The organism is Azorhizobium doebereinerae UFLA1-100, assembly GCF_000473085.1.
In the GTDB taxonomy this organism is placed as follows: domain Bacteria; phylum Pseudomonadota; class Alphaproteobacteria; order Rhizobiales; family Xanthobacteraceae; genus Azorhizobium; species Azorhizobium doebereinerae.
Genome location: NZ_AXBA01000021.1, coordinates 56,082 through 111,884, shown reverse-complemented (window position 1 = coordinate 111,884; position 55,803 = coordinate 56,082). Strand labels below are relative to the sequence as shown.

54 protein-coding genes (2 of these 54 running past the window's edge) are annotated in these 55,803 nt (G+C 70.3%); 24 read left to right on the top strand and 30 right to left on the bottom strand.

Features of this window, described 5'->3' with window-relative positions; translation table 11 throughout:
• The 4 genes from YU1_RS29780 to YU1_RS0115805 form a co-directional block, all read left to right on the top strand.
• Window positions 1-677, top strand: the 3' portion of a protein-coding gene (locus tag YU1_RS29780) for an MFS transporter (RefSeq protein WP_051356927.1). It extends 532 nt beyond the left edge of the window; only the last 677 of its 1,209 coding nucleotides appear in the window; its start codon lies off the left edge, out of view; it ends in the stop codon at window positions 675-677.
• 24 nt (window positions 678-701) lie between these two features.
• Window positions 702-2,009 (top strand): FAD-dependent monooxygenase, encoded by a 1,308-nt coding sequence (locus YU1_RS0115815; RefSeq protein WP_029004899.1) that lies wholly within the window; start codon window positions 702-704, stop codon window positions 2,007-2,009.
• A gap of 39 nt (window positions 2,010-2,048) precedes the next feature.
• A complete protein-coding gene (locus YU1_RS0115810; protein WP_029004898.1) occupies window positions 2,049-3,104 on the top strand; it encodes an amidohydrolase family protein in 1,056 nt (351 codons plus the stop codon).
• A 77-nt stretch (window positions 3,105-3,181) separates the two neighbouring features.
• Window positions 3,182-4,036: a fumarylacetoacetate hydrolase family protein gene (locus YU1_RS0115805; RefSeq protein ID WP_029004897.1), complete on the top strand. Its 855-nt coding sequence runs from the start codon at window positions 3,182-3,184 to the stop codon at window positions 4,034-4,036.
• Between the two features lie 55 nt (window positions 4,037-4,091).
• Here YU1_RS0115805 and YU1_RS0115800 read toward each other — a convergent pair whose 3' ends face one another.
• Window positions 4,092-4,997 carry a LysR family transcriptional regulator gene (locus tag YU1_RS0115800; RefSeq protein WP_029004896.1) on the bottom strand — a complete coding sequence of 302 codons (906 nt, stop codon included), beginning with the start codon at window positions 4,995-4,997 and terminating at the stop codon, window positions 4,092-4,094.
• Between the two features lie 143 nt (window positions 4,998-5,140).
• Here YU1_RS0115800 and YU1_RS0115795 point away from each other — a divergent pair, with 143 nt between their 5' ends.
• From YU1_RS0115795 to YU1_RS0115765, 7 genes are all read left to right on the top strand, one after another.
• Window positions 5,141-6,082, top strand: coding sequence for an N-carbamoyl-D-amino-acid hydrolase (locus YU1_RS0115795; protein ID WP_035715529.1), 942 nt, complete (start codon window positions 5,141-5,143; stop codon window positions 6,080-6,082).
• A gap of 67 nt (window positions 6,083-6,149) precedes the next feature.
• Window positions 6,150-6,992: an amino acid ABC transporter permease gene (locus tag YU1_RS0115790; protein ID WP_029004894.1), complete on the top strand. Its 843-nt coding sequence runs from the start codon at window positions 6,150-6,152 to the stop codon at window positions 6,990-6,992.
• The gene (locus YU1_RS0115785) at window positions 6,989-7,774 is read left to right on the top strand and encodes an amino acid ABC transporter ATP-binding protein (RefSeq protein WP_029004893.1); all 786 of its coding nucleotides are present in this window, start codon (window positions 6,989-6,991) and stop codon (window positions 7,772-7,774) included. The genes YU1_RS0115790 and YU1_RS0115785 overlap by 4 nt, the downstream gene beginning before the upstream one ends.
• Window positions 7,775-7,787: 13 nt before the next feature.
• Window positions 7,788-8,609 carry an ABC transporter substrate-binding protein gene (locus YU1_RS0115780; protein WP_156922188.1) on the top strand — a complete coding sequence of 274 codons (822 nt, stop codon included), beginning with the start codon at window positions 7,788-7,790 and terminating at the stop codon, window positions 8,607-8,609.
• Window positions 8,596-9,477 (top strand): polysaccharide deacetylase family protein, encoded by an 882-nt coding sequence (locus tag YU1_RS0115775; protein WP_029004891.1) that lies wholly within the window; start codon window positions 8,596-8,598, stop codon window positions 9,475-9,477. The genes YU1_RS0115780 and YU1_RS0115775 overlap by 14 nt, the downstream gene beginning before the upstream one ends.
• Before the next feature lie 119 nt (window positions 9,478-9,596).
• Window positions 9,597-11,180, top strand: a complete 1,584-nt coding sequence (locus YU1_RS0115770) for an ABC transporter substrate-binding protein (RefSeq protein ID WP_029004890.1) — start codon at window positions 9,597-9,599, stop codon at window positions 11,178-11,180.
• Window positions 11,177-12,559, top strand: coding sequence for an amidohydrolase family protein (locus YU1_RS0115765; RefSeq protein ID WP_029004889.1), 1,383 nt, complete (start codon window positions 11,177-11,179; stop codon window positions 12,557-12,559). Before YU1_RS0115770 ends, YU1_RS0115765 begins: the two co-directional genes overlap by 4 nt.
• Window positions 12,560-12,587: 28 nt before the next feature.
• Here the strand turns inward: YU1_RS0115765 and YU1_RS29775 are convergent, their stop codons facing one another.
• Window positions 12,588-13,277, bottom strand: a complete 690-nt coding sequence (locus YU1_RS29775) for a TetR/AcrR family transcriptional regulator (RefSeq protein WP_051356926.1) — start codon at window positions 13,275-13,277, stop codon at window positions 12,588-12,590.
• A gap of 140 nt (window positions 13,278-13,417) precedes the next feature.
• Here YU1_RS29775 and YU1_RS0115755 point away from each other — a divergent pair, with 140 nt between their 5' ends.
• From YU1_RS0115755 to YU1_RS0115740, 4 genes are all read left to right on the top strand, one after another.
• The gene (locus YU1_RS0115755) at window positions 13,418-14,191 is read left to right on the top strand and encodes a cyclase family protein (RefSeq protein ID WP_029004888.1); all 774 of its coding nucleotides are present in this window, start codon (window positions 13,418-13,420) and stop codon (window positions 14,189-14,191) included.
• A gap of 66 nt (window positions 14,192-14,257) precedes the next feature.
• Complete coding sequence (gene kce, locus YU1_RS0115750) at window positions 14,258-15,184, top strand: 3,5-dioxohexanoate:acetyl-CoA acetone transferase (RefSeq protein WP_029004887.1); 927 nt, start codon at window positions 14,258-14,260, stop codon at window positions 15,182-15,184.
• Window positions 15,185-15,195: 11 nt separating this feature from the next.
• Entirely contained in the window at window positions 15,196-16,218 is a 1,023-nt protein-coding gene (locus tag YU1_RS0115745) for an SMP-30/gluconolactonase/LRE family protein (RefSeq protein WP_029004886.1), read from the top strand.
• A 65-nt stretch (window positions 16,219-16,283) separates the two neighbouring features.
• Complete coding sequence (locus tag YU1_RS0115740; RefSeq protein WP_029004885.1) at window positions 16,284-17,495, top strand: ABC transporter substrate-binding protein; 1,212 nt, start codon at window positions 16,284-16,286, stop codon at window positions 17,493-17,495.
• A gap of 27 nt (window positions 17,496-17,522) precedes the next feature.
• On the opposite strand, the gene YU1_RS0115735 is transcribed toward YU1_RS0115740, so the two are convergent.
• Window positions 17,523-18,590, bottom strand: a complete 1,068-nt coding sequence (locus tag YU1_RS0115735) for a threonine aldolase family protein (protein ID WP_029004884.1) — start codon at window positions 18,588-18,590, stop codon at window positions 17,523-17,525.
• A gap of 372 nt (window positions 18,591-18,962) precedes the next feature.
• Between YU1_RS0115735 and YU1_RS29770 the strand changes: the two genes are divergently transcribed.
• From YU1_RS29770 to YU1_RS0115715, 4 genes are all read left to right on the top strand, one after another.
• Window positions 18,963-19,655, top strand: coding sequence for a GntR family transcriptional regulator (locus YU1_RS29770; protein WP_156922186.1), 693 nt, complete (start codon window positions 18,963-18,965; stop codon window positions 19,653-19,655).
• Window positions 19,656-19,910: 255 nt separating this feature from the next.
• Entirely contained in the window at window positions 19,911-21,419 is a 1,509-nt protein-coding gene (locus tag YU1_RS0115725; protein ID WP_029004883.1) for an aldehyde dehydrogenase family protein, read from the top strand.
• Between the two features lie 2 nt (window positions 21,420-21,421).
• Entirely contained in the window at window positions 21,422-22,408 is a 987-nt protein-coding gene (locus YU1_RS0115720) for an amidohydrolase family protein (protein WP_029004882.1), read from the top strand.
• Window positions 22,409-22,881: 473 nt separating this feature from the next.
• Complete coding sequence (locus YU1_RS0115715; RefSeq protein ID WP_029004881.1) at window positions 22,882-24,138, top strand: aminopeptidase; 1,257 nt, start codon at window positions 22,882-22,884, stop codon at window positions 24,136-24,138.
• 220 nt (window positions 24,139-24,358) lie between these two features.
• On the opposite strand, the gene YU1_RS0115710 is transcribed toward YU1_RS0115715, so the two are convergent.
• The 27 genes from YU1_RS0115710 to YU1_RS0115580 form a co-directional block, all read right to left on the bottom strand.
• Window positions 24,359-25,054 carry an ABC transporter ATP-binding protein gene (locus YU1_RS0115710; protein WP_029004880.1) on the bottom strand — a complete coding sequence of 232 codons (696 nt, stop codon included), beginning with the start codon at window positions 25,052-25,054 and terminating at the stop codon, window positions 24,359-24,361.
• An 11-nt stretch (window positions 25,055-25,065) separates the two neighbouring features.
• Window positions 25,066-25,836 (bottom strand): ABC transporter ATP-binding protein, encoded by a 771-nt coding sequence (locus tag YU1_RS0115705; protein WP_029004879.1) that lies wholly within the window; start codon window positions 25,834-25,836, stop codon window positions 25,066-25,068.
• The gene (locus YU1_RS29765; protein ID WP_051356924.1) at window positions 25,829-26,788 is read right to left on the bottom strand and encodes a branched-chain amino acid ABC transporter permease; all 960 of its coding nucleotides are present in this window, start codon (window positions 26,786-26,788) and stop codon (window positions 25,829-25,831) included. Before YU1_RS29765 ends, YU1_RS0115705 begins: the two co-directional genes overlap by 8 nt.
• Window positions 26,785-27,708 (bottom strand): branched-chain amino acid ABC transporter permease, encoded by a 924-nt coding sequence (locus YU1_RS0115695; protein WP_029004878.1) that lies wholly within the window; start codon window positions 27,706-27,708, stop codon window positions 26,785-26,787. The genes YU1_RS29765 and YU1_RS0115695 overlap by 4 nt, the downstream gene beginning before the upstream one ends.
• A gap of 327 nt (window positions 27,709-28,035) precedes the next feature.
• A complete protein-coding gene (locus YU1_RS0115690; protein ID WP_029004877.1) occupies window positions 28,036-29,217 on the bottom strand; it encodes an ABC transporter substrate-binding protein in 1,182 nt (393 codons plus the stop codon).
• Between the two features lie 416 nt (window positions 29,218-29,633).
• Window positions 29,634-31,724 carry an autotransporter family protein gene (locus tag YU1_RS0115685; RefSeq protein ID WP_051356923.1) on the bottom strand — a complete coding sequence of 697 codons (2,091 nt, stop codon included), beginning with the start codon at window positions 31,722-31,724 and terminating at the stop codon, window positions 29,634-29,636.
• Window positions 31,725-31,901: 177 nt separating this feature from the next.
• Window positions 31,902-32,504, bottom strand: coding sequence for a HupE/UreJ family protein (locus YU1_RS0115680; protein WP_035715527.1), 603 nt, complete (start codon window positions 32,502-32,504; stop codon window positions 31,902-31,904).
• A 66-nt stretch (window positions 32,505-32,570) separates the two neighbouring features.
• Window positions 32,571-33,638 carry a hydrogenase expression/formation protein HypE gene (gene hypE, locus YU1_RS0115675; RefSeq protein WP_029004874.1) on the bottom strand — a complete coding sequence of 356 codons (1,068 nt, stop codon included), beginning with the start codon at window positions 33,636-33,638 and terminating at the stop codon, window positions 32,571-32,573.
• Window positions 33,635-34,759 carry a hydrogenase formation protein HypD gene (hypD, locus tag YU1_RS0115670; protein ID WP_029004873.1) on the bottom strand — a complete coding sequence of 375 codons (1,125 nt, stop codon included), beginning with the start codon at window positions 34,757-34,759 and terminating at the stop codon, window positions 33,635-33,637. Before hypD ends, hypE begins: the two co-directional genes overlap by 4 nt.
• Window positions 34,760-34,771: 12 nt before the next feature.
• Window positions 34,772-35,071, bottom strand: a complete 300-nt coding sequence (locus tag YU1_RS0115665; protein ID WP_029004872.1) for a HypC/HybG/HupF family hydrogenase formation chaperone — start codon at window positions 35,069-35,071, stop codon at window positions 34,772-34,774.
• 9 nt (window positions 35,072-35,080) lie between these two features.
• Window positions 35,081-36,538 carry a sigma-54-dependent transcriptional regulator gene (locus YU1_RS0115660; RefSeq protein WP_029004871.1) on the bottom strand — a complete coding sequence of 486 codons (1,458 nt, stop codon included), beginning with the start codon at window positions 36,536-36,538 and terminating at the stop codon, window positions 35,081-35,083.
• Between the two features lie 4 nt (window positions 36,539-36,542).
• Window positions 36,543-37,574: a hydrogenase nickel incorporation protein HypB gene (gene hypB, locus YU1_RS0115655; protein ID WP_029004870.1), complete on the bottom strand. Its 1,032-nt coding sequence runs from the start codon at window positions 37,572-37,574 to the stop codon at window positions 36,543-36,545.
• Window positions 37,574-37,915: a hydrogenase maturation nickel metallochaperone HypA gene (hypA, locus tag YU1_RS0115650; protein ID WP_029004869.1), complete on the bottom strand. Its 342-nt coding sequence runs from the start codon at window positions 37,913-37,915 to the stop codon at window positions 37,574-37,576. The genes hypB and hypA overlap by 1 nt, the downstream gene beginning before the upstream one ends.
• A 1-nt stretch (window position 37,916) precedes the next feature.
• On the bottom strand, window positions 37,917-38,882 hold the full coding sequence (locus tag YU1_RS0115645) for a hypothetical protein (RefSeq protein WP_029004868.1): 966 nt from the start codon (window positions 38,880-38,882) through the stop codon (window positions 37,917-37,919).
• Entirely contained in the window at window positions 38,879-39,829 is a 951-nt protein-coding gene (locus tag YU1_RS29760; protein ID WP_051356922.1) for a [NiFe]-hydrogenase assembly chaperone HybE, read from the bottom strand. Before YU1_RS29760 ends, YU1_RS0115645 begins: the two co-directional genes overlap by 4 nt.
• Complete coding sequence (locus YU1_RS0115635; protein ID WP_029004867.1) at window positions 39,826-40,671, bottom strand: hydrogenase expression/formation protein; 846 nt, start codon at window positions 40,669-40,671, stop codon at window positions 39,826-39,828. The genes YU1_RS29760 and YU1_RS0115635 overlap by 4 nt, the downstream gene beginning before the upstream one ends.
• 10 nt (window positions 40,672-40,681) lie before the next feature.
• Window positions 40,682-41,095, bottom strand: a complete 414-nt coding sequence (locus YU1_RS0115630) for a thioredoxin domain-containing protein (RefSeq protein ID WP_029004866.1) — start codon at window positions 41,093-41,095, stop codon at window positions 40,682-40,684.
• Window positions 41,095-41,424 carry a HypC/HybG/HupF family hydrogenase formation chaperone gene (locus YU1_RS0115625; RefSeq protein ID WP_029004865.1) on the bottom strand — a complete coding sequence of 110 codons (330 nt, stop codon included), beginning with the start codon at window positions 41,422-41,424 and terminating at the stop codon, window positions 41,095-41,097. The genes YU1_RS0115630 and YU1_RS0115625 overlap by 1 nt, the downstream gene beginning before the upstream one ends.
• Window positions 41,425-41,427: 3 nt before the next feature.
• A complete protein-coding gene (locus YU1_RS0115620; protein ID WP_029004864.1) occupies window positions 41,428-42,048 on the bottom strand; it encodes a HyaD/HybD family hydrogenase maturation endopeptidase in 621 nt (206 codons plus the stop codon).
• A 256-nt stretch (window positions 42,049-42,304) separates the two neighbouring features.
• The gene (gene cybH / locus YU1_RS0115615; RefSeq protein WP_029004863.1) at window positions 42,305-43,057 is read right to left on the bottom strand and encodes a Ni/Fe-hydrogenase, b-type cytochrome subunit; all 753 of its coding nucleotides are present in this window, start codon (window positions 43,055-43,057) and stop codon (window positions 42,305-42,307) included.
• A 9-nt stretch (window positions 43,058-43,066) separates the two neighbouring features.
• Complete coding sequence (locus YU1_RS0115610) at window positions 43,067-44,881, bottom strand: nickel-dependent hydrogenase large subunit (protein ID WP_029004862.1); 1,815 nt, start codon at window positions 44,879-44,881, stop codon at window positions 43,067-43,069.
• Window positions 44,878-45,960: a hydrogenase small subunit gene (locus YU1_RS0115605; RefSeq protein ID WP_029004861.1), complete on the bottom strand. Its 1,083-nt coding sequence runs from the start codon at window positions 45,958-45,960 to the stop codon at window positions 44,878-44,880. Before YU1_RS0115605 ends, YU1_RS0115610 begins: the two co-directional genes overlap by 4 nt.
• Window positions 45,961-46,203: 243 nt before the next feature.
• The gene (gene hypF, locus YU1_RS0115600; protein ID WP_084539905.1) at window positions 46,204-48,573 is read right to left on the bottom strand and encodes a carbamoyltransferase HypF; all 2,370 of its coding nucleotides are present in this window, start codon (window positions 48,571-48,573) and stop codon (window positions 46,204-46,206) included.
• 8 nt (window positions 48,574-48,581) lie between these two features.
• The gene (locus YU1_RS0115595) at window positions 48,582-50,054 is read right to left on the bottom strand and encodes a nickel-dependent hydrogenase large subunit (protein WP_035715525.1); all 1,473 of its coding nucleotides are present in this window, start codon (window positions 50,052-50,054) and stop codon (window positions 48,582-48,584) included.
• The gene (locus YU1_RS0115590) at window positions 50,051-51,073 is read right to left on the bottom strand and encodes an NADH-quinone oxidoreductase subunit B family protein (RefSeq protein ID WP_425339158.1); all 1,023 of its coding nucleotides are present in this window, start codon (window positions 51,071-51,073) and stop codon (window positions 50,051-50,053) included. The genes YU1_RS0115595 and YU1_RS0115590 overlap by 4 nt, the downstream gene beginning before the upstream one ends.
• Window positions 51,070-52,437 carry a sensor histidine kinase gene (locus YU1_RS0115585; protein WP_084539904.1) on the bottom strand — a complete coding sequence of 456 codons (1,368 nt, stop codon included), beginning with the start codon at window positions 52,435-52,437 and terminating at the stop codon, window positions 51,070-51,072. The genes YU1_RS0115590 and YU1_RS0115585 overlap by 4 nt, the downstream gene beginning before the upstream one ends.
• 61 nt (window positions 52,438-52,498) lie before the next feature.
• Window positions 52,499-52,846 carry an ArsR/SmtB family transcription factor gene (locus YU1_RS0115580; RefSeq protein WP_051356921.1) on the bottom strand — a complete coding sequence of 116 codons (348 nt, stop codon included), beginning with the start codon at window positions 52,844-52,846 and terminating at the stop codon, window positions 52,499-52,501.
• A 50-nt stretch (window positions 52,847-52,896) separates the two neighbouring features.
• Here YU1_RS0115580 and YU1_RS0115575 point away from each other — a divergent pair, with 50 nt between their 5' ends.
• The 5 genes from YU1_RS0115575 to YU1_RS0115555 all read left to right on the top strand — a co-directional run.
• The gene (locus YU1_RS0115575) at window positions 52,897-53,115 is read left to right on the top strand and encodes a YgaP family membrane protein (protein ID WP_029004855.1); all 219 of its coding nucleotides are present in this window, start codon (window positions 52,897-52,899) and stop codon (window positions 53,113-53,115) included.
• A gap of 18 nt (window positions 53,116-53,133) precedes the next feature.
• Window positions 53,134-53,562 (top strand): YeeE/YedE family protein, encoded by a 429-nt coding sequence (locus tag YU1_RS0115570; RefSeq protein WP_029004854.1) that lies wholly within the window; start codon window positions 53,134-53,136, stop codon window positions 53,560-53,562.
• 1 nt (window position 53,563) lies between these two features.
• Window positions 53,564-54,001, top strand: a complete 438-nt coding sequence (locus YU1_RS0115565) for a DUF6691 family protein (protein ID WP_029004853.1) — start codon at window positions 53,564-53,566, stop codon at window positions 53,999-54,001.
• 12 nt (window positions 54,002-54,013) lie between these two features.
• Window positions 54,014-54,937, top strand: a complete 924-nt coding sequence (locus YU1_RS0115560; RefSeq protein ID WP_245263346.1) for an MBL fold metallo-hydrolase — start codon at window positions 54,014-54,016, stop codon at window positions 54,935-54,937.
• Between the two features lie 130 nt (window positions 54,938-55,067).
• Window positions 55,068-55,803: the 5' portion of a sulfite exporter TauE/SafE family protein gene (locus tag YU1_RS0115555; protein WP_029004851.1), read on the top strand. The gene runs 59 nt beyond the window's last position; only the first 736 of its 795 coding nucleotides appear in the window; the start codon lies at window positions 55,068-55,070; the stop codon falls past the right edge of the window.

The window sequence follows — 55,803 nt, the reverse complement described above, 5'->3', positions numbered from 1 at the left end:
TGCTGCTGCTGGCCGCGGCGGCGGTGCCGGGCCGCACGGGCCAGCTCGCGGTCGAGCGCAGCCGCGGCGTGGGCAAGGTGCTGCGCTCGCCGATGGTCTATCTGCTGGGCATCTCGTTCGCGGGGGATTCCTTCCTCCAGACCGGCGTTCTGGCGACGCTGGGCCATTATCTCGGCACCAAGTACCAAGTGGAAGAAGCCGTCGTCTCGCACTGGAACGCGGTTTCCATGGTGGTCAACGCCGCCGCCTGCCTGGCCGTGGGCATGATGCTGCGGCGGGGCATCTCAAGCCGCACGGTGACGACGCTCGGCCTGATCATCACGGGTGTGCCGGGCGCGCTGCTTTACGGCCAGGACATCGGCTTCATGCCCTCGATCTACGCGGTCTGGGTGCTGATGTTCGGCTCGGGGCTGCTGGTCGGCATGTGGACGCTGGTGCCCTTCATCGCCCCCTCGCCGGACGCGACCGGCGCGACCAGCGGCCTCGTCACCCAGATCACGCTGCTCGGCGTGCTGCTCGGGCCGCCGTCCTATTTCGCCGCCCAGGCGGCGGGCGCGGGGGCGCAGTTCTTTGTCTTCTTCGGCGCGCTTGCCGTCTGCGCGTTGCGCTACCCGGTCTGCGCACTGGCCGACAACGCCGCCGCTCCGGCCCCGGCGCTGGCCCCGGCCAGCCATTAATCCATCCCTGTTCAGGAGATCAGAATGCTCGACATTGCGATCATCGGCGCCGGCCCTGGCGGCCTCGCCACCGCGCTGCGCCTGCACCAGAAGGGCTTCCGCCCCAAGATCTACGAGGCGGCGCCCGAACTGAAGCCGCTCGGCGTGGGCGTGGACATCAAGGTCTACGGCACCAGGGAGATCACCGAAATGGGGCTCCTGGACGAGTTCCGGAAGATTTCCGTCGAGGCGAAGGACTCGATCTTCTACACCGGGCACGGACAGGAGATCTTCGCCGAGCGATGCGGCAAGCATATCGGCTATGACCACGAGCAGCGCTTCGTCCACCGCGGCACGCTGCAGTTCATGCTGCGCGATGCGGTCATCGCGCGGCTCGGTCCCAACTGCATCACCTACGGCGCCCGCTTCAAGCATGCCGACCAGGGCGAGACCGGCGTCACCATTCATTTCGAGCCCCATGAGGGCGCTCCGCAAGCCGCGCGCGCCGATGTGGTGATCGGTGTCGACGGCGTCCATTCCGCCGTGCGTAAGCAATTCCTGCCCGATGCCATGCGGACCCACTATTCGGGCATCGCGATGTATCGCGGCGTCACCGTCATGCCGCCCTATGGCAATGGCGGCATGATCCTGCATATCGGCGACCCGCTGCGCCAGGGCAGCCTGATCGTCTATCCGATCGCCGACAACATCGACGGCAAGGGCAGCCAGCTCGTCAACTGGGTGTGCGAGCAGAGCGGCAAGCCCAAGGGCATCGAGGACTGGAACGTGCGGATCCAGCCCGATGACATCGCGCATGTGTTCGACGAGGTGAAGCTCGATTTCCTGGACGTCAGCAAGATGATCCAGGAGGCCCGCGAGGTGTATATCTATCCCCTCATCGACATCGACCCGCTGGAGCGGTGGTCCTTCGGGCGGGTGACGCTGCTGGGCGATGCGGCCCACGCCATGTATCCGCGCGGCGGCAACGGGGTCTGCCAGGCCCTGGTCGACGCCCGCGTCATCGCCGAGAAGCTGTCCGAGATCGCCGACCCGGTCGCCGCGCTCGAAGCCTATGAACAGGCCCGCCGCGAAAGCGTGAACCGCCTCGTCATCGCCAATCGCGGCGAAGGCCCCGAGGTGGTCCGCCGCCTCGTCGAGGAAAAGTCCGGCGGCAAGCCCTTTCGCCACATCGACGAGATGATCCCGCGCCAGGAAGTCGAGGCGCTGTTCATGGAATACCACCGCATGGCTGGGATGAAGCGCCCCGATGACCAGGTGACGGCTGGCGCCTTCAAGCCGGTGTTCACCGAGGAGACGATGCGCAAGACCGCCTTCGCCACCGACATCCGCTGAGATCCCGTGCGGAATAGCAACGAGGAGAGAAAGAAGGACATGGCTACGAAACCGCGCGTCATCGACGCGAACATGCACTGGCTGCCTGATACGCTGTTCAGCGACGTCGAACTGCGCGAAAAGATGATGCGCTGCATCCCGCGGCAGAACAACATCCATGTCAGCATGAAGCCCATCGAGGGGAAGGACCTTCAGCAGATCATCATCGAGCAGCCGAAAGGCTATGTGAACATCAACTATGCCGAGGGCCAGTACAATATCGACAGCCAGCTTGCGGATATGGACAAGGCGGGCATCGACCAGGCCGTGTTCCGCATTCCCGTCTGGCAGGAATGGCTCGATCTCGATTGCTCCAAGCGCATCAACGACGGCCTCGCGGATTACGTCAGCCGTTCGAACGGCCGCTTCACCGCGCTCGCGGTCTGCCCGCCCTGGGGGGACAGGAGCATGATCGACGAGGTCGAGCGCTGCATCGATCAGCTCGGCTTCAAGGGCGTCCAGCTTGCCTGCAAGTATGGGGAGATCTACCTCGACGACGAGGCGTTCCATCCCTATTTCGAATTCCTGGACGCCCGCAAGATCCCCGCCGTCGTGCACCACACGCCGCTGCCGGTGGATTACGATTCGATCCTCACCTTCAACAACCAGCGCCGCCAGTATGGCCGCTGCATCGCCCAGGGCACGGCGGTCGGCCGCGAGCTGTTCTCGGGGCTTTTCGACCGCTTCCCGAACCTGAGGCTCAGCCATTCGATGCTGGGCGGCGGCTTCTTCGCCTTCGTCGACATGCTGGCGCCAAAGCCGAAGCACGCCTATGGCGACGCGGTGGACCGCTTCGACACCGGCGACAGCCGTCTGCGCGACAAGCTGCGGAACAACCTGTTCTTCGACATCTCCGGTCCGCCGCAGTGGGGCAAGAAGCAGCTCGAATGCGCGGTCGAAGTCCTCGGCGAGGACAATATCCTCTACGGCGCCTCCTATCCGATCCGCAAGGACTGGTTCTTCGACGGCGTGCCGACCGTCGAGGCCCTCGACATCTCCGAGACGGCCAAGGCCAAGATCTTCTCCGGCAACGCCCAGAAGCTCTTCGGGATCTGATCCCGCCGCGCGCCTCCGGCGCCGGGGCATCCCGGCCCGGTCCGGCCGCGGTGATTTCTTCTCAGACAGGACAGTCCATGAAACTTGCCCGCTTCACCACATCCGGCAGGACCCGGATCGGGAAGGTGATCGATGAGCACATCGTCGATCTGACGCCCGTCCTGGGCGAGGATGCCTCGATGCGGCGCGTGATCGCCGATCTCGATGCGCTGCGCCCGGCGATCGAGGCGTTCCAGGGCCCCGCCTACGCACTTGCCGACGTACGTCTCGAAGTGCCGGTGCCCGATCCGCAGAAATTCCTCGCCATCGGGCTGAACTATCAGAAGCACGCCGAGGAGGCGAAGCTGGCGGGCATCGCGATCCCGACGAGCCAGCTCTGGTTCAACAAGCAGGCGTCCTGCCTGAACGCGCCCTTCGATCCGGTGGTCAAACCTGACGATTCCGACAAGATGGATTACGAGATCGAGCTCGGCGTGGTGATCGGCAGGCGTTGCCGTCACGTGGCGCGAGAGACTGCGCGCTCGGTCATTGCGGGCTATCTGATCGTCAACGACGTCTCGGCGCGCGACTGGCTGCCGAAATCTCCGACCTTCACCCTCGGCAAGAGCTTCGACACGCACGGGCCGGCCGGGCCCTGGATCACCACGGACGACGAGGTCCCGGACCCGCTCGACCTGGGCATGAGGCTCTGGGTCAATGGCGAACTGCGCCAGAACGATCGCACGAACGACATGATCTACGACATCTACGACCAGATCGCCCATCTGACCACGGTCATGACCCTGATGCCGGGCGACATCATCGCCACCGGCACGCCCTCGGGCATCGGGGCGCCGACGGGGCGCTTCCTCGTGCCGGGAGACCTGATGCGGCTCGAGATCGACGGTCTCGGCGCGATGGAAGCCAGCGTCGTCGCCGAGACGCGAAGCTGAAGGACCGGCGGGCGGGGCGTGCCACGTCCCGCCCGGGGACGCGTCACACGGGTGGCTACGGGCCGGCCTGCCCGGTGTTGAGCTTGCCGCTCATCTCCCGCACCTCCTCCAGGAAGGCCCGCGCCAGACGTGACAAAGGCGCGGCCTCGGACCAGAGCATGTAGGAGACCACCGGCGTGCGCGGCGCGAACGGACGCACCACCAAAGGCTGCGGCCAGCCCTGGAAGGGCGAGAAGGGATCGACCACCGCCACCCCCACGCCGCTGGCCGCCAGCGAGCAGGCGGTGTTGCAATAGCGCACCTCGACCACCGGCTGGAAGGGCGCGGCGGCGCGGGCGAAGCTCTCGCGCAGCGCCTCCCCGAGACGGGTGCCGCGCTCAAGCCCGATCAGCGGAAAGTCCGCGATGTCCCCGGCCGAAACGGCGGCACGGCTCGCCAGCGGATGATCGGGCGCGAACACGCACACCATGTCGCCGCGATGGACCACCTCATGGGCGATGCCGGGGTGATGGTCGAGGCCGAGCGCGAAGCCGAGCTCGGCCACCCGGTTGAGCACGCTCTCGATGATCTCCTCATAGCGCCGCACGTCGAAGAAGATGCGGGCGGAGGGCCGATGGCGGACGAAGGAGGCAAGGGCGGGTGAGATGACGCTGTAGGCCAAGGGCGGGGTGGCGACGATGGACAGGTGCCCCGCCCGGTTCTCGCGCAGGTCCTGGACCCGGCGCTCCAGCTTCGCATGGAGGGCGAAGATCGCCTCGCTCTCCTCATAGAGCGTGAGCGCCTCGGCGGTCGGAAAGAGGCGGTTGTTGACCCGCTCGAACAGGGCAAACCCGGTCTGGGCCTCCATCTGCTTGAGCGCGTTGCTGATCGCCGGCTGCGACAGCGCCAGTTCCTCGGCGGCGGCGACCGTGGTGCGATGGCGGATCACCGCCCGGAGAACCTCCAGTTGCCGCAGGTTCATCTATCACTCCATCAAATATTCTGACCGAAAATATCATAGTCTGACTTATTGAAGCCACTGCCGCGCGCAGGCAGCATCCAGGGGGAAAGCCGGCGCGGGACACGGGCGCGCCAGCCTCGCGAATGTTGGCCCATGGAGGCGTTATGGCGCGCGTAATCAGGGTGGCGGCGGCACAGATGGGGCCGACCGCGCTAGCGGAGCCGCGGGAGCGGACCCTGGCCCGGATGATCGACCTCATGGAACAGGCCGCCGCGCAAGGCGCGACCCTGGTGGTCTTCCCAGAACTGGCCTTCACCACCTTCTTTCCCCGCTGGCTGCTTGAAGGCGAGGCACTGGACCGCCATTTCGAGCGCGCCATGCCCAACCCGGCGGTGCAGCCCCTGTTCGACCGGGCCCAGGCGCTCGGCGTCGGCTTCTATGTGGGCTATGCGGAGCTGACCCCTGATGGTCAGCGCTTCAACAGCGCCATCACCGTGGGGCCGGACGGCAGCCTCCTCGGGCTCTATCGCAAGGTCCACCTGCCCGGCTCGGTGGAGCCGCGCCCGGGTGCGCGCTTCCAGCAGCTGGAGAAGCGCTATTTCGAGTATGGCGACCTCGGCTTTCCCGCCTTTCGCGGGCCGGCGGCGTGGCACGCGCCCATCCTCGGCATGCTGGTGTGCAACGACCGCCGCTGGCCGGAAGGCTGGCGGGCATACGGCTTGCAAGGCGTGGAGCTGATGCTCATGGGCTACAATTCGGCGGCCTATGACCCCAACGGCGGCAGCACGGAGGACGCGGCCCTGCGCACCTTCCATTCCACCCTCGTGGCGCAGGCCAATGCCTATATGAACGCCACCTGGGCGGTGAGCGTGGCCAAGGCCGGGGACGAGGACGGCTCGGCGCTCATCGGCGGCTCCTGCATCGTCGATCCCAACGGCGTCCTGGTGGCGCAGGCCACGACCCTCGCGGACGAACTGCTGGTGGCCGATTGCGATCTCGATGCCTGCCGCCAGGGCAAGGAGAAGATGTTCAACTTCGCCGCCCACCGCCGCCCGCAGCATTACCGGCGCCTCGTCGACCAGGTCGGCGCCGTGCTGCCGGAATGAGCGCGCCCGCAGGGATTCCGCCCGAGTGAATCCGCTGGAGTGATCCCGGCCTTGCAGGAGTGAAGCGATGACCGCGCCAGCGCCCTTGCCGGACATTTCCGGCTACAGCATCGCCCCGGAACGCCACTGGGGGCGCTGGCTCGCGGTGGCGGTCATCCTTCTGCTGCTGGCGGCGCTTGGCCGGGCCTTCGCCGTCGGGATGATCGAATGGCGCTATGTCGGCGCCTTCCTCACCGCGCCGGCCATCCTGACGGGCATCGCCAATACCCTCGTCATGACCGTCGCGACTATGGCGCTCGGCATCGCGCTGGGCGTCACCACCGCCACCATGCGCATGTCGCCCAATCCCGTGCTGCGCGGCGTGGCGGTCGGCTATGTCTGGCTGTTCCGCGGCACCCCGGTCATCCTCCAGTTGCTGCTGTGGTTCAACCTGGCGCTCATCTTCCCGCGCCTCGGCATCAGCGGCGTCTGGACGGTGCGCACGGTGGACGTGATGACCCCCATGGTCGCGGCCTTCCTCGGCCTCGGCATCAACCAGGGCGCGTATACGTCGGAAGTGGTCCGCGCCGGCATGCTCGCGGTGGACACCGGCCAGTACGAGGCCGCCAAGGCCATCGGCATGACGCGCCTGCTGGCGCTCCGCCGCATCGTGCTGCCGCAGGCCATGCGCGTGATCATCCCGCCTTTGGGCAATGAATTCATCGGCATGGTGAAGCTCACCTCGCTGGCCTCGGTGATCCAGTACACGGAGATCCTGCACAGCGCGCAGAACATCTATTACGCCAATTCCCGCGTCATTGAGCTGCTGATCGTCGCCGCCATCTGGTACCTGGCGGTCATTTCCGTGCTCACCCCGTTGCAGATGCTGCTGGAGCGCCATTTCGCCCGCGGCACGGCAGGTGGCCGATGACCGGGGCGGCGGACCATCGCAACCCCATCGTCTCCATCGTCGCGCTGGAGAAGCATTTCGGCGCTTTCCGCGTGTTGCATCACGTCTCGCTGGACGTGTTTCCCGGCGAGGTGGTGTGCCTGATCGGCGCTTCCGGCTCCGGCAAGACGACGCTGCTGCGCTGTATCAACCAGCTGGCGCAGCAGGATTCCGGCGCCATCTGGGTGGATGGGGAGCTGAACGGCTTCACCATCGCCAACGGCCGGCTGCACCGCCGCTCCGAGCGCGAGATCGCCCGCCAGCGGCTCGCCACCGGCATGGTGTTCCAGCGCTTCAACCTGTTTCCCCATCTCACCGCGCTGGAGAATATCGTCGAGGGTCCGGTCGAGGTACTGCGCCGGCCGCGCGCGGCGGCGGCGGAAGAGGTGCAGGCGCTGCTCGCCCGCGTCGGTCTCGCCGACAAGGCCGGGCACTATCCCGCCCAGCTCTCCGGCGGCCAGCAGCAGCGTGTCGCCATCGCCCGCGCGCTCGCCATGCACCCCCGCGTCATGCTGTTCGACGAGCCGACCTCGGCGCTCGATCCCGAACTGGTCGGCGAGGTGCTGGCCGTAATGAAGGAACTGGCCGCCTCCGGCATGACCATGATCGTGGTCACCCACGAACTGGGATTTGCCCGCGAGGTGGCCGACCGCGTCGTGTTCATGGATCACGGCCGCATCCTCGAACAGGGCCCGGCGGAAGAGGTGCTCCTGCGCCCCCGCGAAGCCCGCACCCAGGCCTTCCTGTCCGCCGTCCTCGGATAATTGGAGCTGCACCATGCTGAAACGCGTTCTGCTCTGCGCCTGCCTGCTGGCTCCCTCCATTGCCGGCGCCGTGGACCTGCCGCCCGAGATCAAGGCGCGCGGCACGCTGATCGCCGCCATCGTGCCCAACTATCCGCCTCTGGAGATGAAGGATCCGGCCACCGGCGCCCTCACCGGCTTCGACGTGGCCCTGGGCAACGCGCTGGCGGAGAAGCTGGGGCTCAGGATGCAGTGGCAGGAGACCAGCTTCGAAGCCATGCTCTCCTCGCTGCGCACGGAGCGGGTGGACCTCATCCTCTCCGGCATGTCGGACCTGCCGGCGCGTCGCGACACCGCCAGCTTCATCGACTATCTGCGCTCGGGCACGCAATTCTTCACCCAGGCCGGCCGCGCGGCGGAATTCCCCACCCGCGAGGCGCTGTGCGGCCAGAAGGTGGGGGCGAGCCGCCGCACCTCGCTGCCCGGCGTCATCAAGGACTTCTCCGACACCGCCTGCGTCGCCGCCGGCAAGCCCGCCATCGTGGTGGTGGGCACGGAAGGCTCGGCTGACGCGCGCACGCAGCTGCGCCAGGGCCGCATCGACGCCGCCATGCAGGGCAGCGAGACCCTGCCCTACATCATGGCCCAGGAGCCCAACACCTATGCCCTGGTGGGCGAGCCCACGCGCTGGACGCTGATGGGCATCGCCGTCACCACCGCCGCCACGCCGCTGCGCGGCGCCATCACCCAGGCGCTGCGCGAGCTGATCGCGGACGGCACCTATTCCAAGCTGCCGGCGACCTGGTCGCTCTCTTCCAACGGCGTCCAGGAGGTCACGATCGATGCCGGACAATGATGCTTTCGCAGCGCTGCCGCTGGCGCCCGCCAACCGCGCGCCGCCGGCCCCGGTCATCCCCTGGCCGGACGGCAAGCGCGGCGCCATGTTCCTCTCCGTGGACGTGGACGCGGAGAGCGCCTGGACCTCGAAGGACCCGGCGCGCTACGCCGAACTGGTCACCATGTCCTTCGGCGGCTTCGAGGCGCGCGTCGGCGTGCCGAAGATGCTGGAGCTGTTCGCCCAGCTGGAGATGAAGGCCACCGTCTTCATCACCGGCTGGAGCGTGGAGGCGCACCCGGCCACGGCGGAAGCCATCCTGAAGGCGGGGCATGAGATCGGCCACCACGGCTTTCACCACATCATGCCCATGCCCGGGCACCCCTCGCTCACCGAGGAGGTGGACCGGGGGCTGGAGACGCTGAAGTCACGGCTCGGCGTGGTCCCCACCGGTTATCGCGCGCCCTATGGGGAGAGCTGCGAGGAACTGCGCGTGCTGCTGAAGGCGCGTGGCCTGAAATACTCCTCCTCCTGGCGCGATGACGTGCGGCCCTATCGCCATGTGCTGGATGACGGCACGCCGGGCCTCGTGGAGCTGCCGGTCACCATGACCTATGACGACTGGCTCTACGGCCTCACCAACCGCTATTCGCCCCGCCCGCTGTTCCCGCGCGAGCATGTGCTCTCCATCTGGAAGGACGAGCTGGAAGAGACGGCGGACTGGGGCGGGCTCATCACCACGGTGCTGCACCCGCAGGTGAGCGGACGGCCCATGCGGCTGAAGCTGCTGCGCGAATTCCTGACCTGGGTGCGCGATCGCGGCGACATCTGGACCGCCACCGGCGCCGAGATCACCGCCCATTTCGAGGCGCACGAGCCCAAGGCCTGAGCCCTCTCGCGGGCGGCGCTGGCGCCGCCTGTCCACCACCTGCCCGGCCGCCTCCAACACTGGCCGGAAATGCCCCGCTCCGGGTGCTCTGCGCCGTTGCAGACCTTAAGGATGTTCAGATGCTCATGTCCCGACGCTCGGTCCTGCGCGCCGCCGCAGCCGTGCCCCTCATGTCCCTGCCCTCCATCGTTCGCGCGCAGTCGCAGACCACGCTGCGCTTCATTCCGGTGATCGACCTCTCCTTCACCGACCCGATCTATTCCACGGCGCAGGTCTCCCGAAACCACGGCTACATGGTCTATGACACGCTGTACGGGATGAATTCCGCGCTCGACGTCTCGCCGCAGATGGTGGAAGGCCATCTGGTCGGCAATGACGGGCTGCAATGGGATCTGACCTTGCGCGAGGGCCTGCTGTGGCACGACGGCGAGAAGGTGCTCGCCCGCGACTGCGTGGCCAGCATCACGCGCTGGGCCAAGCGCGACGGCTTCGGCGCCGAATTGATGGCCGCCACCGACGAACTCTCCGCCCCCGACGACCGCACCATCCGCTTCCGCCTGAAGCGTCCGTTTCCGCTGCTGCCCACCGCGCTCGGCAAGGCCGCCGTACAGGCGCCCTTCATGATGCCCGAGCGCCTGGCGACGCAGAACCCGTTCAAGCCGCTCACCGAGGTGGTGGGCAGCGGGCCGTTCCGCTTCGTCGCCGACGAGCGCATCCAGGGCGCCCGCAACGTTTACGCCCGGTTCGAGCGCTACAAGCCGCGCGAAAGCGGCACGGCGGATTGGACCGCCGGCCCGAAGATCGTGCATTACGATCGCGTGGTCTGGACCACCATGCCGGATGCCGCCACCGGCGCCGCCGCCGTGCAGACCGGCGAGCAGGACTGGCAGGAGACGGCCCCGCATGACCTGTTGCCGATCCTCAAGAGCGCCAAGGGCGTCGCCATCCGCATCCTCGATCCGCGCGGCTATGCCTGCATGATGCGGGTGAACCACTTGCAGCCGCCGTTCGACAATCCGGCGATCCGGCGCGCCCTGTTCGGCGCCATCGACCAGAGCGCCTTCATGACGGCGGTGGCGGGCGATGATCCGCAATATCAGACCACGCCCATCGGCTTCTTCGCCCCCGGCACGCCGCTGGCGAGCGACGTGGGCCTCGACGTGTTTCGCGGTCCGCGCGACATCGCCAAGGTGAAGGCCGCGCTCAAGGCGGCCGGCTACAATGGCGAGAAGGTGGTGCTGATGGTGCCGGTCAATTCGGCCGCGCAGAAGCCCTTGGGCGACGTGGCCGCCGACATGCTCCAGCAGGTGGGCATGAATGTGGAATATGCCGGCATGGAATTCGGCAACGTGCTCCAGCGCCAGCTCAAGAAGGGCCCCATCGCCGAGGGTGGCTGGAGCGCCGGCGTCGGCAACTGGCAGGGCATCGACTGGCTCAACCCCGCCGGAAATACCAATCTGCGCGGCGATGCCGGCACCGCCGGCTGGTACAAGAGCGAGAAGATGGGCGCCCTGCGCGCCCAATGGCTGTCCGCGCCGACGCTGGCCGAGCAGCAGCGCGTCTGCCGCGAGATCCAGGCCCTCGCCTTCGAGGAGGTGCCTTATTATCCCATCGGTCTCTACAAGCAGCCCACCGCCTACCGCAATTCCATCACCGGCATCCAGAATGGCACCGCCGTCTTCTGGGGCGTGCGACCCGCATGAGCACGACAGCGATCTTCGGCAGCCATGTCCTCTCCCGCGATGCCAGCGGCGCCCAGCAGGTCCTCACCGACCGCTGGGTGCTGCTGGAGGGCAGGCGCATCGCCGCCATCACCGCCACCCGTCCCAGCGCGGACCAGGTGTTCGACGCGCCCGGCCGCTTCGTGCTGCCGGGCCTCCTGAACCTGCACAATCACTGCTTCAGCGAGGCGGTGGCGCGCACCCATGCGGAGGACGGCGCGGGGCGGCGCAGCAACAAGAGCATCATCTACACGGTGCTGCTGCCGCTCACCAAGACCGGCATCGACATCCTGAGCCGCGAGGAGCGCCTTGCCATCGCCCGGCTCGGCATCCTCCAGTTGCTGAAGGGCGGCGCCACCACGGTGATGGAGCCGTTCAGGAACGGCATCCCGGAGATGTTCGACGCGGCGGAGGAGATGGGCCTGCGCTTCTACGGCGCGCCCTACCTGTTCTCCACCGCCGACGCCAAGGCCGGGCCGGACGGGGTGGTGCGCTATGCGGGCGATGACGGCGCGGCGGACCTCGCCGCCTGGAACGCGCTCCACGCGCGCTGGGAGGGCAAGGGCGAGGGGCGCATCCGCCTTGCCATGAGCCCCCACGCCACCGACACCTGCGGCCCGGACCTGCTGCGCGCCTGCGCCGCGCGGGCGCGGGAGCTCAACGTGCCGATCACCACCCACCTCGCCCAGAGCGATGCGGAGGTGGCCACCATCAAGGCCCGCTACGACGGCCGCACCCCGGCGGAATATCTGGACTGGCTGGGCCTTTTGGCGCCGGACCTGCTGGCGGCCCATTGCGTCGCCTCCACCGATGACGACCTGCGCCTGATGGCGGCGCGCGGGGCAACGGTGCTCAACTGCCCGCGCGTCTTCGCCCGCACCGGCCGCACCGCCGCCTTCGCACGGTTCGCGGAACACGGCGTGCGCACGCTCATCGGCACCGACGGCTACAACATGGACCTGCTGGGCGAGATCAACGCCGCCGCCATCATCTCCAAGGTGACCACTGGACGCTCCGACGTCGCCACCTCGGCCCAATTGATCGACGCGGTCACCGTCTCCGCCGCCGCCGCCATCCGGCGGCCGGACCTCGGCGTGCTGGAGCCGGGCGCCGCCGCCGACATCACGGTGCTCGACCTCACCCATCCCCACCTCCAGCCGCTGTTCGATCCGCGCCGGGCCATGGTCGCGCTGGCCAATCGCGCCAATGTGGACATGGTGGCCGTGGACGGGCGCGTGCTGCTGGCGGGCGGTCGCTATCTCCATGGCGACGAGGCGGCCATCGTGGCGGCGGGGTCGGCGGCCGTGCAGAGGATCTGGGCGCTGCCGGAGGCCCAAGCCGCCTTCCGCGGCGAGGGATAGGCCCCGCTCGGCCACGGACCGTCCGCTTCTAACGCAGCGCCTCGAAGCCGGCGGTGACGAAGCGGATGAAATCCTCGCACTGCTCCGGGTCGGCCGAGGCGGCGCGGCCCTCGGTGAGGCGCTCGATGCGCTTGTCGCCCACATACATGAGCAGCGCGCCGACCGCATATTCATAGGCCCAGACGATGCGGTCCGGCGCGCAGGTGGGGATCGCCTGCTGCATGGCGCCGAAGAAGGCCCGCGCCAGGGGATCGTAGAAGCGCTTGATGATCTCGATCGCCTCCGGCCCCGGGTCCCAGGCGGTGCGGGCCACGAGCAGGGCGAAGACGTCCCCCGCCTCGCTGCCGCGCATGCTGATGACCGGCTCCGCCCAGGCCCGCACCAGTTGCTCCACGGCCCCGGCATTGGCCGGGTTGCAATCCACCGCCTCGATGCGGGCGATGCGCTCGCGGATATAGATCTGCCGGTGCTCGAAGATGGTGCCGAACAATTCCGGCTTGCGGCCGAAATAATAGCCCACGAGGGCGATCGGCACGCCCGCCCGGGTGGCGATGTCGCGCACCGAGACGGCGGCGTAACCCCGCTCGGCGAACAGCGCCTCCGCGCTCAGCAGGATGGCCGCGCGCCGGTCCGGCCGGGCCGCCGCATCCGGCGCCACGGCGGACCGCGCCGGCTTGGCGCGGCGACGGGGGCGGGGCTTTTCCTGCGCATCGGTCATGCTGTTTCATACACGGCGCCGGCGGCGCGCGCCAACACGCGCGGCACGGCTATTGAACGCATATCCAAGATTATGTACGACTGTACAAACAGCCTCGCGCAGACGAGGCATGCCGGCCCGGCCGGCTTGGGAGACGCCCTTTGCCAAGCTTCATCGACATCTCCATTCCGCTGGAGAATGACGTGCCCGCAGACCCGCCCTTCCAGAAGGTGCGGATCGCCTATCACGCCCATGCCGAGACCGCCCCGCAACTGGTGGCGAGCTTTCCCGGCCTCACGGTGGACCAGTTGCCCGAGGGCCAGGGCTGGGCGGTGGAGATCGCCACCATCTCCACCCACAACGGCACCCATGTGGACGCCCCCTGGCATTACCACCCGACCATGGACGGCGGCGCCCGCGCCATCACCATCGACGAGGTGCCGCTCGACTGGTGCTTCCGCCCCGGCGTGAAGCTGGACTTCCGCCACCTCCCCGACGGCCACGTGGTGACGCCGGACGAGATCGACGCGGAACTGGCCCGCATCGGCCATCGCCTCGCCCCGCTCGACATCGTGGTGGTGAACACCGCTGCCGGCGCCCGCTACGGACAGCAGGACTATGTGGACAGCGGCTGCGGCTTCGGCCGCGACGCCACGCTGCACCTCGTCAACCAGGGCATCCGCGTGGTCGGCACCGACGGCTGGAGCTGGGACGCGCCCTTCAGCCACACCGCCCGGCGCTTCGCGCAGACCGGCGACGCCAGCCTGATCTGGGAAGGCCACAAGGCGGGCCGCGAGGCCGGCTACTGCCAGATCGAGAAGCTGCATAATCTGGAGGCCCTGCCGGCCACCGGCTTCACCGTCTCCTGCTTTCCCGTGAAGGTGAAGGGCGGCTCGGCGGGCTGGACCCGCGCCGTCGCCATCCTGCCGGACTGAACCCGGCCTTCAGCCGAGAACGCGCCGCACGGCGCGCGTCATAAGACATTCCAGGGAGCCAAGCGCTTGAGCAAGGTCATCATCACCTGCGCGGTCACCGGCGGCATCCACACGCCCACCATGTCCGACGCTCTGCCCATCACGCCGAACGAAATCGCCGAGCAGGCCATCGCCGCCGCCGAAGCCGGCGCCGCCATCCTGCACCTGCACGCCCGCGACCCGAAGGACGGCCGCCCGACGCCCGATCCCAAGGTGTTCATGGAGTTCCTGCCGCGCATCAAGCAGGCCACGGATGCGGTCATCAACATCACCACCGGCGGCGGCCTCAACATGAGCGTGGAGGAGCGCCTCGCCGCCCCTCTCCAGGCCGCGCCGGAGATGTGCTCGCTCAACATGGGCTCGATGAATTTCGCGCTGCATCCGCTGGCCAAGCGCTACAGCGGCTGGAAGCACGATTGGGAGGAGCCCTATCTCACCGGCACCAAGGACTTCATCTTCCGCAACACGTTCGGCGACATCGAGCGCATCTACAAGCTGCTGGGCGAGGGCCACGGCACCAAGTTCGAGCATGAATGCTACGACGTGGGCCACCTCTACAATCTCGCCCATTGCCTCGACCAGGGCTGGTTCCGGCCGCCGGTCTTCCTCCAGTTGATCTTCGGGATTCTGGGGGGTATCGGCCCCGACCTCGACAACCTCATGTTCATGAAGCGCACGGCCGACAAGCTGTTCGGCAAGGACTATCACTGGTCCGTGCTGGCCGCCGGCCGCCACCAGATGCCGTTCGCCACCCAGGCGGCGATGATGGGCGGCAATGTGCGCGTGGGGCTGGAGGACAGCCTGTTCATCGGCAAGGGCCAGCTGGCGAAGAACAATGCCGAGCAGGTGGCGAAGATCCGCCGCATCCTTGAGGAGCTGGGCCACGAGATCGCCACGCCCGCCGAAGCCCGCGCCACGCTCGGCCTCAAGGGCGCGGACCTCGTGAAGTTCTGAAAGGAGCCGCCATGGCCGCGCCCAATCCCATCGACGGCTTCGAGGTCGATCCCGCAACCCTCACCTATGTGGGCGAGGGCTTGCAGCGGCCCGAATGCATCCTCGCCGAGCCGGACGGCTCGCTGTGGAGCGCTGACGCGCGCGGCGGCGTCGTCCACATCCGCCCCGACGGCAGCCAGACGCTCGTCACCCAGCATGCGGCCGACAGCTTCGCCAGCGCCGCCGACGAGGAGCAGCGCTTCGTTTCCGGCACGCTGCCGAACGGCCTCGCCTTCGCCCGCAACGGCGACATCCTCATCTCCAATTTCGGCACCGACCGGCTGGAGGTGATGACCCGCGACGGCGCATTGCGCGTGCTGGTGGACCAGATCGACGGGCAGCCCATCGGCAAGGTCAATTTCGTGCTGCGCGACAGCCGTGACCGCATCTGGCTCACCATCTCCACGCGGGTGAAGAACTGGATGAGCGCCATGAGCCCGAAGGTCCGCGACGGCTATGTGGCGCTCTATGACCAGGGCCGGCTGCGCGTGGTCGCGGACGGCTTCGCCTTCACCAACGAGATCCGCTTCGACGCGAAGGAGGAGTGGCTCTATGTGGTGGAGACCGGCGGCATGTGCATCACCCGCCTGAAGGTGGCGGCGGACGGCAGCCTGTCGGGCCGCGAGACCTACGGCCCCTCCAGCCACGGCGCGTTCATCGACGGCATCGCCTTCGATTCCCACGGCAATCTGTGGGGCACCCATGTGATGACCGACCGCCTGTTCGCCATCACGCCGGACGGCGACCTGCGCATTCTGCTGGACGACGACAAGGGCAGCGCCGCCGGCCGCGTGCTGATGGAGGCCTTCGCTCAGGACAAGGCGACGCCCGTGCTGATGCTGGCCTGCGGCGGCACCATCGCCCCGTGGTTCGCCAGCCTCACCTTCGGCGGGCCGGACCTCGCCACCTGCTACATCGGCAGCCTGCGCGGCACCCGCATCCCCGCCTTCCGCTCGCCCGTCGCCGGGCTGCCTATGGCGCACTGGCCCAGATAACCCACTGACGAAACACATGCGGAGCGCGCCGCGAGAGCACGCCCGTCCACAATCGGGAGGACCACATGACATTGCGTTTCACCGGCGTGCTCGCCGCGCTCACCGCCCTCTGCCTGGCCACCACCGCCTCCGCCGACATGTCGGACGGCAAGGTGAAGGTCGGCGTGCTCACCGACATGTCCGGGGTCTATTCCGACATCACCGGCAAGGGCTCGGTGCTGGCGGCGAAGATGGCCATCGACGACTGCCTGAAGGCCGAGTGCAAGGGCATGCAGATCGAGATGATCTCGTCCGACCACCAGAACAAGGCGGACGTGGCCTCCGCCACCGCCCGGCGCTGGATCGACCAGGAAGGCGTGGACGTCCTCGCCGACATGTCCAACGCCTCCATCCAGCTCGCCATCGCCCCCATGGCGAAGGAGAAGAATCGCGTCGCCTTGTTCCCCGGCGGCACCGCGCGCCTCACCGGCGACGCCTGCCAGCCGGACCATGTGGTGCAATGGATGTGGGACACCTATGTGCAGGTGGCCGGCATCGCCAACCGCCTCACCAAGCCCGGCACATCCTGGTATCTGGTTACGGCCGACTATGCGCTCGGCCACCAGCTGGAGCTGGACGCCAAGACCGTGGTGGGCGCGAAGGGCGGCAAGGTGCTCGGCTCCACCCGCCATCCCTTCCCGGCGGTGGACCTGTCCTCGCCGCTTCTGGCCGCGCAAAGCTCCGGCGCCGACATCATCGCGCTCGCCAATGCCGGCGGCGACACCGTGGCGGGCATCAAGACCGCGCGCGAATTCGGCATCATGGACAGCAAGCAGAAGCTGGTGGCCTTCTTCCTCACCGCCAACGACGTCAAGAGCGTCGGCCTGCCGGTGGCCCAGGGCACGGTGCTCACCGAAGGCTTCTACTGGAACCTCGACGACGGCACCCGCGCCTTCTCCGAGCGCTTCAAGACGGAGCAGGGCGCCATGCCCTCGGCCATCCAGGCCGGCGTCTATTCCTCGGTGCTGCACTATCTGAAGGCCGTGGCCGCCGCCAAGAGCGACGATGCCGCCACCGTCGTCGCCAAGATGCGCGAACTGCCGATCAAGGACGACGTGGTGCGCAACGCCAAGCTGCGCGAGGACGGCCGCATGGTGCACGATTTCTACGTCTTCCAGGTCAAGGCTCCCGGTGCCTCCAAGGGCGAGTGGGACCTGTATGACCTCGTCGGCACCATTCCCGGCGACGAGGCCTTCCGCACCCTCGCCGACGGCAAGTGCCCGCTGCTGAAGAAGTAGGCCGTCCGGCGACCTCTCGGGGGCGGTTCAGCCGCCCCCGCGCGTGAACCGGCGCGCCTGCTCCAGCAGCGCGCCGACCTCCTCCGCCGCGGTGGCGTAGGAGCAGACGAACCGGACGAAGACCTCGTGCGGCGGCAGCGGCTCCGGCCCCGCCCCATCCCCCGGCCATGCATGATAGTGCGCCCCGGCCGCCAGCAGGTGCGCGTGCAGGTCCTGGGGAAGCACCGCGAAGACCGCGTTGGCCTCCGTCGCCAGCGGCAGGCGCACGCCGGGCACGGCGCGCAGGCCCTCGGCGAGGCGCGCGGCCATGCCATTGGCGTGGCGGGCATTCTCCAGCCACAGGCCGCCCTCCAGATAGGCCGCCATCTGCGCGCCGAGGAAGCGGCTCTTGGAGACCACCTGCGCGCCCCGCTTGAGGCGGTATTCGAATCGCTCGGCGCGCGCGGTATCGAAGAACACCACCGCCTCCACGCCCATGGCGCCGTTCTTGGTGGCGCCGAACGACAGCACGTCCACCCCCGCCTTCCAGGTGAGGTCGGCGGCGGTCGCGTTCATCGTCGCCAGCGCATTGGCGAAGCGCGCGCCGTCCATGTGCAGGGACAGGCCGCGCGCCCGGCAGAAGCCGCCGATGGCCGCCACCTCCGCCACCGAATAGACCTGCCCAAGTTCCGTCGCCTGGGTGATCGAGACGGCGGCGGGCGCCTGCTGGTGGAAGCCGCGCACGAAATCCGCCTGCACCTTCCCTAGGCCCTCCGGCGAAATCTTGCACCCTGCGCCGTCCACGGGGGTCAGTTTCGCACCGCCGGTGAACAGCTCGGGCGCGCCGCATTCGTCCGTGTTGATATGGGCCTCGCGATGGCAGAACACCGTGCCGAACGGCGGGGCGAGGGCTGACAGCGCAAAGGCGTTCGCCGCCGTGCCGGTGGCGACGAGGAAGGCGCGGATGTCGGTTTCGAACACCTCGCGCAACAGCGCCGTCGCCCGCGCCGTCCACGGGTCCGCGCCATAGGACGGCGCCGGCCCCGCATTGGCCCGGGCGATCGCTTCAAGAATGGCCGGATGGACGCCCGAGGTATTGTCCGACGCGAATTCCATGATCCTCAATCCTTTCCGACGCTGTCCGCCATGCCGCCGGGCGGGCGGCGGCGCGGGCGCGCCCGCGTCCGATCCCCAATGGCCAGCAGCCGCATCCCGGCCGGATTGTCCAGCAGGCCGCGCCGGTATGCGGCCTAAAATTCCGGCGCCCTGCCCGCCGTTTCGGCTCGACACCCCTGGCAGGCAGCGTTTAGTCTTCAGCGATATATCGGATAAAATATCTTCACGTGATCCCATGTCCGGTATCGCGATCCGGAGCCGGACCACGGCCACTGGACGACCCGCCGACGCGTGCTGCTGAGGGATCGCAAGGTGTTCGAATCGCAAGGACAATCATCGGCGGCCGCGGCTGCGCCCGCCTCGGAGCAGATCATGCCCCTCAACGAACGCGAGAAACGCCTGCTCGGCAGCATCCCCAGCCGCAAGGACGCGGTGCTCGGCGTGCTGCGCGACGCCATCGTCGAGGGCCGCCTCAGGCCGGGGGAGCGGCTGGAGCCGGACCGCATCGCCGCCGACCTCGGCTGTAGCCGGATGCCGGTGCGCGAGGCGTTGAAAATCCTGGAAAAAGAGGGCCTGGTCACCTGCTACCCGTTCCGCGGCACCGAGGTCTCGCAGCTCCGGGCGGAGGAGGTGGAGGAATTGTTCGCCATGCGCATCGCGCTGGAGACCCTCGCCCTGACCCGCGCCGTTCCGGGCCTGACCGCCGACGAGCTGGGCAAGATGCGCGCCATCCTCACCGCCATGGACGACCCGGCGCAACGCGAGAACTGGCGCGGCCTCAACCAGAAATTCCACTCCATCATCAATGGCGCCAGCGGCTGGCCGCGCCTCGTCGAGCAAATCGACGTGCTGCGCCAGAACGTGGAGCGCTACGTGCGCATCTGGGTCGACGCCAAGGGCTATGACGGGCCCCAGCGCCAGCATTGGGAACTCTACGAGGCCTGCGCCGCGCGCGATGTTCCCCGGGCGCAAAGCGTTCTCCGGCAACACTTCCGCGACACGGCCGAGATGGTCGCGGCGGTCGCCGCCGGGGGCTCCGGGCAGCCGGCCGAGCCGGCCCCGTAGGACGCCGCGGGAGGTGACCGGCGGACGCCAGGGCAGGCTGTCCGCACAGGCTGCGGAAACCGGCGCCGAACCGAAGGTGGACACCGAAATCCCCATTTGCGCCACCGTGTACATAGGACACCGGATGACAGCCGCCAACACTTTGGCAATCCACGCAAAAACAGCCGGCGCCGCGACGCCCGGGGCGCCGCGCCCCACAGCATGACCGAAAGCTCCCGCACGCCGCTCCGATCCGCCACCCAAGGACAGGACCCCATGCCCACCGACGACGGGCCGATCTCCCTCGGCATGTATATTTCCGGCGCCTTCGTCCCCTCCGCCTCCGGGCGCGAGATCGCGGTGCGCAACCCCAAGAACGGCGCCCTGGTCGGGCGGGTGGCGGAGGGTGATGCCGCCGACATCGAGGCCGCGGTGGCCGCCGCCGAGGCCGCCTTCCCCGTCTGGTCCGGCCTCTCCGGCGCCGAGCGCGGCGACATCCTGCACCGCGCCGCCGCCATCCTGAAGATGCGGCTGCCGGAGATCGTCGGCATCGAGGTGGACCAGATCGGCCGGCCGCGCCGCGAGATGGCCGCGCAGCTCGCCCGCCTGCCGGAATGGTTCGCCTATTTCGGCGCCGTGGCCCGCACCCATGAGGACACCGTGCCGCCGTTCGGCGCCGGCTATCTCAACTATACCCGCCGGGTGCCGCTCGGCGTGGTCGGCCATGTGACGCCGTGGAACCACCCGCTGCTCATCCTCACCAAGAAGGTGGCGCCCTCGCTCGCGGCGGGCAACACCATGGTGGTGAAGCCGTCCGAGCTGGCCCCCATCACCCCGCTGCTGCTGGGCGAGGTGTTCAAGGAGGCCGGCGTGCCGGACGGCGCCTACAATGTGGTGCCGGGCTTCGGCGGCACCGCCGGCCTCGCCCTCACCAGCCATCCGCGCATCAAGAAGATCGACCTCACCGGCGGCACCGAGACCGGCAAGGCGGTGGCCGCGCTGGCGGGGAAGAACCTGACCAAGGTGGCCGCCGAGCTGGGCGGCAAGGCTTCCGTCGTCGTGTTCGACGATACCGACGTGGACCGGGCGGTCTCCGCCGCGCTGTTCGCGGCCTTCATCGCCACCGGGCAGACCTGCGTGCAGGGCGCGCGCCTGCTGGTCCAGCGCTCAATTCATGACGAGGTGGTGGCCCGCCTCGCCGGGCGCGCCCGCGCCATCCGCCTCGGCGACCCGCAGGACATGGCCACCCAGATGGGCCCGCTGGTGAGCGCCCGCCAGCGCGAGATGACCGAGCGCTACGTGGCCATCGGCCTTGCCGAGGGGGCGACGCTGGCCGCCGGCGGCAAGCGCCCGGAGGGCGCGGCCTTCGCCGACGGCTTCTTCCATGAACCGACCATCTTCACCAATGTTACCAATGACATGCGCATCGCGCAGGAGGAGATCTTCGGTCCGGTGGTCTGCGTCCTCCCGTTCGACACCGAGGACGAGGCGGTGGCGCTGGCCAACGGCACCGAGTTCGGCCTCGCCATGTCCATCTGGACGCGGGACATCGGCCGCGCCCACCGCGTCGCCCACAGGATGCAGGCGGGCATCGTGTGGATCAACGACCACCACCGCATCGATCCCGCCTCGCCCTGGGGCGGCTTCAAGATGAGCGGCATCGGGCGCGAGAACGGCCTTATCGCCTTTGAGGACTACACCCAGATCCAGAACGTGATCGTCAATCTCTCCGACGCGCCGTTCGACTGGTATGCCGAGGACGGCACCGTGAAGAGGTATTCGTGACCATGCGCATCGACATCCACAGCCACGTCATTCCCCCGCGCATGGTGGATGCCATCGCCGCCGACCCGGCGGGCTTCGCCGCCCGCGTGACGGCCGAGGGCGGCACCCGCCGGATGGTGCACGACCAGGGCTATGTCTATCCCCTGTTCGACGAATTCATCGACGTATCCGCCAAGCTCAAAGCCATGGACCGCAAGGGGCTCGATGTCTCGGTGGTCTCCACCGCCCCGCCCATGTTCTATTACTGGGCTCAGGCGGACCTCGCCGCCAAGGCGGCGCGGCTGGTCAATGACGGCATCGCCGAGATGGTGGCTGAGGCGCCGGACCGGCTGCGCGGCATGGCCAGCGTGCCCATGCAGCACCCCGAGCTGGCGGTGGCCGAACTTGAGCGCGCGGTCAGCGCGCACGGCTTCCGGGCGGTGGAGATCGGCACCACCATCGAGGGCGTGCAGCTGGCCGACCCGCGCTTCCGCCCCTTCCTGCGGCGCGCCCGCGAGCTGGACGTTCTGGTGTTCATTCACCCTTATTACGTGGGCTCGAAGGCCGGGCTGGAGGAGTATTACCTCACCAATCTGGCCGGCAATCCGGCGGATACGGCGGTGGCGCTGGCCAACCTCATCTTCTCCGGCGCGCTGGACGAGCTGTCCGGCCTGAAGCTGCTGGCGGCGCATGGCGGCGGCTACCTGCCCTACCAGATCGGCCGCCTCGTCCACGGCCACACGGTGCGCGGCGAGGCGCGGGCGCGCACGCTCTCCTCGCCGAAGGAGCTGCTGAAGTCGCTCTATTTCGACACGCTGGTGTTCGATCCGCAGGCGCTGCGCTTCCTCATCGATCTGGTGGGGGCGGAGCATGTGTGCCTGGGCACCGACGCGCCGTTCGACATGGGCGACGAGACCCCGCTCGCCAGTCTCGACGCCGTCCCCGGCCTCTCGCCCGCCGCCCGCGACCGCATCGGCGCCGGCACCGCGCTGGCGCTGCTGGGCGAATGAGCGGGGGATCATCTCTAGGCCCGAGCACAATCCCCCGCCGCTGCGCGGCGCCCCCACCCCCGCCCTCCCCCGCTGCGCGGGAGAGGGAGCAAGGTCGCGCCTGACGGGCAACATGCGCCCTCAAGCGCGCCGGCACAGAACCGGCGCGGGCACCTCCCCCCTTGCGGGGGAGGGCAGGGAGGGGGGTGAAACGCGCGCCGATGGCGACCGCCACCCACCCCGCCGGTCCCTGACGCGGACGCGCCCTTCCCCCTCACCGCCAATCCGGAACTGGCCGCTTCACCCCCCTCCCCAGCCCTCCCCCGCAAGGGGGGAGGGAGTAAGGCGCGCTTGGAGCGGCTCGCGCGCACAACCCACGGCCCGCCCCCGGCCATAAATCCGGCGTTCCTTCGCCGCAGGCTGGCGCAAAGGGCATGCCGAAACGGCGCGGGCGCGCTATGTTGAAAGCAATGACCCGTTTCGAGATGGACGCCATGACCGAGCACCAGCGCAACATTTCCGCCGCCATCGACCCGGTGAAGCTCGACCGCCTCGCGCAGGTCGCGGTGAAGGTGGGCCTCAACCTCCAGCCGGGGCAGGACCTGTTCCTCACCGCCCCCATGGCCGCGCTGCCGCTGGTGCGCCGCATCGTCGAGCATGCCTACAAGGCCGGCGCCGGGCTGGTGACGCCCCTGTTCTCCGACGAGGAGATCACGCTCGCCCGCTATCGCTACGCCAACGACGCCAGCTTCGACCGCGCCGCCGGCTGGCTCTATGACGGCGTCGCCAAGGCGTTTGCCGCCAATACCGCGCGCCTCGCCATCGTCGGCGACAATCCCATGCTGCTGGCGAACGAGGACCCGGCGAAGGTCTCGCGCGCCTCCAAGGCCAATTCGCTGGCCTACAAGCCGGCGCTTGAGAAGATCGCCGGCTTCGACATCAACTGGAACATCGTCGCCTTCCCCGGCGCCGCCTGGGCGCGGCAGGTGTTCCCGGACCTCTCCGAAGACCTCGCCGTGGCCAAGCTCGCGGACGCCATCTTCGCCGCCTCGCGGGTGGACAATGACGATCCCGTCGCCAACTGGACGGCGCACAACGCCGCGCTCGCCGCCCGCACCCAATGGCTGAACGGCCACCGCTTTTCGGCGCTGCACTTCACCGGCCCGGGCACCGACCTCACCATCGGCCTCGCCGACGGCCATGAGTGGCAGGGCGGCGCCTCCAGCGCCAAGAACGGCATCGTCTGCAACGCCAACATCCCCACCGAGGAGGTGTTCACCACGCCGCACGCCTGGCGGGTGGAGGGCCACGCCTCCAGCACCAAGCCGCTGTCCTACCAGGGCACGCTGATCGACGACATTCGGGTGCGGTTCGAGGCCGGGCGCATCGTCGAGGCCAAGGCCTCGCGCGGTGAGCAGGTGCTGAACAAGGTGCTGGACACCGACGCCGGCGCGCGGCGCCTGGGCGAGGTGGCCCTGGTGCCGCATTCCTCGCCCATCTCGGCCAGCGGGCTGTTGTTCTTCAACACCCTGTTCGACGAGAACGCCGCCTGCCACATCGCGCTCGGCCAGTGCTATTCCAAGTGCTTCCTCGACGGCGGCACGCTCACCCCCGAACAGATCACCGCCCAGGGCGGCAACTCCAGCCTGATCCATATCGACTGGATGATCGGCTCGGGCGAAGTGGACATCGACGGCATCGGTGCCGACGGCAGCCGCACCCCGGTGTTCCGCAAGGGCGAATGGGCCTGAGCGGGACGTGAGGGTGGGCGCCCGCGCGGCGCCTCACCGCAAGCGGAACAGGTCCCTTCTCCCGCTTGCGGGGGAGGGATAGGGTGGGGCGCGCGACGCGCGGTGAGGCCCCATCCACCTTTGATCCGGCACGGTTCTCCGCCTGCGGCGGCCCCCACCCAACCCTCCCCCGCAGGCGGGAGAGGGCTTTTGCGGCCGGCTTGCGGGAGGGCGAGCGCCCTCATACCTCCAGGAAGCGTGTGGCCAGCGTCGGGTCGGCCTTCAGCTCCGCCGTGGTGCCGCTCCAGGCGAGGCGGCCGGCCTCCATCACCACATGGCGGTCGGCGAGGCGCAGCAAGGCGTCGAGATTCTTGTCCACGACGAGGATGGCGAGGCCCTCCGCCCGCAGCGCGGCCAGCGCCCGCCAGATGTCGGCGCGCACCACCGGGGCGAGGCCCTCGGTGGCCTCGTCCAGCACCAAGAGGTCCGGATTGGTCATCAGCGCGCGGCCGATGGCCAGCATCTGCTGCTCGCCGCCGGAGAGCTGCGGCCCCATGTTGTGCGCCCGCTCACCGAGGCGCGGGAACAGCGCCAGCACCCGCTCCAGCGTCCAGCCCCGCCCCGTGCCGGGGCGGGCGGTTGCGACAAGGTTCTCCATCACCGTGAGGCGCGGGAAGATCTGCCGCCCCTCCGGCACATAGCCGAGCCCGGCGGCGGCGATGCGGTGCGGCGGCGCGCCGGTCATGTCGCGCCCGTTGATAAGGATGCGCCCGGCGGTGGCCGGCAGCAGGCCGAACAGCGTGCGCAGCGCCGTGGTCTTGCCCATGCCGTTGCGGCCCATGAGGGTGACCACCTCGCCGGCGCGCACGGCGAAGGACAGGCCGAACAGCACCTGCGCCCCGCCATAGCCGGCATCGATGCCGTCGAGTTCCAGCAGCGGCTCGCTCCTCACACCGCCTCCTCCTCGCCGAGATAGGCGCGGCGCACCTCGGCATTGGCCCGCACCGCCTCCGGCGCGCCGGTGATCGCCACCGCGCCGCCGATCAGCACGGTGATGCGGTCGGCCAGCGCGAACACGGTCCGCGTGTCGTGCTCCACCAGCAGCATGGGCAGGGTGCCCTTCAGGCCGAGCAGCAGGTCGGTGAGGCGGGCGCCCTCGGCCCGGCCGGTGCCGGCCATGGGCTCGTCCAGCAGCAGCAGCTTCGGCGCCTGGACCAGCGCCATGGCCAGCTCCAGCGCGCGGCGCTCGCCATGGGCCAGCGCGCCGGCCGGCACGTCTGCCCGCGCGCCGAGCCCCACCCGCGCCAGCGCCGCCTCCGCCGCGCCCGCCAGGGCGGCATCCGCCCGCGCCGGGCGCCACATGCGCCACGCGCCGCCCCGCGCCGGGCCGCCCTGGTGCGCCAGGGCGGCGAGCATCACATTTTCCCGCGCGCTGAAGCCGCCGATCACCTGCGAGACCTGGAACACCCGGCCGAGCCCGAGCCGCGCCCGCGCGGCGACGCCCAGATGCGTCACGTCGCGGCCGGCGAAGACGATGCGCCCGGCGTCGGGCCGCACCGCGCCGGCGATCTCGCCCACCAATGTGGTCTTGCCCGCGCCGTTCGGGCCGATGAGCGCGTGCACCTCGCCGGGGCGCACGTCCAGGCAGACGTCCTGCGTCACGTTCAGCGCGCCGTAGGATTTGGCGAGATGCTCCAGGCGCAGGATGGGATCAGCCACGCGCGCCTCCCGCGAGCAGGCGCCTGAGGTCGCCGGCGCGCAACAGCGCCGCGCCCACCACCACGAGGCCGAGGCCGAGCTTCCAATATTGCGTATAATGGCCCAGCGCCTCGTCCAGCAGCGTCACCACCACCGCGCCGATCACCCCGCCCACCAGATGCCCCGCCCCGCCCAGCGCTACCATGACGATGGCAAGGCCCGAGACATGCCAGTTCATGTAGGCCGGCGCCACGAACTCCGCCTGGTTGGCCAGCAGCGCGCCGGACAGGCCGGCGGCCCCGCCCGCCAGCGCCAGCGCCGCGAGGCGGTGGCCGTAGGGGGAGAGGCCCAGCGCGGTGACCTTCTGCTCATTGTCCTTCGCCGCCCGCAGCACGAGGCCGAACTTCGAGGCCGCCAGCCGCCCGAGCAGGAACAGCGCGAGCCCCAGCAGCAGGATGGCGAGGAGCGCGAGGCCGTGGTCGCGGCGCAGCACGCGTGCGCCCAGCAGCGTGGAGCGGGCGGCCAGCGCCATGCCGTCGTCGCCGCCGAAGGCCGACAGGCTGGCGGCGACATAATAGGCCATCTGCGCGAAGGCCAGCGTGATCATGATGAAATAGACCCCGCGCGTGCGCAGCGCGATCGCCCCGGTCAGCGCCGAGAAGGCGGCGGCGGCGAGGAAGGCCAGCGGCAGCACCACCAGCAGGTCGCTCATTCCATATTCGCCGGCGACCAGCAGCGCATAGGCGCCGATGCCCACCGGCGCGCCGTGGCCGAAGCTCACCAGCCCCGCCTGCCCCACCAGGAAGGACAGCGACACGGCGGAGAGCGCCAGCGCCGCCATGCGCGCCAGCGTCGCCATCCAATAGGTGCTGCCGAGCCCATAGGCGAGGCCGAGCGCGACGAGGAAAGCCAGCGCCACGGCGAGCGCGGCGAGGCCCGGCTTGCTGTTCAGTCGGGCGGCCATGGCGCTCATGCCTTCCTCGCCCCGAACAGGCCGGAGGGCTTGAGTCCCAGCACCAGCGCCATCAGCAGATAGACCAGCATGGAGGACAGCGCCGGCCCGGCGGTGGCGGCGGCGGGCTTGCTGAGCACGAGGCGCAGCAGGTCCACCGCATAGGCCCGGCCCAGCGTGTCCACCAGCCCCACCGCCAGCGCGCCGACGAAGGCCCCCTTGATGGAGCCGATGCCGCCGATCACCACCACCACGAAGGCGATGATGAGCACGTTGTCACCCATGCCCGGCTCGATGGAGATGAGCGGCCCGGCCATGGCGCCGGCCAGCCCCGCCAGCATGGCGCCGAAGGCGAAGACGCACAGGAACAGCCGGTCGATGTCCACCCCCAGCGCCGCCACCATCTGCGGATGGGTGGAGCCGGCGCGCACCCGCATGCCGAGCCGGGTGCGGTGGACCAGCACCCACAGCAGCAGCGCCACGGCGATCCCGACGGCGAGGATGACCAGCCGCCAGAGCGGGTAGTTGAGCCCGGCGAACAGCGTCACCGAGCCGGAGAGCGCGGCGGGGATGGGCAGCGCCAGCGGCGCGGGGCCGAAGATCATCCGCACGCCTTCCGTCACCACCAATATGACGCCGAAGGTGCCGAGCACCTGCTCCAGGTGATCGCGCCGGGTGAGATGGCGGAACACCAGCAGCTCCATGAGGAAGCCCAGCACCAGTGCCCCCGCCAGCCCCAGCGCCAGCCCCACGGCGAAATGGCCGGTCCAGCGCACCAGGGTGGCCACCAGATAGGCGCCCAGCATGTACTGCACGCCATGGGCGAGGTTGATGAAGTCCATCACCCCGAACACCAGCGTCAGCCCCGCCGCCACCAGGAACAGGATGACGCCGAGCTGGAGCCCGTTGAGGATCTGCGAGACGAGGAGGACGGTGCTCATGGCGGGTGCGGCTTATGACGGATGTGGCTGGCCTTCCGGGCGGCGGGAACGCGGCGGCGCCGGGGAGAGGGCGCCCTCCCCCGCCGGGCGGGAAAACCCTCTCCCGCTTGCGGGGGAGGGAAGGGTGGGGGCCGAAGCGAAGCTTCGGAAGTCTCGCCACTGTCCAGCGGCCGCGGGCGGGAGGGCGATGAACCGTCCCCGCCGCTGCGCGGCGCCCCCACCCCAACCCTCCCCCACTGCGTGGGAGAGGGAGTCCGGTTGCGCGGGGGAGGGGGTATGGTGCGCCGGGGAGCGCGGCTGGGAGAGAAGAACGCCCCCTCCCTCCCCTCACTTCAGCGGGCAGTCGGCCGCGTAGGCGTCGGTCATGTGGGTGAAGACCTTGGAGACGGTCTGCGTCTCATACTTGCCGTCCGGCCGCTTCACCGCTTTGACCACGTAGAAGTCCTGGATCGGGAAGCCGTTGCGGCCGATGGCGAAGTCGCCGCGCACCGACTTGAAGGGCGCGGAGGCCAGCGCCTTGCGGAACGCCTCCTTGTCGGAAACCTTGCCGCCAGTGGCCTTCAGCGCGCCGTCGATCATCTTGGCGGCGTCATAGCCCTGGGCCGCGTAGAGCGAAGGCACCACGCCGTATTCCTTCTCGAACGCCGCCACGAACGCCTTGTTCTCCGGCGTGTCGATGTTCGGCGCCCATTCCGCGCCGGACAGCAGGCCGAGCGCCGCGTCCTGGGTGGCGGGCAGCGTGGTCTCGTCGATGGTGAAGGCGGAGAGGAAGGGGAGCTTCCCGGCAAGGCCGGCCTGGGCATATTGCTTGGTCAGGTTCACGCCCATGCCGCCGGGCATGAAGGTGAACACCGCGTCCGGCTTGGCCGCCTGGATCTTGGCCAGCTCGGCGGAGAAATCCAGCTGGCCGAGCGGCACGAAGATCTCCTCCACCACCTCGCCCTTGTAGGCGCGCTTGAAGCCGGCCATGGAATCCTTGCCCGCCTGGTAGTTGGGCGTCATCAGCACCACGCGCTTGTAGCCCTGGTCCTGGGCGTACTTGCCCATGACCTCGTGCACCTGGTCGTTCTGGTAGGAGGCGGCGAAGAAATAGGGCGAGCAGCCCTTGCCGGCCAAGGGCGAGGGGCCGGCATTGCCGGAGATGAGGAAGGTCTCGCTCTCGAACACCGGCTTGGAGATCGCCATCATCACGTTGGAGAAGACCACGCCGGCGATGATGTCCACCTTGTCGCGGTCGATCAGGCCCTTGACCTTCGACACGGCGACGTCGGGCTTCAGCTCGTCGTCCACCACGATGACTTCGGTGGGCTGGCCGCCGAGCTTGCCGCCCAGTTCCTTCACCGCCAGCAGGAAGCCGTCGCGCATGTGCACGCCGAGCGGCGCGGGCGGACCGGAGAGCGTCGAGACGAAGCCGACCTTCACCGGATCGGCCAGCGCGCCCGCCGAGGACAAAGCGAGCGACGGAACAAGAGACAGCGCGGCGAGCAGGCCCGTGCGGACGTTGAACATCAAAGGTCCCCCTTCTTCTATGACCCACCGGCCCCCGGACGGCGCGCCGCGCGGGCGCGGCGGCTCACGCCGGGGAACCTTCCCTCCTTCCTTAGAGCGCGATCCGTTCGGAGGGAAGCAGACGGCGCGCCTGCGAAGGGTGAATCGCCCGCGGCTCCCGGAAGAGACACGGCTTCCGCGTCGGCGCGTCCCGGTTTCGCCCGCATTCGGATCGGCTTGAACGACAGGAGACGGACGGCGGAAGGGAACGTCCACCAGGCGTCCAAGAGGGCGGAAGCGCGCGGACGCAAGCACGGGCTCGGGCACCTCCCCCCTTGCGGGGGAGGGAGCGCGGTGCGCGGGGCTGAGATGAAGGCGCTCTGTTGCGGATCTCCGTTACACGAGCCGCCGGGCCTGAATGCCGATCGGCGCCCCCGTCAGAGCCGCACCTTCAGCTCGATCGAGGACATCTGCGAGAGATAGCCGGTTGGGCTCGCGTCCAGCCGGTAGGTCAGGCCCAGCTCGAAGGCATCCTGCCGGAAGCCCACCAGCCCGATGCCGGCCGAATAGAGCCAGGGTGACAGGTCGGCGCCATAGGTGACGAAGGGATCGCCGCCGCCGGCGAAGGACGCGATCACCTGCTGGCGATCGTTGAGGAAGTCGTAGCCCAGCCCGGCCAAGGCGGTGAGCTTCAGGTGGTCGGTGAGGGCATAGTGCGCGGTCACCTCGCCGCCAAGCCGCAGTTCCCGGTAGGTCTGGGTGCCCACCGTCAGGTCCAGCGCCCCCGCGCCGGTCTCGCTGTAGCCGTCCGCATTCACCCGCCCGTAGTCGAGCCGCAGCGCGGCGGCGAGCTTGAACGGCCCCTCCGCATAGAGCGCCTGCCGGGCGCCGATGCCGATGTGCCCGGTATAGCTGTCGGGGGACGCCCCGGCGGAGCTGCCCATGAAGGTGATGAGGCGGCTGGAACTGCCGTCGTTCACCGCCCCGTCGAGCTGGAAGAACAGGTCCGTCCCGCCGGCCATGGCGAAGCGGCCATAGGCGCCGAAATGATAGCTGCTGAGGTCCAGCGTGTTGGCGGTGTAGAGGGCGTCGTCGGAGATGGAACTGGCGGAATAGCCCGCCGCGAGGCCGAGCGTCACCCGGTCGGAGGCGGCCCAGTCGATGCCCGCCGCCACGCCGCCGCCGGAACTGCTGGTGCCGGGGTAGCCGTCCACCCTGCCCTGGCCCGCCAGCACGCCGAAGGGCGTGATCCACGCATGGCGCGCGGCCTCCGGCCCCATGCGGGCGTCGCGCTCCGACGCGGGGTCCGCCAGTCCCTCCAGCCGGGCGGAGACGGTCTCCTGGAAGGCACGCTGCGCGCCGTAGGTGGCCTGCGCCGCCTGGCCGGCGAGGATCGGCAGCGTCTGGCTGAGCGCGCCGGACAAGGCGCGGCCGGACAAGGCGTTGAGCGCATCCACGGCGGGCGCCAGGGCGCCGGTGAAGCCGACGTCCGTGCCCGCCGCCGCATAGAGGCTGCGGGCCGCCCCGAGCGCGCTCGGATTGTCGGTCGCCGCCACGGTGAGCGCGTAAGGCGAGACCAAAGTGAGGGTGGAGCCGAGCCCGGAGAAGGCCCCGGTGGCGTAATTGTAGCTCTCCAGCGCCATCTGCGCGGCCAAGGCATCGCCGGCGATGCCGCCATATTGCGTGGCGAGCTGGGAGCCGTCGGTGCTGGCGAACAGCACCTTGCCCTCCGGCGTGATGGAGCCGAGCAAGGTGAAGCTGGCGCCGGTGGGCGAGAGCCCTTTGCCCCAGAAATAGCCGTTGGTGTAGTTGGTGATGATGATCTTGCCCGGCGTCGTGCCGCCGAACAGGGCCGGGCTGACGATCTTCCACGGCGTGCCCTCGGTCCAGGTCCACTGGGTGGAGGACAGCGTCACCGGAATGGTCTGCGGCGCCGGCGGGGTGAAGGTGGCCGGGTTGTAGGGCAGCATATAGGCCCAGTGCGTCACCAGCAGGCTGTCGCCGGTGATCATCTGCATTTCCATCGAGGTCACGCCGTTCACCACCTGCATCACGCCGAGGCCCACGGTGGTGGTGCCGCCGCTGGTGGGGGTGAAGATCATGGTGATCTGGCCGGAGGGCAGCACCGAGCCCTGGATGGCGGAGACCTGGCTGGTGAGCAGCGGCCCGATCTGGAACTGCGCCGTGCTGGTGCCGGTGAACACGCCGTTGGTGGAGGTGCCGAGCGCCCACAGCGTCTGGTCGCCGATGGGAATGGGGGTCTTCAGGCTGGAGGCCGGCGCCGCATAGGCCAGCAGTTCCGCCGTCGGCACGTACCAATAGGTGTTGGAGATGGCGCTGTCCCAGGCGGACTGGGCCTGCGCCGCGCCCGATGCCGCGGCCAGCGCGCCGAGGGCGAGGCCGGACAGCAGCGCCGCGCGCCGGGACGGGACGCGCCTGCGGACCGCCGGACCGGGGTCCGTGAGATGCCCCCGCGCCACGGGCGCCCGCCCGCGGCCGGGGCGCCGCGCCTTCGGCCTGTCCCCCATCTGCCCGTCCCCACCAACCGGAAGGCGTCCCCCGACGCCATCTTCCCGCATAGGGCTAGCATGGCGCCCGCGCGGACCAAAGCGGGGCACGGAACGGCGGGCGCCGGCCGGCATGTCGAACATCGGCCCCATCCCGGGGCCGGAGACGGGCGGGCGAGGCCGCCCGCCCCGATCGGGTCAGATGGCGCCGAGCACGAGGCCCATGCCGGCGACGCACACCGCCGCGCCGGCGCGGCGCACCCACACGTCGCCGCTGCGCTGGCCCAGCGCGCCGATGCCGAAGCCGAGGCCAAGGCCGGTGAGGTGCAGGAGGCCGGTGGCCAGCACGAAGCCGGCGCCATAGGCGAGGCCGCCCGCCGTCTCCGGCATCTCGGCGCCGTGGGCATGGCCGTGGAAGATGGCGAACAGGCCCACCGCGCCGGTGGCCAGCGCCAGCGGCGCCTTGAGGCCGCCGGCCACGGCGGCGCCGAGCAACACGACCGAGAGGGCGATGCCCATTTCCACGAAGGGCAGGTTCCAGCCGGCCATGCCGAGCACGCCGCCCGCCGCCATCAGCGCCATGAAGGCCGCCGGCAGCATCCACACCGCCCGGCCGCCCATCTGCCAGGCCAGCAGGCCCACCGCCACCATGGCCAGCACATGGTCGAGGCCGGTCAAGGGATGCAGGAAGCCGTGGACGAGGCCGTCGGCATGGTCGAGGCCGGGATGGGCGAAGGCGAGGGAGGGGGCGAGCGCCAGCGCGCCGGCAATGCCGAGAGTACGGAAAGGAAGACGGGTCATGGAAGGAAGCTCCTCGGAAGGGGATGATTTTTGCGGGATCGCAACGGACATTTCAATGCACGGTCGTCAACAGATGCGGGGAAGCTGGTCGCCCACCAGCATGTCCACGATGCGTTCCCCGCCGAAGCGGGTCTCCATCACCACCCGCCCCGGCCGCTCGGCCACCAGCCGGCCGATGGCGGCGGCGTCCCGACCCAGCGGATGGGCGCGCCAGGCATCGAGCGCCGCCTGCGCCTCCTCCGGCGGGACGACGGCGACCAGCTTGCCCTCGTTGGCGAGATAGAGCGGGTCGAGGCCGAGGATCTCGCAGAAGCCGTTCACCTCGGGGCGCAGCGGCACGTCCAGCTCGCGCAGGCGCACGCCCACCGCGCTCGCCTCCGCCAGCTCGTTGAGCACGGCGGCGGCCCCGCCGCGAGTGGCGTCGCGCATCATCCGCACGCCGGGGGCGGCGGCGATCAGCACGTCGATCAGATCGTGCAGCGGCGCGCAGTCGCTCTCGATCGGCGTCTCCAGCGCCAGGTCACCGCGCGCGTTGAGGATGGCCGCACCATGGTCGCCCAGGAGGCCGTTGACCAGCACCACGTCGCCCGGCCGGCCCTTGGCGATGCCCACGTCCAGCCCGGCGCGCACCACGCCGATGCCGGTGGTGGTGAGGAAGAGCTTGTCGCAGGCGCCGCGCGCCACCACCTTGGTGTCGCCGGTGACGATGGCCACCCCGGCCTCCGCCGCCGTGCGGGCCATGGAGGCCACCACCCGGCGGAGCGTCTCCACCGGCAGGCCCTCCTCGATGATGACGGCGCAGGACAGCGCCACCGGCCGCGCCCCGCCCACCGCAAGGTCGTTGATGGTGCCGCACACCGCCAGCGTGCCGATGTCCCCGCCCGGGAAGAACAGGGGATCCACCACGAAGGCGTCGGTGGTGAAGGCGAGCCGGTCGCCCTTCGCGGCCAGCGCGGCGAGGTCGAAGCGCGCCTGGTCCTCGGGCGCGGGATGGCCGGCACCGGAGAAGGCCTCCAGGAACACGTCCTCGATCAGGTCGCGCATGGCGGTGCCGCCGCCGCCATGGGCCAATGTGACGAACGGCTGGGTGACCTTGCGCGGGGCGCGGCGGGACAGGCTGAAGGGCGAGTTCATGCCGCAGCTCCCCTGACGCCGCCATATTGGTAATAGGCCGCGCAGGCGCCCTCGGAGGACACCATCAGCGCGCCGAGCGGCATCTCCGGCGTGCAGCCGGTGCCGAACACCGGGCAGGCCCAGGGCTTCACCGCGCCGGTCAGCACTTCGCCGCAGCGGCAGGCGGCGGGATCGGCCACCTTGATGTCCGGCACGGCGAAGCGCCGCTCCGCGTCGAAGGCGGCGTAGGGCTCGGTGAGCCGCACGCCGGAGCCGGCGATGGAGCCGAGGCCGCGCCATTCGAACGTCGGGCGCGGCTCATAGACTTGCGCCACCGCCTTCAGCGCGGCGGGATTGCCTTGCTCGGGCACCACGCGGGCGTACTGGTTCTCGATCCGCGCCTCTCCCGCCGCCATCTGGCGCAGGATCATCAGCAGCGATTGCAGGAGGTCGATGGGCTCGAACCCCGCCACCACCAGCGGCCGGCCGAACTCCTGCGCGATGAAGCGGTAGGGCGCGGTGCCGATGACCATGGACACGTGCCCCGGCCCGATGAAGCCGTCGATGCCGAAGTCCGGCTGCTCCAGCAGCGCCCGCAGGGTGGGGATGATGGTGATGTGGTTGCAGAAGACGGAGAAGTTGGCGATGCCTTCGCGCGCGGCGCGCAGCACGGTGAGCGCGGTGGAGGGCATGGTGGTCTCGAAGCCGAGGCCGAAGAACACCACCTCGCGGCCGGGATTGCGCCGCGCCAGCTCCAGCGCGTCCAAGGGCGAATAGACCATGCGCACGTCGGCGCCCTCGGCTTTCGCCTGGAGCAGGCTCTTGCGCGAGCCGGGCACGCGCATGGCATCGCCGAAGGTGGCGAAGATCACCTCCGGCCGCTCGGCGATGGCGACGCAATCGTCCACCCGCCCCATGGGCAGCACGCACACCGGGCAGCCGGGGCCGTGGACGAACTCGATCAGGTCCGGCAGCAGGCCCTCCAGCCCGTAGCGGAAGATGGCGTGGGTGTGCCCGCCGCACACCTCCATGACCGCGATCGGATTGGCCCGCCCACGCTCCAGCCGGGCGGAGAGGACGCCGATCTCGCGGATGAGGGCGGTGGCGAGGGCGGGGTCGCGGAATTCATCGACGAAGCGCATGGGTCCTCTCCCTCAATTGGCCTGCGGCAGGAGGTCGAGGCTGCCGGTGCGCAGCGCCTCCATCTCGCCGTCCATCTCGCCGATCTCGGCCAGCACCTTCAGCGTGGCGGCGGCCTCCTCTTCGTCGATGCGGCTCATGGCGAAGCCCACATGGACCAGCACCCACACGCCGATCAGCTCCTCCAGCGGCGCGCTCTCCTGCGCTACGCAGACCACGTCCACGGTGCGGCGGACGCCGGAGACATCGACCACCGCCAGCATGGCGTCGGGGTCGGAAATGGCCACGATGCGGCCGGGAATGCCGAGACACATGGGTTCCTCCTAATGCCGGGCGAAGGTGCGGCCCGGCGCGATGCCGTAGCGGTCGAGCTTCGCGCGCAGGCCGACGCGGGAGAGGCCGAGCTCCTCCGCCGCGCGGCTCTTGTTCCACCGGCAGCGCACCAGTGTTTCCAAGAGGATGGAGGCTTCCATCCGCTCGATGCGGTCCTTCAGCGGGCCGTTGTCCGGCAGCGTGATCTCGGACAGGGCCGGGTCGGCGGCGGCGGCGCGCACCACGTGCGGGGAGAGCAGGTCGGCGCCGAGCTGCGGGCCGGTGGCGAGCACCAGCATGCGCAGCACCTCATTCTGCAATTCGCGCACGTTGCCCGGCCAGTCATAGGCGGCGATGCAGGCCAGCGCCTCCTCGGTGAAGCCCTTCACCGCCTTGCCGTGCTGGTTGCACAGGCCGTCGAGGATGGCGGTGGCGAGCGCGCGCAGGTCGCCCTTGCGCGCTTTCAGCGCCGGCATGGCCAGCACCATGGCGGAGAGGCGGTAATAGAGGTCCTCGCGGAAGCGCCCGGCGGCGACCTCCTGCACCAGGTCGCGATGGGTGGCGGCGAGCACGCGCACGTTCACCCTTTTCGCCTCGTTGGAGCCCACGGGGCGGATCTCGCCCTCCTGGAGGAAGCGCAGCAGCTTGACCTGGAAGGCCGGGGAGACGTCGCCGATCTCATCCAGCAGGATGGTGCCGCCGTCGGCCTGGTCGAGCAGGCCGATGCGGGTCATGTGGGCGCCGGTGAAGGCGCCCTTCTTGTGCCCGAACAATTCGGATTCCAACAGCTCGTCCGGGATCGCCCCGCAGTTCACCGCATGGAACGGGCGGTCGGACCGCAGACTCGAATAATGGATGGCCCGCGCCAGCAGCTCCTTGCCGGTGCCGGTCTCACCCTGGATGAGCACCGGAACATCGAACACCGCCACCTGCGCGGCGCGGCGGCAGGTCTCGTTCAAGGGGCTCTGCGGCGCGCGGATCAGCGTGTCGAAATGGAAGTTCTGCGCCACCCGCTCGCGCGCCGCCGCGAGGCGCGCCTGGGCGGCCGGGGCGGCGAGCTTCAATTCCAGCGAGAGGCGGTGGTGGTCGCGCTGGAGCGCGAACAATTGCGCGGCGTTGCGGGCCACCAGCAGCAGATGGTCCGGATGCCAGGGCTTGGTGATGTATTGGTAGATGCCGGCGGCGTTGATGGCGCCGATCATGTCCTCCGGCTCGGTATAGCCGGTGACCACCACGCGCACGATCTCCGGCCAGCGCTCGCGCACCTCGGTGAGGAAATCGACGCCGGACACCTCCGGCATGCGCTGGTCGCAGAACACCGCCTGCACCCACTCGGCCTCCAGGATCGCCCGCGCCTCCGCCGCGCCGAGCGCGGTGAAGACCTCGAATTCCTCGCCGAGCACCCGCGCCATCACCTCCACGGAGCGCGGCTCGTCGTCCACCAGCAGGAGGGCGGGGCGGGTGGTCATGGGCCTACTCCGCCGCTCGGCGGGCCGCGCCGCGCAGGGCCGCCGCGCGGGCGGCGGCTTCCTCCGCCAGCGCTTCCAGCTTCTCGGCCCGCACGTCCTCCAGCCAGGACAGCCAAGCGGCCATGCCGGCGCCGGTGCGGCTGGAGAGGGTCAGGACAGTGGCCGTGGGATTGATGCGGCGGACATTGGCGATGATGGTGTCCACGTCCACGTCCAGATGCGGCACGAGGTCCGCCTTGGTCAGCAGCACGAGGTGGGCGCCCTCGAAGATGTCGGGATATTTCAGCGGCTTGTCCTCGCCCTCGGTGACCGACAGCAGGGTCACGCGGCGGTCCTCGCCGAGATCGAAGGCGGCCGGGCAGACGAGGTTGCCCACATTCTCGATGAACAGCACCCCGCCCGCCGGCAGCGGCAGCTTGTCGAGCGCATGGCCCACCATGTGCGCATCCAGGTGGCAGCCCTTGCCGGTGTTGATCTGCACCGCGGGCGCGCCCACGGCGCGGATGCGCTCGGCGTCGTTGCTGGTCTGCTGATCACCCTCGATGACGGCGGCGGGGATCTTGTCCTTCAGCGCCTTCAGCGTCTCCACCAGCAGCGTGGTCTTGCCCGCGCCGGGGCCCGCCAGCAGGTTCAGCGCGAACACGCCGTCGCGGCCGAGGCGGGCGCGGTTGACGTCCGCATAGCCGTCGTTCTTGGCCAGGATGTTCCGCTCGATCTCCACCATGCGGCGGGCATCGAGGCCGGGGGCATGGGACCGCTCGGGCTGCGCCTCGGCGGGGGTATGGGAATGGGCGCCGTGGGCGTGGCCGTGCGCGTCGGCATGGCTATGGGCGTGGCTGTGCCCATGGCCCTCGCCATGGGCATGGGCCTCCGCATGCGCGTGGCCATGGTCATGGGAATGATCGTGGCCGTGCCCATGATCATGTCCATGGTCGTGATCGTGTCCATGGGAATGGCCGTGCTCATGGGCATGCGCCTCGCCATGGGGGCCGGAGATGGTCACGGCATCGGGGCCGCAGCCGCAGGTCACGCACATCACACCACCTCCAGGTCCTTGATGGTCATGCCGGTGCCGCCGTTGGGCACCAGGCGCTCGCCGCCGCAGCACGGGCAGGGGTCGAGCCGCGCGGCCAGCGGCACGGTCGCGTTGCAGTCGAAGCACCAGGCGCTGCCGGCTTCCTCCAGCACCACCAGTTCGGCGCCCTCCGCCAGCGAGCCCTGCATCACCACGTCGAAGCCGAAGCGCAGCGCCTCCACCTCCACCCCGGCGAAGGCGCCGATGGCGAGGCGCACCCGCGTGACGCGGGAGAAATCCTGCGCCCGCGCCGCCTCCTCCATGGAGACGCGCAGGCTCTCGCAGATGGACATCTCGTGCATCTCAGCCCCCCTGCCCCGCCAGCGTCACCGGCACGCACGGATTGACCGCCGCCAGCACCCATTGCCCCAGCATCGGCGTCTCGCGCCGCGCGGGCAAGGCGTCAAGCATGCGCTCCAGCAGCCCGGCCGGCGCCAGCGTCCAGGCGCTGGGCGGCAGCACGGCATAAGCGGCGATGCGCCCGCCCTCGGTTCGCGCGCCATGGGCCAAGAGGCCGCGCGCGGCGGCGGCGAAGCCCGCGCCGCCTTCCGTGCGCCCAGCGGCGGGGCCGGCACGCCCCGCCGCGGTGAAGAGCAGATCCACCACCCGCGCCAGCAGGCGGACGAACAGGCTCGGCCCCTCCCGTGCCAGCAGCGCCGCCAGAACCGGCGCGTGGCGCACCCGCTCCAGCACCGTGGCATCGCGCGCCGGCAAGGCGGCATCGGGCCTGCGCAAGGCATCAAGGCCCATATCGAGATCGGCCAGGGTCAGCGGCGCCAGCGGCACGCAGCCCCAGGCCGGGTCCAGCCGATCGCGCACCGCCCGCAGCAGGCGGGCCGGCAGGGTCGCGCCCCGCGCCAGCCAGAGATCGAGATCGGACAGCGACAGGCCCGGCAGGTCCGCTTCGCCGCCGACGCGCGCGGCGATCACCGCGCCCGCCTCGGCCCGGCCGAGCAGCGCCAAAGCCTCCCGCTCGCCCGGCAGGCCGAGCATCTGCGGCCATTGGTGGAACAGAGCGAGGCCGTGGTCGCGCACCGTCTCAGCGCGCATCATCTCCGCGCGCGGGGCGGCGCCGTCGGGGTCCGGCAGGCCGAGCGCCGCCGCGCTCGCCGCGCCATGGGCGGCGGCGCACAGGTTGTACACCCGCGGCAGAAGCCGCACCGCGTCTTCCGCCGGGCGGCCCACCAGCCACCGCCCCACGTCGGCCAGCGCCGGGGCGGAAAAGCCCCGGTGCCGCGCGGGGGCAAGGCTGGCGGCCGCGAGGGTCATGACGCCTCCGCCGCGCGGGCCGCGCCCACGGTGCCGAAGATGAGGTCGCGGCGGGAGCGCTCGGGCACCGGCTGCACCGGCACCGGGGCGGCCTCGGCGGCATCCGACGCCGCCGCGTCCGCATCGGCGCGCGGGGCCGGCGCGTCGCCGGCCTGCGCCTTGCCGGTCTGTGCCGTGCCGGTCTGTGCCGTGCCCCTGGCCGCCTCGGCGGCGGCCAGTTCGGCCTCGCGGCGGCGGCGGATCTCGGCGCTGGGCACGCCGGGCTCGCGGTGCGCCGGATCGAACAGCGCCACCAGCGCCGCCTGGGCGGTCTCCGTGGCCTGGAGCTGGGAGGAGAAATCGAACATGGGCGAGAACAGCGAGCAGGCCTTGTAGCAGCCCACCTCCGGGCGCTGCGCCGCCAGGAACTCATAGGTGCCGGAGGGGAAGTCCACCAGTTCCTTCGCTCCCGTGGGCTGGCCCGACCAATCCTCGTCCGGCCCCGGCAGCAGCACGAGGTTCATGAACCAGGGGGTGATCAGCATGCCGAGCCCCCGGCCCTCATGGGCCCGGAAGCCCAGCGCCTTCACGCTGAGGCTCTCGTTGACCATGGGCACGCCGCGCATCTGGCCCGCATGGATCTCGCGGAAGGCCGCCTCCAGCAGCGGCGGCACCCGCCGCACGATCTCGATGAGGCGCGGATCGACCGCCGGCTCGGCCTCGGGCGGCGGCGCGGCGGGCGTGCCGGCGTCCAGCACCATGAACTGGTCGCGGGCGCCGTCGCACACCGGGCAGCGCCAATGGTCCGGCAATGCGGTGAAGGGGGTGCCGGGGGGCACCTGCCACACCTCGCAGCCCTCCGCCGGATCATAGACATGCCAGCAGATCTTGCATTCGAGCCGGGTCTCCGGATCGAGCGTGGCGGCGCTGCCGCGATAGGAGCCTTCGAAACGCGCTGCGAGGCTCATGCCAGCGCCTCCAGCACGTCCTTCAGCCGCCCGGCGCTGTCGGAAATGTCCTCAGGCGCGGCCTTGGCCACCTCCGGCAGCTCGGTGATCTCCAGCGTGTCGAGGATCAGCATGTCGGTGGAATTGTAGAAACGCACCCGCCACACGTCGCGCCGCGCCGCCGCCTCGATGCGGCAGTTGCCATAGCCGCGCGAGAGGATGGTGACGCCGCCCTGGCCCAGCATTTGGTCGATGAGCACGAGGTCATCCGGCGTGTGCGGCAGCAGGGAGAAATTGATCACATGGGCCGGGGTGCCGGGCGCGCGCCCGGTGATGCGGTGGGCGATCTCGGCCAGGATCGGCGGGGCGTTCACCACGCCGGGGCGCGGGCGGGCGATGTCGTCCAGATCCATCTCCCACTGCGGCGGGAAGGCGCGCAGCAGCGCCCCGCGCGGAAAGGCGCCGACCTCGATGCGATCGACGCCGCCGGCGCCGCGCACCCGCCACACGCCGGCGAAGGTGGCCTCCTGCACCTCCAGCGGCGCGCCGCCGCCGGAAACGCGCACCGCCACCTCGCCCTCGCCCAGCGCCTCGTCGATGAGCGCGCGATTGGCGGCATCGAGCCCGGCGAGGGAGAAGGTCTCGTTGTCGCCCGGCCGCCAGCGGGCGAGCGCAGACTGCACGCCGTCGAGCAGCGCCAAGGCGGCGGCGCAGCCGCCCACCTCCTCCGCATCCAGCAGGTGCGGCTCGTAGACCCGCATGCCGGAGGGCATGGGCAGATAGGCGAGACCCTCGTCCTCGCCCGACTGGCTGCCGGGACCGAAGCCGACGGGCGGCTGGATGGCGAACGGGCTCTGGGCCATGGCGGCGCCTTCAGTGGCTGGTGCTGGGGGGAACGAGAAGGGCGCCGAGGCGCGCGAGATATTCATCCCAGTCGCGCATGCGGGCGAGCGAGCCGATGGGCGCGCCGGCGCGCACCACCACCAAGGCGGGCAGCGCCAGGGCCATCTGCTGGCGCAACTGCGCCTCGACGGCGGGGCCGGCGACGGCGGCGGACAGGCCGCCCGCGCCGCCATCCAGCGCCTTCACCAGGTCCGGCAGCACGGCGGCGATGTCCGGCGTCTCCAAATGCGGCTTGCCGTGCGAGGGCAGGAACAGCAGGAGGTCGCGCGGCTCGGCGGCCAGGTCGTCCAGCGCGTCGGCATAGGCATAGCCATGCGTGCTGACCAGACGCTCAACCAGAGGATGAAGGGCGGGCCGCGCTGCGGCCTCGGCGGAAAGGGACATCAGGCCTCCGTGCGTCCGGCGGCCAGCGCCGCGGCGAGGTGGGGCGGGAGCTGCGGCTCCCGATCGAGATCGGCGAAGGCCCGGTCGAGGGCGGATGCGTCCGCCGTGCCGGCCATCACCGCCGCCATGGCTTTGAGCGCCTCGGCGATCTGGCGCGCTTCCGTGGCCTCCAGGATGCGGCGGGCGGAGCCGAGGAAGACCAGCACATAGTCGCCCACCCGCGCCTCCGGCACCAGGGCGAGATCGACGGTCGAGAAGCCGTCCGGGCCGGTGCAGGCGGCGCTGTCGCCGGCCCGGCTCTCGATGCGCATGGGAAGGCCGATGCACATGGCTCAGCCGTCCCATCCGCGCCTGAGCACGCGCTCATCGCCGACCCGGCAGGCGGCATCCGCGCTCGGCCGCCCGGCCTCGTAGGCGGCGCGGCCGATGGCCGGGGCCATGAGGCCGGCGGCGCGGGGCGCGGCGGGCTGAAGCGCGATGCCGAACTCCTCGCTGAGCAGGCGGACCACCTCGGCCATGGCCGGGGCGACCTGCGCCGCCACCCCTTCGGTCAGGCCGCCGCCGTAATCGTCCAGCGTGTGCGGCTGCACGCCGACGAGGCGCAGCGCGCGCGGCAGGCAGCCGCGCAGTTGCAGCAGCGCCAGCACTTCCTGGAAGCCGGTCTGGTGCAGGCTGAGCTTGCGGGCGGAGAGCACGGCCGGCACGTCGGCATCCGCGAGGCAGTGCAGCGTGCCCGGCGGCAGGCCATAGTCCACCGCGTCGAGGATGATGACCACGTCCGCCTCTTCGAGCGCGGGCAGGAGGTAGAGCCCCTGGGTGCCGCCGTCCAGCAGCCGCACCTGGTCGGGGATGTCGTAGGCGCGGTCGAGCGCCTCCACCACGCGGACGCCGAAGCCTTCGTCCGCCCACAGGATGTTGCCGATGCCAAGCACGAGGATGCGTTCGTCGGACATGCGACGCCAGTCTCCCTGAGGGTCTCCCGGTGGCGGTCTTTGCCGCCGTTTCGAGTTCCTCCAATTCAAGAGCCGTGCCAGTCCGTCGCAGGGGCGCAAATCCTGCGCTGGCAATGGATCTGCAACGGCGGTTGGCGCGGCATGCCGCCAACTTTGCAAAGCAACCTTCCATTCTTGTCGCAGATTGGAAGGGAAACTTCCAAAGAAAAAGGCGCGGCCGGGGCCGCGCCTTCAGGATGCCGCAGACGGAGGGCCGCTATTCCGGCTCGTCGTCGCGGAACGAGCGGTAGCCGCTGGTCATGGCGGAGATCATGGTCTGGCGGGACATGATGTCCTCGCGGATCACCGAATAGACGTGGATGATCACGAACAGGATGAACACCCACATGCCCAGGTGATGCAGCGTGTGCACCTGCATCGAGCCGCCCAGCAGCGGGATGATCCAGCCGAACAGCTTGTCCTGCCAGCTGCCCAGCCCCTCGCCCTCGGAATAGAGCGCGAAGCCGGTGCCGATCATGAACAGCCCGCCCAGCACCATGACGATGAACATGAACAATTGGGCGAGCGGATTATGGCCGATGAACTTCAGCGGCCGGGGCTTCAGGAAGGCGTACCACTTCACCTCGATGATCAGCCCCCGCCAGAAGCTCGCCCGCCAGAACGGCAGGGTGAACAGCTCGCGGGAGTATGTGTTGCCCACGAACGCCCACAGGACGCGCCCCACGAAGCCGATGGCGAAGATGTAGGCCGCCGAGAAGTGCAGGAAGCGGATGATGCCCATCTGGTAATGCGCGCTCGGCTCTCCCGACAGCGTCGGCAGCGGCGAGGCGATGAGATAGCCGGTGATGCACAGCACCAGGATGCACAGCGCGTTCACCCAGTGCCATAGGCGCACCGGCGCCTCGTAGACATAGACGGTGGCGAGCCGCCGCCAGCCGCGCGGGGCGGCGGCGGCGGCGGGCGGGGCGGCCGCCGGAGGGAGCGTCGTGTCCGATGTCGCGTCGGTCATGGCGCCCCCCTATCGCACGGTGACGCGGGCGAGTTCCTCCCCGCCCGGCGCGAGAACATGGGTGGAGCAGGCGAGGCACGGGTCGAACGAGTGCAGCGTGCGCAGGATCTCCACCGGCTCGTCCGGGCGCTGCATGGGCGTGTTGAGGAGCGAGGCCTCGAACGCGCCGATATTGCCCTTGGGATCGCGCGGCCCCCCGTTCCAGGTGGTGGGCACCACGCACTGGTAGTTCTCGATCCGCCCGTCCTTGATCTTGATCCAGTGGCCGAGCCCGCCGCGCGGCGCCGCCACCGTGCCCACCCCCTTGGCCTCCTTCGGCCAGGTGGCGGGGTCCCACTTCTCCATGTTGGCGGTGGAGGTGTCGCCGGCCTTGATGTTGGCGATCAAATGGTTGAAGTCGTCCAGCATCATGGCGGCGCAATACTGCGCCTCCAGCGCTCGCGCCAGGGTGCGGCCGATGGTGGTGGGCAGCGCCTGCTTGGCGGTCAGATTGGTGCCGGCGAGCGTGTTGAAGCGGCCGAGCGCCTCGTCCACCTGGCCCTTCACATAGTCGACACCCTTGGCATAGGCCAGCGTGTAGCGGGCGAGCGGGCCCACCTCCACCGCATTGCCGCGCCAGCGCGGGGCCTTGATCCAGGAGTATTTCGCCGCCTCGTCCACGGCCTCGATATTGGTCTTGGTGCCCTTGGCGGCCGGTCCCAGCTGGTAGTTCGGCTCGGTGACGCCGTCCCAGGGGTGCAGGCCCTTGTCATTGTTGCCGGCGCCGTAGGTGTACCAGGAGTGGGTGACGAACTCCTGCACCTGCTCGGGGTCGCGCGGGTCGATGGGATGGACCTCGTTCCAATTGCCGCCGAGGATCACCCCGCCCGGCAGCCGGTCGGTGGACTTCTGGCCCTGGATGGCTTCGTAGTCGCCATAGTCCATCACATTGGTGGCCGAGAGCCCGCCGCCATAGAGCCAGTCCTTGTAGTAGCTGGCGATGGCGATGACGTCCGGCACATAGACGTTCTGCGAAAATTCGAACGCCTCCTGGAGCTTCAGCTTGACGAAGTTCAGCCGCTCCATGTTCAGCGGCGCGCCCGCCGACATGTCGCCGTCCATGTTGATGGCGCAGGGCACGCCGCCCACCATGTAGTTCGGATGCGGGTTCTTGCCGCCGAAGATGGTGTGGACCTTGACGATCTCACGCTGGAAATCCAGCGCTTCGAGATAGTGAGTCACCGCCAGAAGGTCCGCCTCGGGCGGCAGCTTGTAGGCGGGATTGTCCCAATAGCCGTTCTTGAAGATGCCGAGCTGGCCGCTCTCGACGAAGGTCTTCAGCCGGTTCTGCACGTCGCGGAAATAGCCCGGCGAGGACTTGGAATGGTTGGAGATGGCCTGCTGGAGCGCAGAGGTCGCCTTGGGGTCGGCTTTGAGCGCATTGACCGGGTTGACCCAGTCGAGCGCATGCAGATGGTAGAAGTGGACCACATGGTCGTGCCACTGCAACACCTTGGCCATGATCTCGCGGATCAGGAAGGCGTTGTTGGGGATCTTGATGTTGAGCGCATCCTCAACCGCGCGCACCGAGGTGAGCGCGTGGCAGCCGGTGCACACGCCGCAGATGCGCTCCACGAAGGCCCAGGCGTCGCGCGGGTCGCGGCCCTTCAGGATCACCTCCAGCCCGCGCCACATGGTGCCGGTGGAGACCGCGTTGCGGATAACGTTGTTGGAATCGACGTTCACCTCGCAGCGCATGTGGCCTTCGATGCGGGTGACGGGATCCACCACGATGCGGCGCCCGGCCGTGTCCAGGCTGAAGCCGTTGGGGGTCTGGATGGTCACTGGGCGTCTCCCTTGTGCTGCGCGCGCTTCAGGGCGCTGACGGCCGCGTGCACGGCGACCGCGCCGCCCACGGCGGCGGTGGCGGCAAGGCCGATCTGGTCCGCATTGGCCTCAATGCCGAAGCCCTGGCCCTTGATATCGCTGAGGCGGGCATACCAGGAGCCCTTGTCCCAGAAGCCGTCCTCCGAGCAGCCGATGCAGCCGTGGCCGGCCTGGATCGGGAAGGACACGCCGTCGTTCCAGCGCACGGTGGAGCAGGCGTTGTAGGTGGTCGGCCCCTTGCAGCCCACCTTGTAGAGGCAGTAGCCCTTGCGCGCGCCCTCGTCGTCGAACTTCTCGACATATTGCCCGGCGTCGAAATGCGGGCGGCGGTAGCATTTGTCGTGGATGCGCTGAGAATAGAACATCTTCGGCCGGCCCTGGCGGTCGAGCTCGGGGATGCGGTCGAAGGTGAGCATGTAGGTGATGACGCCGGTCATCACCTCGGCGATGGGCGGGCAGCCCGGCACCTTGATGATCGGCTTGTCGAAGATCACCTCGTGCACCGGGGTCGCCCGCGTCGGGTTCGGCCGCGCCGCCTGCACGCAGCCATAGGAGGCGCAGGAGCCCCAGGAGATGATGGCCTTGGCGTCCTTGGCCACCTTCTTCAGCTGGTCCACGAACGGCTTGCCGCCGATGATGCAATACATGCCGTCTTCGTTGAGCGGCGGATTGCCTTCCACGGCCAGAATATAATTGCCCTTATACTTGGTCATCACCTCGTCGAGGATGGCCTCCGCCTGATGGCCCGCCGAGGCCATGAGCGTGTCGTCATAGTCCAGCGAGATCATGGACAGCACCACATCCTTCACCAGAGGATGGGCGGAGCGGATGAAGCTCTCCGAGCAGCAGGTGCATTCCAGCCCGTGCAGCCAGAGCACCGGCAGGCGGGGCTTGGTCTCCATGGCGTGGGCGATTTCGGGCACCATCTCCGGGCCGAGGCCGAGGGCGGCGGCGGTGAGCGAGCAGTATTTCAGGAAGGAGCGGCGGGTGATGCCCTGCCGCCGCATCACGTCATAAAAGGTCTCGAGGCCGGCCATGCGGCGTCCCTCCGGAAGCATGTGTCCAAGCGCGGGCCGGCGTTCCACGGGGGGCGTCCGGCTCCGGCGCGCGCCGCGTCGAGGCGGCGCGCTCATGCTCCTTCAGCAACCCCCGTGCCAGAGGCTGGAAATGTTCCAGATCAAGGTCTTCCACGCGCCGTGCTGCGCCTGCGAACGGAAAGCGGACCGTCGGTTTCCACCGGCGGCGGAAAGCGCGTGACCGCCTGATGGCGGCGCGGGGGCTCAGCGTCCCTCGGCCCGCAGCAGCCGCGCCGCCGCGATAGCCGCCTGGCCGAAGGCGAGGCCGCCGTCATTGGCCGGCACCTCGGCGGGCAGGAGCACGGCGAGGCCGCGCGCGGCGAGGCGGGCGGTTACGCCCTCCAGCAGCCGGGCGTTCTGGAACACCCCGCCGGACAAGGCGACGGTGGACAGCCCCTGTTCACCCGCCACCCGCGCGGCAAGGTCCGCGAACGCCTCGGCCACGCCCACATGAAACCGCGCGGCGCATACCGACGCCGGGATGCCAGCGGCGCGATCCGCCAGCGCCGCGCGCCACAGCGGCGCGGGGTCCAGCTCCGGCAGGCCATCGCGCCCGGCGAGCGCGAACGGATAGGGCGCGGCATCGATGCCGTCGGCGGCGGCCTCCAGCGCCATCGCCGCCTCGCCCTCGAACGACAGGCGATCCGGCGCAAGCGAGAGCAGCGCCGCCATGGCATCGAACAGACGGCCGGCTGAACTCGCCAAAGGCGCGTTCAGCCCCTTGGCGATCATGGCCCGCACGGTGGCAAGCGGCTTTCCATCAAACAGGCCGGGCGGCAGGTCCGCTTGCGTCCACCCGTCCGGGCCGAGCGCGCGGTCGAGATGGGCCAGCAGCACGCGCCAGGGCTCCCGGCTCGCCGCATCGCCGCCAGCGAGCGGGATGGGCGTCAGCCGCGCCGCGCGGCGGCTGTCGGCATAATCGCAGACGAGCACTTCCGCACCCCACAGCGTGCCGTCCTCGCCGAGGCCGAGGCCATCCAGCGCCATGCCCACCACCGGCCCGGCGTCGCGCCGCCAGCCGTTCTCCGCCAGCGTCGCGGCGATGTGGGCGTGATGGTGCTGGATGGCGAGCAGCGGGAGGCCATGGCGCGCCGCGAAGGCGGTGCCGAACGCGGTGGCGCGATAGCCGGGGTGCAGGTCCACCGCCACCGCCTGCGGCGCGTGGGCGAACACCCGCGCATAGTCGGCGAGCGCCAGCGCGAATTCCTCCTCCACGGCGGGCGTGTCCAGGTCGCCCAGGTGGTGGGTGAGCAGCGCCTTGCGGCCGTGGCTGAGGCAGGCGGCGCTCTTCAGGTCGCTGCCCAGGGCGAGGATGGGCGGGGCGGCCTCGAAATCCTCCGGCCAATGGTGCGGCCGGGGCGCCTGCCCGCGCCCGCGCCGCATCACGCGGGGACGGCCCGCCGCCACCCGCACCACGCCGTCCTCCAGCCGCCGGGCGATGGACCGGTCATGGGTGAGGATGCCGTCGACGATGCCGGCAAGCGCGGGCGCCACCTCGTCGTCGCGGAACACCTGCGGTGCGTTCGCCGCATTGGCGCTGGTCATCACCAGCGGACGGCCCGCCGCCGCCAGCAGCAGGTGGTGCAGCGGCGTATAGGCCAGCATCAGGCCCACATGGCTCTGCCCCGGCGCCACGGGCGCGGCGAGCGGCCCGTCCGCCCGGCGGCGCAGCAGCACGATGGGCGCGGATGGGTCGGTGAGCGCGGCGGCCTCCTCGCGCGTCACGCAGCTGAGCGCGCGCGCAGCATCGAGGTCCGCCACCATGACAGCGAGGGGTTTGGCCGGGCGCCGCTTGCGGCGGCGCAGGTCCGCCACCACCGCCGCGTCGGTGGCGTCGCAGGCGATGTGGAAGCCGCCGATGCCCTTCACGGCGAGGATCGCCCCCGCCCGGAGCGCGGCGGCGGCGGCTTCCAGCGCCGCGTCGCCGGAGACGGCCGCCGCGCCGTCCGGCGTCAGGAACGACAGGCGCGGGCCGCAGGCCGGGCAGGCGATGGGCTGGGCATGAAAGCGCCGGTCGGCGGGATTCTCGTATTCCGCCCGGCAGTCGGGGCAGAGCGGGAAGCCGCGCATGGTGGTGCGGGGCCGGTCGTAGGGCAGGCCCTCCACGATGGAGAAGCGCGGGCCGCAATCGGTGCAGTTGGTGAAGGGGTAGCGGAAGCGCCGGGCGGCGGGCTCGGCGATCTCCGCCCGGCAGGCCGGGCAGGTGGCGATGTCCGGCACGATGCCCACCGACACCGCGCCCGCACCGCTCTCCAGGATGCGGAAATCCCCGTACTCCGGCGGCGCGGCGGGGCGGCTCTCGACGTGCTCCACCCGCGCCAGCGGCGGGGCCTCGCGGGCCAGCGCGGCGCGGAAGGCGGCGCGGGCAGCCTGCGGCCCGCCCAGATGGATCACCACCGCGTCGCCCGCATTGCGCACGCTGCCGGAAAGCGCCAGCCTTTGGGCGAGGCGCCAGACGAAGGGGCGGAAGCCGACGCCCTGCACGATGCCGCGCACCGTGATCTGTTCTCCCGCGCCGTCCTGCCCCAGGCTCTCCTGCCCCAAGCTCTCCTGCCCCTCGCCCTCCGGCTCCATGGCGCGCCTCAATGCACCGTGCAGACCATGCAGGGATCGAACGAGCGCACGATGTGCTGCACGCTGAGCGGCGTGGTCTCGCCGGGCAGGACCGCCGCGCCCACCAGCGCCGCCTCCAGCGGGCCGGGCACGCCCGCCGCGTCGCGCGGCGAGAAGTTCCAGGTGGTGGGGGCGATGATCTGGTAGCGGGAAATGCGCCCGCCCGCGATCTCCACCCAATGGCCGAGCGCGCCGCGCGCGGCTTCCGTCAGCCCCACCGCGCGGCCCGCCTGCGGATGGGTGCCGGGCGTGCACCAGGGAGCGTTGGGCTCCAGCGCCCGCACCCAGCCCTCCATGGCGATCAGGGTGCGCGCGGTCTCCACCAGCCGCGCCACCACGCGGGCGAACACGCTGCCGCCGCCCGCGCCGACCATCGCCCGCAGCAAGGGCTGGCCGTCGATCACCTGCCGGGCCAGCGCCCCGGTCTCGAACGGCAGGCCGGCGAGGCGCGGCGCCTTGCACCAGGTGTAGCCGGTCTCGTCCAGGCCATCGGGAATGGTGGAGCCGGCGAAGGGATGGTGCGGGACCGCGCGGTCCTCCATGCGGGCGAAGGTGTGGTCCTCGGCGATGGCGGCGGGGTCGAGACGGCCCGGCCGGCGCTCCGCATAGGTGCCGGCGGGATAGAGCGGCCCGTCGTCGCCGGGATAGGCGCCGAAGCTCAGGAAGCGGTCATAGGCCCGGCCGATGCGCTCCAGCCCGAGGTCGGCGGCGATCTCCAGGAACAGGCGGAAGTCGCCCGCCGGCCCCGTGGCGCGCCACGCCTCCAGTTCCTCGCGGGCGGCCAGTTCCGCCACCCGCTCCAGCGGGGCGCCGTAGAGATGCGCCTCCAGCGCCGCGCGCACCGCGCCCAGCGTCGCCAGCAGCCGCATCTGGTCGCGCGGCTCGGCCCGGCGCGTCACCCCGCCCGGCTGGATGGCGAGCGTGTGCGGCCAGCGCCCGGCCAGCAGGCCGAGGATGTGCATGAGGGTGGCCCGCGCCGCCATCAGCCGCCGCGCGCTGGTGCCTTTGCCGGCCTTGAAGCGCGCCTCGGCCTCGGCGAACCAGGGCCGGCCCGCATAAGCGGCGCGGGCGAAATCCGGCATGAAGAAGAGGTGGAAATGGGTCAGGTGGTCGGCCACGTTCTCGGTGGCCACCAGGAGGTTGGTGGCGATGCGCCCGTTCTGCGTCGGCCCGATGCCCTGGAGCCCGGCCAGGGCCAGCGCCGCCGCCTGCGACTGCGACACCGAGCAGATGCCGCAGATGCGCGGCGCGATCACCAGCGCGTCCGCCGGGTCGCGCCCCTCCAGGATGCGCTCGAAGCCGCGGAACAAGGGCGAGTTGACGAAGGCCGCGCGCACCGCGCCGTCCGCCACCTCCAGGCGCACTTCCAGGTCGCCTTCCACGCGGTTGAACGGGCCGACGATCAGGCGGCGCGCGCCCTCGGCCCCGGAGGGGGTGTTCATCGCCGCTTGATGTCCCGCACGGTGGGCGGCATCACCACATGGTCCGACACCGCGTTGCGCCGCAGCCGCTCCGGCGTCGCCGCCTTGGCCAGCGAGGACAAGGCGATGAACCAGGCCTTGGGCATGTCGGTGGGCAGGCCCACGGGAATGCCGGCGATCTTCGGCGTCTGGAGATAGGGGTGGCCCGGCTCCTCGAACTCGGGCGCGGTGCAGTTGATGCAGGCATAGCCGCCGCGGGTGCAGGAGCCTTCCCCGTTCCAGGGCCGCGTGTTGCAGTCCGCATGGGCCTGCGTGCCCAGGCACCCCAGGTGCTCCATCATGCAGCCGAGGTCGGAGAGCTTCTCCGCGCTCGCCTTGTACTCGTAATATTCGTTGCGCGGGCAGCCGTGGTGGACGAGATGGTCCGCATAGAAGCGCGGGCGGCCGTAGGAATCCAGATCGCCCGCGCCCATCAGCCCGGCGGCGAGCAGCATCAAGGTCTCGGTGATCCAGTTGGGATGGGTCGGGCAGCCCGCCACGTTGATCACCGGCAGGCCGGCGCGCGAACGGAACCCCGCGCCCAGGGCGCCGCCGGCGCGGCGGCCGTCATATTGCAGGCCGCAGGCGTCGGTGGGGTTGCTGCCCGCCGCCGTCACCCCGCCATAGGCGGCGCAGGTGCCGATGGCCACCACATGCTCCGCCACGCCCGCCAGGTCGCGCACCCAGTCGATGGTCGGCCGGCCGGTGCCGGCGAGCACATGGAAGCGGCCGGTATTGTTCGGTCCGCGCAGCAGCGCGCCCTCCACGCACAGCGCATCGAGGCGGATCTCGCCCGCCGCCACCCGCTCCAGCAACGCCACCGCCTCCGCGCCGGTCTCCTCCGACAGGCTGGGGTGCCAGAGCATATGGATGCCGGCGGTCTCCAGCGTGGTCATCAGGTCCGGCGCCTCGGCGCAGAGCAGCGACATGGTGCAGCCGCCGCAGCCGCCCGATTGCAGCCAGAGGATGGTGAACGGCGCGCGCCGCGCGAGGTCCATCATGACGGGGTACTCCCGGCGGCGGGCAGGGACAGGGTCATCACCGCGCCGCCGGCCGGATGGTTGGCGGCTTGAAGCGTGCCCTCGTGCTCCTGCACGCTGCGATAGCTGATGGAAAGGCCGAGCCCGGTGCCCTTGCCCACCGGCTTGGTGGTGAAGAAGGGATCGAACACCCGCGAGAGGATGTCCGGCGCGAAGCCCGGGCCGGTGTCGCGCACGCGGATCACCACCCGGCTTGCCTCCCGGCGGCCGGTGATCTCCAGCCGCCGTTCCGCGCGGCCCTCCATGGCGTCGAGGGCGTTCTGGATCAGGTTCATCATCACCTGGTGCAATTGCCCCGGATGGCCGGAGACGTCCAGCCCCTCGGCGAGGTCGGTCGCCACCGCCACCTCGGGGCTCTGCGCCTTCGCCACCCAGTCCAGCGCCGAGCGCACGAGGCCCGCCATGTCCACCGGCTCGCACGCCTGCCGCCGGTCGGAGGAGAAGCGGCGCAGGTCGGCGACGATGTCGCGCACCCGCTCGGCGCCCTCCAGCATGCCGGCCAGCGTCGGGCCGAGCTCGGCCAGGGTGCGGTCGATCTTCAGCTCCGCGCGCAGCGGCGCCAAGGCGGGGTTCGGCGTGCCGTGCACGGCACCGAGATAGGCGGCGAGGCGCTCGCTGTAGCGCTTCAGGGTGTGGGCGTTGCCATAGACGAAGGAGATCGGGTTGTTCAGCTCATGCGCCACCCCGGCCACCAGCCGGCCGAGCGAGGCCATCTTCTCCGCCTGGATCAGCTGCTGCTGGGTCTCCTTCAGCCGCTCGTGGGCGGCGGCGAGGTCGCTATAGGCCTTGCGCAATTCGCCCATGGGCCGGCCCATGAGCACGATGCCCACCGCCCGCCCGCGCGGATCGAAGCGGATGGCGCCGTTGACCGAGACCGGCAGCGGCCCCTCCGGCGTGGCGAAGGCGAAGTCCTGGTCGACGATGCGCTGGCGGCGGGCGACCACGGCCAGCACGTCGGCGAAGCTCGCGGGCGAGCCCGGCGCCAGCAGGTCGGCCAGCTTCAGTTCCAGCAGCGCCGATGCGGTGCGGCCGAACAATCGCTCGGCGGCGACGTTCACCTGCTCGATGCGGCCGGTGAGGTCGCAGGCGATGAGCACGTCGGTCATGGAGGCCATCACGCCGGCGATGAAGGCGTGCGCCTCCTCCAGCGCGTCGTTCTTCGCCTCCAGCTCCACCTGCTGGGAGAGCAGCTCGGCATAGGTCTCGTCCATCTTCTGGATGACCGAGATCCACGCCTGCTCCGCCTCCGCGCCGAGCACGCCGATCTCCTCCCCGGGACCGGGGGAGGCGGGCGGCGCGGGGCCGGTGCTGCGCGTGGGGGACATGAGGACGAACCCGCGGGTGGCGATCAGCCCATGCTACGCCCCCGCCGGGCCGGACGACAACTCAGCCCTCCGCCGGGGCGCAGAACAGGCCGTACAGGGTCTCCAGCACCGCCCGCACCTCGCGGCTGGCGAGGCGGTAGTGGATGGTCTGCCCCTCGCGCCGGGTGGCGACGAGGCCCTGGAGGCGCATCTTGGCCAGATGCTGCGACAAAGCCGACTGGCTGAGCCCGGCGAAGGCCGCCAGCTCGCCCACCGAGCGCTCGCGCTCCACCAGATGGCAGAGCACCAGCAGGCGCTTGGCATTGGCCATGGAGGCGAGCAGAGCGGCGGCCTCCTCCGCGCGCGGTTCGAGGATGGACAGCGGCGTGTCCGGCGCGGGGCCGGCGTGGGACAAGGTGACGCTTGACATATTAGAAGAACCTAATATTTGTTTATTAGAATTTACTCATGGAGGATCCCATGGTCAATGTCGGTTCTTTCGATCGCGCTGCGCGCCTCATCGCCGGCCTCGTCCTCATCGCCCTTCCCTTCGTGCCGGCCGCCGCCGCGGCCCTCGCCGGGCTCGGCGGCTGGATCTGGGTGCTGCCGGCGGTGGGCGCCGTCCTCGTCCTCACCGGGCTGTTCCGCTTCTGCCCGGCCTACGTCCTGCTCGGCATCCGCACCTGCCCGCTGAAGTGAGATGGCATTTCAATCATGATCACGGTCTTCACCCCCTTCGCCTCGCTCGTCGGCGGCGCGCTCATCGGCCTTGCGGCGGTGCTGCTGCTGGCCACCAGCGGGCGCATCGCCGGCATCAGCGGCATCGCCTCGCGCCTGTTCCCACCCTATGAGGACAGCGGCCTTGCCGGCCGCATCGCCTTCCTCGCCGGCCTTGTGCTGGCCCCCGTCCTGGTCATGGCCGCCACCGGCGCGCCGATCATCCAGACCGTCTCCGGCAACCTGCCGCTGATGGCCGCCGCCGGCCTGCTGGTCGGCTTCGGCTCGGTGTGGGGCTATGGCTGCACCAGCGGCCACGGCGTCTGCGGCCTCGCCCGGCTCTCGCCGCGCTCGCTGGTCGCCACCGCCGTCTTCATGCTGGCCGCCGGGCTCACCGTCCTGGTGGTCCGCCACGGCCTTGGAGGCTGACATGGGCATCCTCGCGCAACTCCTCGCCGGCCTCGTCTTCGGCCTCGGCCTGGTGATCTCCGGCATGGCGAACCCCGCCAAGGTGCTGAACTTCCTCGACGTGGCCGGCACCTGGGACCCGAGCCTCGCCTTCGTCATGGCCGGCGCCGTGGCCGTGACCTTCATCGGCTTCCGCCTCGTGCTCGCCCGGCCGCGCCCGCTGTTCGCCGCCGCCTTCCAGGTGCCGACGCGGCGCGATCTCGAACCGCGCCTGATCGTCGGCCCGGCGATCTTCGGCATCGGCTGGGGCCTGTCGGGCCTGTGCCCCGGGCCGGCCTTCACCGCCCTTGCCCTCGCCGCGCCCGGCGCGCTCGTCTTCATGCCGGCCATGCTCGCCGGCATGGCCGCCGCCCGCTGGCTCGCGACCCGCGCGCCCGCCATCCCCTCCCCTTCCCGCTGAAAGGAGCCGCTTATGTCCGCCAGCATGACGCCCACCAGCCCGACGCCTCCGGTCCCCCATGCCGTGGCGCTCGACGTGAAGCCGCAGGTCACCGCCTTCTTCGACGCGCCGACCAATACGGTGAGCTACGTGGTGAAGGACCCCGCGTCCTCCGCCTGCGCGGTCATCGACAGCGTCATGGACATCGACTACGCGGCGGGACGCATCGCCTACCAGTCCGCCGACGCGATCATCGCCTTCATCCGCGACCATGGCCTGACGCTGGAATGGCTGATCGAGACCCATGTGCACGCGGACCATCTGTCCGCGGCGCCCTATATCCAGGGCAAGCTCGGCGGCAAGCTGGGCATCGGCGAGAAGATCACCGTGGTGCAGGACACCTTCGGCAAGATCTTCAACGAGGGCACCGAATTCCAGCGCGACGGCAGCCAGTTCGACCGGCTGTTCGCGGACGGCGACACCTACGCCATCGGCACCATGACGGCCTTCGCCATGCACACCCCCGGCCACACCCCGGCCTGCATGACCCATGTGATCGGCGACGCCGCCTTCGTCGGCGACACGCTGTTCATGCCGGACGGCGGCACCGCGCGGGCGGATTTCCCCGGCGGCGATCCCCATGTGCTCTACCGCTCCATCCGGCGCGTGCTGGCGCTGCCGCCGCAGACCCGCCTGTTCATGTGCCACGACTACGGCCCGAACGGCCGGCAGATCCAGTGGGAGACCACCGTTGCCGATGAGCGGGCGCACAATGTGCACGTGCGCGACGACATCACGGAGGAGGAATTCGTCGCCATGCGTTCGGCCCGCGACGCCACGCTGGACATGCCGCGCCTCATCATCCCCTCCATCCAGGTGAACATGCGGGCCGGCGAGCTGCCGCCGCCCGATGCGGATGGCAAGCGCTTCCTGAAGGTGCCCATCAACGGGCTCTGACGCGGCCTTGCCTGCCCCCGGCCGCTCCGGCCCCTGAGCGCCGGGGGTTCCTTCCACTTTCCCCTGCCCGCCCGCCGATCCGCTGCGACCGGCGTCGGCGGAGCCATGGCCTTCCCTCGGAGACACCCGCGTGCCCGCTCTCACCGATATCCTGACCCTGGGGTCCGGCACCCTCGTCGGGCTGGTGCTCGGCCTCATCGGCGGCGGCGGCTCGGTGCTGGCGGTGCCGCTCCTGGTCTATCTGGTGGGCGTTCCGTCCCCGCACGTGGCCATCGGCACCAGCGCCATCGCCGTGGCGGTCAGCGCCACGGTCAACCTCGCCGGCCACGCCCGCGCCGGCCATGTGAAATGGCCCTGCGCCACGGTGTTCGCCGCCGCCGGCATCGCCGGGGCCGCGATCGGCTCGACGCTGGGCAAGGCCATGGACGGGCAGAAGCTCCTGCTGCTGTTCGGCGGCCTGATGGTGGTCATCGCCATCACCATGTTCCGGCGCACCGGAGCGCGGGAGGATGCCGGCGTGCGGCTCTCCCCCGCTTCCGCCCCGCGCCTGCTGCCCCGGCTGCTGGCCTATGGCGTCGGCGTCGGTGCGCTGTCCGGCTTCTTCGGCATCGGCGGCGGCTTCCTCGTGGTTCCCGGGCTGCTGGCCGCCACCGGCATGCCGCTGATCTTCGCCATCGGCTCGTCGCTGGTGGCGGTGACCGCCTTCGGCGTCACCACGGCCGTGAACTACGCCATCTCCGGCTTCGTCGACTGGCGGATGGTCGCCGTCTTCATCGCCGGCGGCGTGCTCGGCGGGTTCGCCGGGCGCCGGCTCGCCGGCCGCATGGCGGCGCGCAAGGGCCTGCTGGCGCGGGTGTTCGGGGTGG

Bases quoted from the DNA above. Each gene is read 5' to 3' on its own strand.
- YU1_RS0115815 (WP_029004899.1), top strand. From the start codon at position 702: ATGCTCGACATTGCGATCATCGGCGCCGGCCCTGGCGGCCTCGCCACC.
- YU1_RS0115810 (WP_029004898.1), top strand. From the start codon at position 2,049: ATGGCTACGAAACCGCGCGTCATCGACGCGAACATGCACTGGCTGCCT.
- YU1_RS0115805 (WP_029004897.1), top strand. From the start codon at position 3,182: ATGAAACTTGCCCGCTTCACCACATCCGGCAGGACCCGGATCGGGAAG.
- YU1_RS0115800 (WP_029004896.1), bottom strand. From the start codon at position 4,997: ATGAACCTGCGGCAACTGGAGGTTCTCCGGGCGGTGATCCGCCATCGC.
- YU1_RS0115795 (WP_035715529.1), top strand. From the start codon at position 5,141: ATGGCGCGCGTAATCAGGGTGGCGGCGGCACAGATGGGGCCGACCGCG.
- YU1_RS0115790 (WP_029004894.1), top strand. From the start codon at position 6,150: ATGACCGCGCCAGCGCCCTTGCCGGACATTTCCGGCTACAGCATCGCC.
- YU1_RS0115785 (WP_029004893.1), top strand. From the start codon at position 6,989: ATGACCGGGGCGGCGGACCATCGCAACCCCATCGTCTCCATCGTCGCG.
- YU1_RS0115780 (WP_156922188.1), top strand. From the start codon at position 7,788: ATGCTGAAACGCGTTCTGCTCTGCGCCTGCCTGCTGGCTCCCTCCATT.
- YU1_RS0115775 (WP_029004891.1), top strand. From the start codon at position 8,596: ATGCCGGACAATGATGCTTTCGCAGCGCTGCCGCTGGCGCCCGCCAAC.
- YU1_RS0115770 (WP_029004890.1), top strand. From the start codon at position 9,597: ATGCTCATGTCCCGACGCTCGGTCCTGCGCGCCGCCGCAGCCGTGCCC.
- YU1_RS0115765 (WP_029004889.1), top strand. From the start codon at position 11,177: ATGAGCACGACAGCGATCTTCGGCAGCCATGTCCTCTCCCGCGATGCC.
- YU1_RS29775 (WP_051356926.1), bottom strand. From the start codon at position 13,277: ATGACCGATGCGCAGGAAAAGCCCCGCCCCCGTCGCCGCGCCAAGCCG.
- YU1_RS0115745 (WP_029004886.1), top strand. From the start codon at position 15,196: ATGGCCGCGCCCAATCCCATCGACGGCTTCGAGGTCGATCCCGCAACC.
- YU1_RS0115740 (WP_029004885.1), top strand. From the start codon at position 16,284: ATGACATTGCGTTTCACCGGCGTGCTCGCCGCGCTCACCGCCCTCTGC.
- YU1_RS0115735 (WP_029004884.1), bottom strand. From the start codon at position 18,590: ATGGAATTCGCGTCGGACAATACCTCGGGCGTCCATCCGGCCATTCTT.
- YU1_RS29770 (WP_156922186.1), top strand. From the start codon at position 18,963: ATGCCCCTCAACGAACGCGAGAAACGCCTGCTCGGCAGCATCCCCAGC.
- YU1_RS0115725 (WP_029004883.1), top strand. From the start codon at position 19,911: ATGCCCACCGACGACGGGCCGATCTCCCTCGGCATGTATATTTCCGGC.
- YU1_RS0115720 (WP_029004882.1), top strand. From the start codon at position 21,422: ATGCGCATCGACATCCACAGCCACGTCATTCCCCCGCGCATGGTGGAT.
- YU1_RS0115715 (WP_029004881.1), top strand. From the start codon at position 22,882: ATGACCGAGCACCAGCGCAACATTTCCGCCGCCATCGACCCGGTGAAG.
- YU1_RS29765 (WP_051356924.1), bottom strand. From the start codon at position 26,788: ATGAGCGCCATGGCCGCCCGACTGAACAGCAAGCCGGGCCTCGCCGCG.
- YU1_RS0115695 (WP_029004878.1), bottom strand. From the start codon at position 27,708: ATGAGCACCGTCCTCCTCGTCTCGCAGATCCTCAACGGGCTCCAGCTC.
- YU1_RS0115690 (WP_029004877.1), bottom strand. From the start codon at position 29,217: ATGTTCAACGTCCGCACGGGCCTGCTCGCCGCGCTGTCTCTTGTTCCG.
- YU1_RS0115685 (WP_051356923.1), bottom strand. From the start codon at position 31,724: ATGGGGGACAGGCCGAAGGCGCGGCGCCCCGGCCGCGGGCGGGCGCCC.
- YU1_RS0115680 (WP_035715527.1), bottom strand. From the start codon at position 32,504: ATGACCCGTCTTCCTTTCCGTACTCTCGGCATTGCCGGCGCGCTGGCG.
- hypE (WP_029004874.1), bottom strand. From the start codon at position 33,638: ATGAACTCGCCCTTCAGCCTGTCCCGCCGCGCCCCGCGCAAGGTCACC.
- hypD (WP_029004873.1), bottom strand. From the start codon at position 34,759: ATGCGCTTCGTCGATGAATTCCGCGACCCCGCCCTCGCCACCGCCCTC.
- YU1_RS0115665 (WP_029004872.1), bottom strand. From the start codon at position 35,071: ATGTGTCTCGGCATTCCCGGCCGCATCGTGGCCATTTCCGACCCCGAC.
- YU1_RS0115660 (WP_029004871.1), bottom strand. From the start codon at position 36,538: ATGACCACCCGCCCCGCCCTCCTGCTGGTGGACGACGAGCCGCGCTCC.
- hypB (WP_029004870.1), bottom strand. From the start codon at position 37,574: ATGTGCGTGACCTGCGGCTGCGGCCCCGATGCCGTGACCATCTCCGGC.
- hypA (WP_029004869.1), bottom strand. From the start codon at position 37,915: ATGCACGAGATGTCCATCTGCGAGAGCCTGCGCGTCTCCATGGAGGAG.
- YU1_RS0115645 (WP_029004868.1), bottom strand. From the start codon at position 38,882: ATGACCCTCGCGGCCGCCAGCCTTGCCCCCGCGCGGCACCGGGGCTTT.
- YU1_RS29760 (WP_051356922.1), bottom strand. From the start codon at position 39,829: ATGAGCCTCGCAGCGCGTTTCGAAGGCTCCTATCGCGGCAGCGCCGCC.
- YU1_RS0115635 (WP_029004867.1), bottom strand. From the start codon at position 40,671: ATGGCCCAGAGCCCGTTCGCCATCCAGCCGCCCGTCGGCTTCGGTCCC.
- YU1_RS0115630 (WP_029004866.1), bottom strand. From the start codon at position 41,095: ATGTCCCTTTCCGCCGAGGCCGCAGCGCGGCCCGCCCTTCATCCTCTG.
- YU1_RS0115625 (WP_029004865.1), bottom strand. From the start codon at position 41,424: ATGTGCATCGGCCTTCCCATGCGCATCGAGAGCCGGGCCGGCGACAGC.
- YU1_RS0115620 (WP_029004864.1), bottom strand. From the start codon at position 42,048: ATGTCCGACGAACGCATCCTCGTGCTTGGCATCGGCAACATCCTGTGG.
- cybH (WP_029004863.1), bottom strand. From the start codon at position 43,057: ATGACCGACGCGACATCGGACACGACGCTCCCTCCGGCGGCCGCCCCG.
- YU1_RS0115605 (WP_029004861.1), bottom strand. From the start codon at position 45,960: ATGGCCGGCCTCGAGACCTTTTATGACGTGATGCGGCGGCAGGGCATC.
- hypF (WP_084539905.1), bottom strand. From the start codon at position 48,573: ATGGAGCCGGAGGGCGAGGGGCAGGAGAGCTTGGGGCAGGAGAGCCTG.
- YU1_RS0115595 (WP_035715525.1), bottom strand. From the start codon at position 50,054: ATGAACACCCCCTCCGGGGCCGAGGGCGCGCGCCGCCTGATCGTCGGC.
- YU1_RS0115590 (WP_425339158.1), bottom strand. From the start codon at position 51,073: ATGATGGACCTCGCGCGGCGCGCGCCGTTCACCATCCTCTGGCTGCAA.
- YU1_RS0115585 (WP_084539904.1), bottom strand. From the start codon at position 52,437: ATGTCCCCCACGCGCAGCACCGGCCCCGCGCCGCCCGCCTCCCCCGGT.
- YU1_RS0115580 (WP_051356921.1), bottom strand. From the start codon at position 52,846: ATGTCAAGCGTCACCTTGTCCCACGCCGGCCCCGCGCCGGACACGCCG.
- YU1_RS0115575 (WP_029004855.1), top strand. From the start codon at position 52,897: ATGGTCAATGTCGGTTCTTTCGATCGCGCTGCGCGCCTCATCGCCGGC.
- YU1_RS0115565 (WP_029004853.1), top strand. From the start codon at position 53,564: ATGGGCATCCTCGCGCAACTCCTCGCCGGCCTCGTCTTCGGCCTCGGC.
- YU1_RS0115560 (WP_245263346.1), top strand. From the start codon at position 54,014: ATGTCCGCCAGCATGACGCCCACCAGCCCGACGCCTCCGGTCCCCCAT.